57 protein-coding genes and 2 pseudogenes (1 of these 59 running past the window's edge) are annotated in these 54839 nt (G+C 67.3%); 28 read left to right on the plus strand and 31 right to left on the minus strand.

What is annotated here, in order from left to right; all coding sequences use genetic code 11:
- Positions 1-20: 20 nt before the first annotated feature.
- The 3 genes from ACILR9_RS24395 to ACILR9_RS24405 all read right to left on the minus strand — a co-directional run bounded on the left by ACILR9_RS24395 (position 21) and on the right by ACILR9_RS24405 (position 2636).
- Positions 21-1247: an ABC transporter substrate-binding protein gene (locus ACILR9_RS24395; protein WP_395712570.1), complete on the minus strand. Its 1227-nt coding sequence runs from the start codon at positions 1245-1247 to the stop codon at positions 21-23.
- A gap of 115 nt (positions 1248-1362) precedes the next feature.
- Positions 1363-1785, minus strand: coding sequence for a cupin domain-containing protein (locus tag ACILR9_RS24400; RefSeq protein ID WP_395712571.1), 423 nt, complete (start codon positions 1783-1785; stop codon positions 1363-1365).
- A gap of 74 nt (positions 1786-1859) precedes the next feature.
- Positions 1860-2636, minus strand: a complete 777-nt coding sequence (locus tag ACILR9_RS24405; protein ID WP_395712572.1) for a short-chain dehydrogenase/reductase — start codon at positions 2634-2636, stop codon at positions 1860-1862.
- A 357-nt stretch (positions 2637-2993) separates the two neighbouring features.
- On the opposite strand from ACILR9_RS24405, the gene ACILR9_RS24410 reads away from it, so the two are divergent.
- Entirely contained in the window at positions 2994-3665 is a 672-nt protein-coding gene (locus ACILR9_RS24410; RefSeq protein ID WP_395712573.1) for a hemolysin III family protein, read from the plus strand.
- Between the two features lie 212 nt (positions 3666-3877).
- Here the strand turns inward: ACILR9_RS24410 and ACILR9_RS24415 are convergent, their stop codons facing one another.
- Together ACILR9_RS24415 and ACILR9_RS24420 are read right to left on the minus strand one after the other, a co-directional pair.
- Positions 3878-4213, minus strand: a complete 336-nt coding sequence (locus tag ACILR9_RS24415; RefSeq protein WP_395712574.1) for a hypothetical protein — start codon at positions 4211-4213, stop codon at positions 3878-3880.
- Positions 4214-4226: 13 nt separating this feature from the next.
- A complete protein-coding gene (locus tag ACILR9_RS24420; RefSeq protein WP_395712575.1) occupies positions 4227-4784 on the minus strand; it encodes a VOC family protein in 558 nt (185 codons plus the stop codon).
- Positions 4785-4921: 137 nt separating this feature from the next.
- On the opposite strand from ACILR9_RS24420, the gene ACILR9_RS24425 reads away from it, so the two are divergent.
- Entirely contained in the window at positions 4922-5725 is an 804-nt protein-coding gene (locus tag ACILR9_RS24425) for a class I SAM-dependent methyltransferase (RefSeq protein WP_395712576.1), read from the plus strand.
- Between the two features lie 28 nt (positions 5726-5753).
- On the plus strand, positions 5754-6119 hold the full coding sequence (locus tag ACILR9_RS24430; RefSeq protein WP_395712577.1) for a hypothetical protein: 366 nt from the start codon (positions 5754-5756) through the stop codon (positions 6117-6119).
- A gap of 96 nt (positions 6120-6215) precedes the next feature.
- Here the strand turns inward: ACILR9_RS24430 and ACILR9_RS24435 are convergent, their stop codons facing one another.
- On the minus strand, positions 6216-6650 hold the full coding sequence (locus tag ACILR9_RS24435) for a hypothetical protein (RefSeq protein WP_395712578.1): 435 nt from the start codon (positions 6648-6650) through the stop codon (positions 6216-6218).
- A gap of 155 nt (positions 6651-6805) precedes the next feature.
- Positions 6806-7513, minus strand: a complete 708-nt coding sequence (locus ACILR9_RS24440) for a hypothetical protein (protein ID WP_395712579.1) — start codon at positions 7511-7513, stop codon at positions 6806-6808.
- Positions 7514-7714: 201 nt separating this feature from the next.
- Here ACILR9_RS24440 and ACILR9_RS24445 point away from each other — a divergent pair, with 201 nt between their 5' ends.
- From ACILR9_RS24445 to ACILR9_RS24465, 5 genes are all read left to right on the plus strand, one after another.
- On the plus strand, positions 7715-9541 hold the full coding sequence (locus ACILR9_RS24445; RefSeq protein WP_395712580.1) for a hypothetical protein: 1827 nt from the start codon (positions 7715-7717) through the stop codon (positions 9539-9541).
- 191 nt (positions 9542-9732) lie between these two features.
- On the plus strand, positions 9733-10944 hold the full coding sequence (locus ACILR9_RS24450) for an ABC transporter permease (RefSeq protein WP_395712581.1): 1212 nt from the start codon (positions 9733-9735) through the stop codon (positions 10942-10944).
- Between the two features lie 4 nt (positions 10945-10948).
- On the plus strand, positions 10949-11617 hold the full coding sequence (locus tag ACILR9_RS24455) for an ABC transporter ATP-binding protein (protein WP_395712582.1): 669 nt from the start codon (positions 10949-10951) through the stop codon (positions 11615-11617).
- A complete protein-coding gene (locus tag ACILR9_RS24460) occupies positions 11614-12507 on the plus strand; it encodes a hypothetical protein (protein WP_395712583.1) in 894 nt (297 codons plus the stop codon). Before ACILR9_RS24455 ends, ACILR9_RS24460 begins: the two co-directional genes overlap by 4 nt.
- A gap of 460 nt (positions 12508-12967) precedes the next feature.
- Positions 12968-13339 (plus strand): hypothetical protein, encoded by a 372-nt coding sequence (locus ACILR9_RS24465; protein WP_395712584.1) that lies wholly within the window; start codon positions 12968-12970, stop codon positions 13337-13339.
- A 246-nt stretch (positions 13340-13585) separates the two neighbouring features.
- Here the strand turns inward: ACILR9_RS24465 and ACILR9_RS24470 are convergent, their stop codons facing one another.
- From ACILR9_RS24470 to ACILR9_RS24490, 5 genes are read right to left on the minus strand one after another with little or no spacing between them, the layout of a single operon-like run.
- A complete protein-coding gene (locus ACILR9_RS24470; RefSeq protein ID WP_395712585.1) occupies positions 13586-14452 on the minus strand; it encodes a TauD/TfdA dioxygenase family protein in 867 nt (288 codons plus the stop codon).
- 59 nt (positions 14453-14511) lie between these two features.
- Entirely contained in the window at positions 14512-16818 is a 2307-nt protein-coding gene (locus ACILR9_RS24475; protein WP_395712586.1) for a hypothetical protein, read from the minus strand.
- Between the two features lie 44 nt (positions 16819-16862).
- Entirely contained in the window at positions 16863-17645 is a 783-nt protein-coding gene (locus ACILR9_RS24480) for a 3-hydroxybutyrate dehydrogenase (RefSeq protein ID WP_395712587.1), read from the minus strand.
- A gap of 45 nt (positions 17646-17690) precedes the next feature.
- Complete coding sequence (locus tag ACILR9_RS24485) at positions 17691-18449, minus strand: acetoacetate decarboxylase (RefSeq protein ID WP_395712588.1); 759 nt, start codon at positions 18447-18449, stop codon at positions 17691-17693.
- Positions 18446-19636: a patatin-like phospholipase family protein gene (locus ACILR9_RS24490; RefSeq protein WP_395712589.1), complete on the minus strand. Its 1191-nt coding sequence runs from the start codon at positions 19634-19636 to the stop codon at positions 18446-18448. Before ACILR9_RS24490 ends, ACILR9_RS24485 begins: the two co-directional genes overlap by 4 nt.
- A 327-nt stretch (positions 19637-19963) precedes the next feature.
- Here ACILR9_RS24490 and ACILR9_RS24495 point away from each other — a divergent pair, with 327 nt between their 5' ends.
- From ACILR9_RS24495 to ACILR9_RS24520, 6 genes are all read left to right on the plus strand, one after another.
- Positions 19964-20902, plus strand: coding sequence for a hypothetical protein (locus tag ACILR9_RS24495; RefSeq protein ID WP_395712590.1), 939 nt, complete (start codon positions 19964-19966; stop codon positions 20900-20902).
- Positions 20899-21351, plus strand: a complete 453-nt coding sequence (locus tag ACILR9_RS24500) for a lasso peptide biosynthesis B2 protein (protein WP_395712591.1) — start codon at positions 20899-20901, stop codon at positions 21349-21351. Before ACILR9_RS24495 ends, ACILR9_RS24500 begins: the two co-directional genes overlap by 4 nt.
- Before the next feature lie 2 nt (positions 21352-21353).
- Positions 21354-23168 (plus strand): asparagine synthase-related protein, encoded by a 1815-nt coding sequence (locus ACILR9_RS24505; protein WP_395712592.1) that lies wholly within the window; start codon positions 21354-21356, stop codon positions 23166-23168.
- A 47-nt stretch (positions 23169-23215) separates the two neighbouring features.
- Positions 23216-23491, plus strand: a complete 276-nt coding sequence (locus ACILR9_RS24510) for a PqqD family protein (protein WP_395712593.1) — start codon at positions 23216-23218, stop codon at positions 23489-23491.
- A gap of 104 nt (positions 23492-23595) precedes the next feature.
- The gene (locus tag ACILR9_RS24515) at positions 23596-23772 is read left to right on the plus strand and encodes a hypothetical protein (RefSeq protein ID WP_395712594.1); all 177 of its coding nucleotides are present in this window, start codon (positions 23596-23598) and stop codon (positions 23770-23772) included.
- 93 nt (positions 23773-23865) lie between these two features.
- Complete coding sequence (locus ACILR9_RS24520) at positions 23866-25098, plus strand: nucleotidyltransferase family protein (protein ID WP_395712595.1); 1233 nt, start codon at positions 23866-23868, stop codon at positions 25096-25098.
- On the opposite strand, the gene ACILR9_RS24525 is transcribed toward ACILR9_RS24520, so the two are convergent.
- Entirely contained in the window at positions 25099-26214 is a 1116-nt protein-coding gene (locus ACILR9_RS24525) for an LLM class flavin-dependent oxidoreductase (RefSeq protein ID WP_395712596.1), read from the minus strand.
- 122 nt (positions 26215-26336) lie between these two features.
- On the opposite strand from ACILR9_RS24525, the gene ACILR9_RS24530 reads away from it, so the two are divergent.
- The 3 genes from ACILR9_RS24530 (at position 26337) to ACILR9_RS24540 (ending at position 28613) form a co-directional block, all read left to right on the plus strand.
- Positions 26337-26951 (plus strand): outer membrane lipoprotein carrier protein LolA, encoded by a 615-nt coding sequence (locus tag ACILR9_RS24530; RefSeq protein WP_395712597.1) that lies wholly within the window; start codon positions 26337-26339, stop codon positions 26949-26951.
- 49 nt (positions 26952-27000) lie between these two features.
- The gene (locus ACILR9_RS24535; RefSeq protein WP_395712598.1) at positions 27001-27522 is read left to right on the plus strand and encodes a GNAT family N-acetyltransferase; all 522 of its coding nucleotides are present in this window, start codon (positions 27001-27003) and stop codon (positions 27520-27522) included.
- A gap of 164 nt (positions 27523-27686) precedes the next feature.
- Positions 27687-28613: a DMT family transporter gene (locus ACILR9_RS24540; RefSeq protein ID WP_395712599.1), complete on the plus strand. Its 927-nt coding sequence runs from the start codon at positions 27687-27689 to the stop codon at positions 28611-28613.
- Here the strand turns inward: ACILR9_RS24540 and ACILR9_RS24545 are convergent.
- Entirely contained in the window at positions 28594-28938 is a 345-nt protein-coding gene (locus ACILR9_RS24545) for a YkvA family protein (RefSeq protein WP_395712600.1), read from the minus strand. The genes ACILR9_RS24540 and ACILR9_RS24545 overlap by 20 nt on opposite strands.
- Before the next feature lie 81 nt (positions 28939-29019).
- Between ACILR9_RS24545 and ACILR9_RS24550 the strand changes: the two genes are divergently transcribed.
- Together ACILR9_RS24550 and ACILR9_RS24555 are read left to right on the plus strand one after the other, a co-directional pair.
- A complete protein-coding gene (locus tag ACILR9_RS24550) occupies positions 29020-29781 on the plus strand; it encodes an SDR family NAD(P)-dependent oxidoreductase (protein WP_395712601.1) in 762 nt (253 codons plus the stop codon).
- Between the two features lie 19 nt (positions 29782-29800).
- Positions 29801-30166: a hypothetical protein gene (locus tag ACILR9_RS24555; RefSeq protein ID WP_395712602.1), complete on the plus strand. Its 366-nt coding sequence runs from the start codon at positions 29801-29803 to the stop codon at positions 30164-30166.
- A gap of 6 nt (positions 30167-30172) precedes the next feature.
- Here the strand turns inward: ACILR9_RS24555 and ACILR9_RS24560 are convergent, their stop codons facing one another.
- Positions 30173-30787 carry a hypothetical protein gene (locus ACILR9_RS24560; RefSeq protein WP_395712603.1) on the minus strand — a complete coding sequence of 205 codons (615 nt, stop codon included), beginning with the start codon at positions 30785-30787 and terminating at the stop codon, positions 30173-30175.
- 107 nt (positions 30788-30894) lie between these two features.
- Here ACILR9_RS24560 and ACILR9_RS24565 point away from each other — a divergent pair, with 107 nt between their 5' ends.
- The 3 genes from ACILR9_RS24565 to ACILR9_RS24575 all read left to right on the plus strand — a co-directional run bounded on the left by ACILR9_RS24565 (position 30895) and on the right by ACILR9_RS24575 (position 33418).
- The gene (locus tag ACILR9_RS24565; protein WP_395712604.1) at positions 30895-31137 is read left to right on the plus strand and encodes a DUF3297 family protein; all 243 of its coding nucleotides are present in this window, start codon (positions 30895-30897) and stop codon (positions 31135-31137) included.
- A gap of 13 nt (positions 31138-31150) precedes the next feature.
- Positions 31151-32089 (plus strand): TAXI family TRAP transporter solute-binding subunit, encoded by a 939-nt coding sequence (locus tag ACILR9_RS24570; protein ID WP_395712605.1) that lies wholly within the window; start codon positions 31151-31153, stop codon positions 32087-32089.
- 126 nt (positions 32090-32215) lie between these two features.
- Positions 32216-33418 (plus strand): ISAzo13 family transposase, encoded by a 1203-nt coding sequence (locus ACILR9_RS24575; RefSeq protein WP_395712654.1) that lies wholly within the window; start codon positions 32216-32218, stop codon positions 33416-33418.
- 62 nt (positions 33419-33480) lie between these two features.
- On the opposite strand, the gene ACILR9_RS24580 is transcribed toward ACILR9_RS24575, so the two are convergent.
- Positions 33481-33804, minus strand: a complete 324-nt coding sequence (locus ACILR9_RS24580; RefSeq protein ID WP_395712606.1) for a 4a-hydroxytetrahydrobiopterin dehydratase — start codon at positions 33802-33804, stop codon at positions 33481-33483.
- A gap of 42 nt (positions 33805-33846) precedes the next feature.
- Between ACILR9_RS24580 and ACILR9_RS24585 the strand changes: the two genes are divergently transcribed.
- Complete coding sequence (locus tag ACILR9_RS24585; RefSeq protein WP_395712607.1) at positions 33847-35376, plus strand: ABC transporter substrate-binding protein; 1530 nt, start codon at positions 33847-33849, stop codon at positions 35374-35376.
- Here the strand turns inward: ACILR9_RS24585 and ACILR9_RS24590 are convergent, their stop codons facing one another.
- The 4 genes from ACILR9_RS24590 to ACILR9_RS24605 all read right to left on the minus strand — a co-directional run bounded on the left by ACILR9_RS24590 (position 35377) and on the right by ACILR9_RS24605 (position 39316).
- Positions 35377-36330 carry an ABC transporter ATP-binding protein gene (locus ACILR9_RS24590; protein WP_395712608.1) on the minus strand — a complete coding sequence of 318 codons (954 nt, stop codon included), beginning with the start codon at positions 36328-36330 and terminating at the stop codon, positions 35377-35379. It abuts the gene before it with no gap.
- The gene (locus tag ACILR9_RS24595) at positions 36327-37283 is read right to left on the minus strand and encodes an ABC transporter ATP-binding protein (RefSeq protein ID WP_395712609.1); all 957 of its coding nucleotides are present in this window, start codon (positions 37281-37283) and stop codon (positions 36327-36329) included. Before ACILR9_RS24595 ends, ACILR9_RS24590 begins: the two co-directional genes overlap by 4 nt.
- The gene (locus ACILR9_RS24600; RefSeq protein WP_395712610.1) at positions 37280-38143 is read right to left on the minus strand and encodes an ABC transporter permease; all 864 of its coding nucleotides are present in this window, start codon (positions 38141-38143) and stop codon (positions 37280-37282) included. Before ACILR9_RS24600 ends, ACILR9_RS24595 begins: the two co-directional genes overlap by 4 nt.
- A 255-nt stretch (positions 38144-38398) precedes the next feature.
- On the minus strand, positions 38399-39316 hold the full coding sequence (locus tag ACILR9_RS24605) for an ABC transporter permease (RefSeq protein WP_395712611.1): 918 nt from the start codon (positions 39314-39316) through the stop codon (positions 38399-38401).
- Positions 39317-39483: 167 nt separating this feature from the next.
- On the opposite strand from ACILR9_RS24605, the gene ACILR9_RS24610 reads away from it, so the two are divergent.
- A complete protein-coding gene (locus ACILR9_RS24610) occupies positions 39484-39939 on the plus strand; it encodes a metallopeptidase family protein (RefSeq protein ID WP_395712612.1) in 456 nt (151 codons plus the stop codon).
- A 357-nt stretch (positions 39940-40296) separates the two neighbouring features.
- Here the strand turns inward: ACILR9_RS24610 and ACILR9_RS24615 are convergent, their stop codons facing one another.
- From ACILR9_RS24615 to ACILR9_RS24625, 3 genes are read right to left on the minus strand one after another with little or no spacing between them, the layout of a single operon-like run.
- On the minus strand, positions 40297-41706 hold the full coding sequence (locus tag ACILR9_RS24615) for a DUF1254 domain-containing protein (RefSeq protein WP_395712613.1): 1410 nt from the start codon (positions 41704-41706) through the stop codon (positions 40297-40299).
- Complete coding sequence (locus ACILR9_RS24620; protein ID WP_395712614.1) at positions 41703-42245, minus strand: mismatch-specific DNA-glycosylase; 543 nt, start codon at positions 42243-42245, stop codon at positions 41703-41705. Before ACILR9_RS24620 ends, ACILR9_RS24615 begins: the two co-directional genes overlap by 4 nt.
- Positions 42220-43191, minus strand: coding sequence for a Bug family tripartite tricarboxylate transporter substrate binding protein (locus ACILR9_RS24625; RefSeq protein ID WP_395712615.1), 972 nt, complete (start codon positions 43189-43191; stop codon positions 42220-42222). The genes ACILR9_RS24620 and ACILR9_RS24625 overlap by 26 nt, the downstream gene beginning before the upstream one ends.
- 229 nt (positions 43192-43420) lie before the next feature.
- Here ACILR9_RS24625 and ACILR9_RS24630 point away from each other — a divergent pair.
- The 4 genes and pseudogenes from ACILR9_RS24630 to ACILR9_RS24645 form a co-directional block, all read left to right on the plus strand.
- A pseudogene (locus ACILR9_RS24630) lies at positions 43421-44068 on the plus strand (acyl-CoA dehydrogenase family protein); the annotation flags it as partial.
- Between the two features lie 88 nt (positions 44069-44156).
- Positions 44157-44540: an acyl-CoA dehydrogenase family protein gene (locus tag ACILR9_RS24635; protein WP_395712655.1), complete on the plus strand. Its 384-nt coding sequence runs from the start codon at positions 44157-44159 to the stop codon at positions 44538-44540.
- A gap of 29 nt (positions 44541-44569) precedes the next feature.
- Positions 44570-45706: pseudogene (locus ACILR9_RS24640) on the plus strand (CaiB/BaiF CoA transferase family protein); the annotation flags it as partial.
- Positions 45703-46821 carry a CaiB/BaiF CoA transferase family protein gene (locus ACILR9_RS24645; protein ID WP_395712616.1) on the plus strand — a complete coding sequence of 373 codons (1119 nt, stop codon included), beginning with the start codon at positions 45703-45705 and terminating at the stop codon, positions 46819-46821. The pseudogene ACILR9_RS24640 and the gene ACILR9_RS24645, both read left to right, overlap by 4 nt.
- A gap of 4 nt (positions 46822-46825) precedes the next feature.
- On the opposite strand, the gene ACILR9_RS24650 is transcribed toward ACILR9_RS24645, so the two are convergent.
- The 8 genes from ACILR9_RS24650 to ACILR9_RS24685 all read right to left on the minus strand — a co-directional run.
- Positions 46826-47515: a hypothetical protein gene (locus tag ACILR9_RS24650; RefSeq protein ID WP_395712617.1), complete on the minus strand. Its 690-nt coding sequence runs from the start codon at positions 47513-47515 to the stop codon at positions 46826-46828.
- 4 nt (positions 47516-47519) lie between these two features.
- Positions 47520-49310, minus strand: a complete 1791-nt coding sequence (locus ACILR9_RS24655) for an acyl-CoA dehydrogenase family protein (RefSeq protein ID WP_395712618.1) — start codon at positions 49308-49310, stop codon at positions 47520-47522.
- Between the two features lie 277 nt (positions 49311-49587).
- Positions 49588-50322: an NAD-dependent deacylase gene (locus ACILR9_RS24660; protein ID WP_395712619.1), complete on the minus strand. Its 735-nt coding sequence runs from the start codon at positions 50320-50322 to the stop codon at positions 49588-49590.
- Between the two features lie 48 nt (positions 50323-50370).
- The gene (locus ACILR9_RS24665) at positions 50371-51096 is read right to left on the minus strand and encodes an ABC transporter ATP-binding protein (protein WP_395712620.1); all 726 of its coding nucleotides are present in this window, start codon (positions 51094-51096) and stop codon (positions 50371-50373) included.
- A complete protein-coding gene (locus ACILR9_RS24670; protein WP_395712621.1) occupies positions 51089-51841 on the minus strand; it encodes an ABC transporter ATP-binding protein in 753 nt (250 codons plus the stop codon). The genes ACILR9_RS24665 and ACILR9_RS24670 overlap by 8 nt, the downstream gene beginning before the upstream one ends.
- Entirely contained in the window at positions 51838-52767 is a 930-nt protein-coding gene (locus ACILR9_RS24675; RefSeq protein WP_395712622.1) for a branched-chain amino acid ABC transporter permease, read from the minus strand. The genes ACILR9_RS24670 and ACILR9_RS24675 overlap by 4 nt, the downstream gene beginning before the upstream one ends.
- A gap of 2 nt (positions 52768-52769) precedes the next feature.
- Positions 52770-53648 (minus strand): branched-chain amino acid ABC transporter permease, encoded by an 879-nt coding sequence (locus tag ACILR9_RS24680; protein WP_395712623.1) that lies wholly within the window; start codon positions 53646-53648, stop codon positions 52770-52772.
- Positions 53649-53817: 169 nt separating this feature from the next.
- On the minus strand, positions 53818-54839 hold the 3' portion of the coding sequence (locus ACILR9_RS24685; RefSeq protein ID WP_395712624.1) for an ABC transporter substrate-binding protein. It continues 139 nt past the right edge of the window; only the last 1022 of its 1161 coding nucleotides appear in the window; its start codon lies off the right edge, out of view — the gene reads right to left on this strand; it ends in the stop codon at positions 53818-53820.

Raw genomic sequence — 54839 nt, forward strand, 5'->3', positions numbered from 1 at the left:
CAGCTTCGCTGGGGAGGAAATCAATCCTTGAACGTCATGGTGTTGCACGTCGGCGTCGTGCTCTCGCCCGGGAAGGTGGCGATCACCTGCGGGATCGGCGTGTCGAAGCCCGCCTTCCTGACCACCTCGACCATGAAGCCCTGCTGCACGCCCTGGTGATCGCACTTGCGGATATGCACCTTGCCCTTGACGCTCTCGATCTCGATGTCCTCGAGGGCGGGCCGGAGCTTGGCGGCCTCGATGCCGCCCGCCTTGGTGATGCCGGCCTCGAACACCTTCATGCACTGCCACTGCTCGCCCTCGAACGTGTCGGGATAGGTGCCATGCTCCTTCTTCCACAGGGCGACGAACTCGTTGTTCAGCGGGTGATCGTAGGTGAAGCTGTAGCGCGAGGAGCCGATCAGGCCGAGCGAGGCATCGCCGACCGCGCGGATGCTGGCGAGGTCGACGATCTCGGTCAGCAGCTTGACCCGCTCGGGCAGGCGATATTGCTGGGCCTGGGACAGGAACGCGTTGTTGTCGTCGCCCTGCAGCACCAGGAAGACGGCGTCGGCGCCGGACTGGCGGATCTTGGTGATGTAGGATGAATAATCCTTGGTCCCGGTCGGCGCGAAGACCTTGCCGATGAACTCCTTCTTGGACTTGAGCACCTCCTGCTCGAAGACCTGCACGCTGTTGTGCCCCCAGGCGTAGTCGAGCCCGAGCGCATAGAATTTGCTCATCTTGCCGCCGCGCAGGTAGAGCGACACGGCGCGCGTGCCCATCGGGCCCGAGATGTTGGCGCGGAAGAAATTCGGCACCAGGCTCTCGGCGGTCAGCCGGCCGTCGCCGTTATCCGAGGAAATGAAGATCGAGTCCCATTCGGCGAGCTTGGGCACCACCGCCAGGGCCTCCGACGAGAGCGTGATGCCGGTGAGCAGGCGGCAGTCCCGCCGCTCGACCATTTCCTGCGCCTTGCGCACGCAGTTGGCGGGATTGCCGGCGGTGTCCTCGATCAGGAGCTCGATCGGCCGCCCCAGGATGCCGCCCTTGGCGTTCTGCAACTTGGCGTAAAGCTCGGCGCCGCGCTTCTGCTGCTGGCCCACCGAGCCCAGCGCGCCGGTCAGCGCCAGCGGCATGCCGATCTTGATCGGCCCGCCCTGCGCGCGAACCGGAAGCCGCAGGACGGCGGGCGAGGCGATTGTCGCGGCGCCGGCGAGGCCGACCGTGAGCAGGGCCCTGCGCGAGGGCCGACGATATCCGGACATGTGCTTCCTCCGCCCTGGCGGTGCGATGGATCGCCCGCCTGTTGTTGTTCTCGATCGCTCGCCGCGGCATGGGCGGCCCCAGGGGCTGCCTGCGTTGCACCGCTGCGATGAATGGCTATTCCGCGGCCGCGGCCTCAGCCGGCGGCGCCTCGACAATCCGGGTCTTGAAATTCGCCGGCGAGACGATCTCGAGCACCTCGAAATCCTCGGAGCAGGCGATCTCGCGATGCGGGATGCCCGGGATCTGATTGATGCAATCGCCCTTGCGGATCGTCCGCTGGCCGTGGCCGGCATACTCGAACGTGGCCCAGCCGTTCATGACGAAGACCATCTGGAAGGTGCAATCATGGACGTGCCACTGCTGGACCTCGTCCTTGGCCTTGTTGCCGTTGTGGCGGATGAGGTGGACCACGTAGTCGCCCCTGGTCGCTTGCTTGATGCCGAGGTCGCGATACTCGAATATCTCGCGCAGGCCCGGCGTCCACGTGGCGGCGGTCGCGAGGTCGTGGTTGAACGTCCAGTCCTTGACGTTGGACATGATTTCCTCCCGTGCGAATCGCACGCGATGATAGTCATCTTTGCTGACTGCAGTCATCTCGTGAAATGAAGCAGTTACAGGACCCCGGCATAGTGCGCCGCTCCGCCGTCGATCGTGACGACCGTTCCGGCGATATGCGATGCCCGATCGGAGGCCAGGAAGGTGACGAGATCGGCGCACTGCTCGGGCGTGCCGACCGGCGGGTTGACCGGGATCAGCTCCTCCCAGCGTGAGGCATCGCCGAGCTTGGTCGCTGCGCTTGCGCGCAGCATGGTCTCCATGCGCTCGGTGCGAATGAGGCCGGGATTGCAGGCGACGATGCGGATGCGATCGACCAGGCTGGTGCCGCCCATGCCGCGGGTGAAGGCCATCAGCGAGGCGTTGCCCGCGCTGCCGGCGATGTAGCCCCAGGTCGGCCGCTCGCCGGCGGCGCCGAGCACGTTGACGATGACGCCGCCGCCGCGCGCCTTCATGGCGGGGTACACCGCGCGGCAGAGATTGATGTAGCCGAACACCTTGAGGTTCCACGCGTCGCGCCACCGCGCCTCGTCGATCGTCTGCAGGTCGCCGGCCGGAATGGCGCCGGCATTGTTCACCAGGATGTCGATGTCGTTGCAGGCTGCGGCCAGCGCGCGCGCGGTGTCGCCGTTGCTGAGATCGCAGGGATGGATGGTCACCGAAACATTGTGCCGTGCCTGGATCGATTCGCGGGCGCGCTCCAGATCGACCTTCGTCCGGGAAGCGAGATGCAGATGGCAGCCTTCCTCCGCCAGCTGCCCGGCGCACGCCAGGCCAATTCCCTTGGAGGCGCCGGTGACGAGGGCGGTCTTGCCGTGCAGATTGAGATTCATGCCAACCTTCTCGAGTGCTGTCCTGGAAACGTATCAGCGATCCGGGAACGCGTATATCTGCCCACCGTCCTCTTCTGGGCCGTGGGCGATGGCGCTCATCGCCGAGAGCGCGCCACTCTGTGGCGCTCTTCTCATTCTCCTCCTCAACGAAGTTGGGGAGGTGTCCGCGTAATCGCGGACGGAGGGGTCATGAGTCGCGCGAGGGGGCCTATGACCCCTCCGCCCCGTATGACGGGGCACCTTGACCCCATACCCACATCGGTTCGACGGGAGAACGTCGGATGCTCTGTCCGCGCTGCCAGGCCGCGATCGCGGCGGGCAGCGACAAACCCTGTCGCCGACGGGGCGGGCATGCCAATGTGGCGGCCGATGTCGCCGGACGGAACAGCGAGGATTGCCAGCACGCGCGAGCGCGCCGCCGATGCCGTGGTCCATGTGCTGGGCCTGGGGCTCGGCGTGCCGGCGGCCGTGACCGTCGTGGTGCTCGCCGCCGTCCTCGGCTCGGCGAACGACGTGGTGACGGCCGCGATCTACGCCGCCGGCATGGTCGCCATGTTCGGCTGCTCGGCCGCCTACAACATGCTGCACGAGCATCGCTGGCGCGGTTGGCTGCAGCGCTTCGACCACGCCGCGATCTTCGCCATGATCGCCGGCACCTACACGCCCTTCACGCGCCTGCTGGAACCCGGCTGGGCGATCGGTCTCACCGCCTCGGTGTGGGGCGTCGCGGGCGCCGGCATCGCCGGCAAGCTGTGGCGCCCGCTGGGCAATGGTGCGCTCGTGCGCGCGCTGTCGGTGGTCCTCTATCTCGCGCTGGGCTGGATCGGCCTGATCGCGATCCAGCCCTTCGTGACGTCGCTTGCCTGGCCGACCCTCCTGCTGATCGGCATCGGCGGCGTGATCTACTCGGCCGGCGTCGTGTTCCATCTCTGGAACCGGCTGGCCTACCAGAACGCCATCTGGCACGGCTTCGTGCTGACCGCAGCCTCAGTCCACTACGCCGCCGTGCTGACGACCCTCGTGGGCTGACAAGGCTTGGGGTTGATGGCGGTTTGCTGTCAGGGACGGGCTGGCGCTGCATCGGTGATGCCGACTGGCTTCATGCGGCCGTCACGAGACGACGGCGGTCAGCAAAGTTGTCGTCCCGAGCGCAGCGAGGGACCTTCAAGGTAGACAGGGTCTTTGTCACGCAGACCGCCTGCTAGTAATCGGAATCCGAAGCACCTATTTCGTCACAGGCCCTAACGGCCGGCGCCGCTCATTGGTGCGGATTCGCTCGGCAGCATTCGACGCGAGACGAAGCAGACGGCCGACACGGCAAACCAGATCAGGGCGGCGACGATCCTCACCGTCGCCCCGCCCGGCCTGTCCTCGAACGAGGCAAACACGATGCCCAGCACGCCGAAGATGGCGCCCGCGAAGATCAGCAGCGTCAGCTGCTTGCGATAGGCCGCGATGTACTTCGCCCGATCGCCGGCGAACTTCTTGTGCACGTAGCCGCGGCGAATGCGTCTCACCTCGAATGGCGTGAGAACGCAGACGACAAGCGCGCAGATAATCGCGATCAGCTCTAGCATCGGGACCTCGGTCTCAGCGATGCGGACGGATGTCGTTGTTGACCGTGCGATCGCCGGACGACCAGCGGCGCAGGGTCTCGTGCGCCGTGGCGCGCTGATGCGCGGCGATCTTGTCCGCGTCGGGTGCGTCGGCGGTGAACTCGACGATCAGGCCGTCCGGATCCTGGACGTAGATCGACGTGCAGTAGCCATGATCGACCTGACGCACGGGCTTTCCGGCGTCCGTGAGCCGCTGCTTGATCTCTTTCTGCGCGGCGTCGCTGACGGCAAGCGCGATGTGGACGAAAGAGGGCTGCTGCTGTGCCTTGAAGGCCGCCGCGGCCTCGGGATCGGGGAACTCGAAGAAGGCGAGCGCACCGCCGTCGCCGATGCCGTAGAAGGTGTGGCTGTAGGCGAGGCGCTTGCCCGGGAATTGCGGGAACTCGGCCTCCTCGACCCAGGTCGCCAGCAGCGGCAGCCCGATGACGTCCTCGTAGAACTGGCGCGTCCGTTCCTGGTTGGAGCAGACATAGGCGTTGTGATGCAGGCGCTGCGGCAGCTCGCTCAGGATGCGATTGGATTGGTCGGTCATGTCCGTCTCCTCCTGGTCTGGCGTTGGCGGCAGGGGGCGCCGGCCCGGATCGATCACCTCGTCTTGCCGCAGTCTAGCCCCGGCACGGTCCCGCCGGTAAGGTCCTCGAAGAGGAATGCGCCAGGGAGACGCTCGACGTGGCTTCGACCTTCATCGCCCACGGGGCGGCCGGGTACGATCACTACATGGGTCGCTGGAGTCGCCGGCTGGCACCGCTGTTTCTCGATTTTGCCGGCGCTGCCGCCGGCGAGCGGGTGGTCGACGTCGGCTGCGGCACCGGCAGCCTCAGCTTGGCGCTGGTCGAGCGCTCGGCAGTCACGGCGGTCGAGGCCATCGACTTCGAGGCCGATTTTGTCGCCGCCCTGCAGGCGAGAATCGGCACACACCCGATCACGGCGCGCCAGGGCGATGCCTGCAGCCTGCCCTTTGCCGATGCCTCCTTCGACCGCGCCCTCTCGCTCCTGGTGCTGCATTTCGTGTCGGATGCCCAGCAGGCGGCGCACGAGATGCGCCGCGTCGTCCGGCCGGGGGGAATCGTTGCCGTCTCGGTCTGGGACACATATGGCGGCATGCCGAGCCAACGGATCTTCTGGGATACGGTGACGGCGATCGAGCCATCGGCTGACGGGCGCCGTGCGGCGGCGATGTTCCGGCCGGCGACCCAGCCGGGCGATTTGCCTGCCCTGCTGAGCCGCGCCGGTTTGACCGATGCTCGCGAGACCCTGCTGACCATCCGCATGGAGTTCGCCGACTTCGAGGATTACTGGCAGCCGCTGCTGACAGCGCAGGGCAATCTGGGGCAGTTCGTCGAGGGCCTCGCGGCACCGATCCGCGCGCGCGTGACCGAGGCGGTGCGCGCCGCCTATCTCAGCGGCAGGCCCGATGGACCGCGCAGCTTCGCGAGCGTCGCCTGGGCGGCGCGCGGGGTGGTGCCGGGTTAGGCCGGGCGAAGCGCACGGCGGGCATCCCATGGCGACCGATCGATCGAGCGATGACCTGGAAGGGATGCGGCGCCGGGCGGCCGAGTTGCAGGCGGCCGCCGAAGCCGAGGCGCGGCGCTACGATCGCGAAACCTGGATGCGTTGGCTCGGGGTCATCTTCCCGATCCCGTTCATCGTCGTGCTGCTGCGGCTCCATCTCGACGCCTGGACCTACTACGTGACCGGCGGCCTTCTCATTGTGTCCGCGATGGTGCTGTTCGAGCTCGACACGGCGGCACGTGACCGCAGCAATGCCGCGGAGCAGGCGGCGGAGGCGGCGCGGCGCGACTACGAGGCGGCGCTGGCCGCCCGCCTTCCCCGGACCGCGGGCGTCTCGCCCGCTCAGGATTCATGAGCATGAGAAGAACGGGCGAGACGCCCGCGGTCCAGCATGCGGGCGAGGACGCCTGCGGTCCGGGAGAGCTTGAGCTCTACCACCTCGAGCATCGTTCTAGCCGCGCGGCGGCGGAAGAAGAGGCGCCCAGAATTTGGGCTGGAGCTCGACGTACTCGATCCACGCGCCGGTCTCGGCCTGGCCCTCGTCGAGATGGCCGACATCGCTCACCCAGTAGCCGAAGGTGCGGCGATTGGCGTCGAACTTCCAGACGCCGATCACGATCTCGCGGGCGACGTTGCCGTTGAGGCCGGGGCAGAACAGCAGCACCGGCTGCGCGTCCTTGGGCGCGCTGCTTATCGGCTGCCAGCCCGCCAGGACGCCGCGTAGCTGCTCGATCTCCGCCGCCGCCCGCCAGCGCAAATCGTGGCCGATCTGCTTCAGCTCCTCGTCAGTCGGCCCGTCGGGCCGGCGCTTCAGGCTGTGCGAGTCGCGACACTCGGCGCGCAGAGCCTCGACGATGTCGGCGAGCGTCTCCTTGGCATCCGTCATGTCGGCAACCTCGATCGTCGTTCAGGCCATGGCGCAGGCCGCTTCCTAATGCATTACGGCGCGGCTGCACAGGGGGCATGGTCTTCTGGACGGCGGGCGTCTCGCCCGCCGTCCAGAAGACCATGCCCCCTGTGCCGGGGAGAAGCACGGGAATGCTAACTGCGTTTCGTCGCGCGATTGCGTGGCGGCGCCCGATCCTCGGCTGCGGCGGGCGGCCATTGCCGCGACGGGCCGAGCAGCGTGTCGCTTGCCTGCTGGACCTTGCCGGCGAGCCATGTCGAGCCGCCCCGGTCGGGATGGACCAGGCCAAGAAGGCGCTTGCGGGCGGCACGGATCGCCTGGTCGTCGGCGCCGGGCTCGAGGCCCAGCACCTCGAGCGCCTCATCGTTCGACATTGCCTCGCCGCGGCGCTGGTCGGTCAGGGCCAACTTGCCGTTCAGCGCCACCGGCGAGGTCATTGGCGAGGATCGGGCGACGTAGGCCTCGAGGATCGCCGCCGCCCGGCGCACCGTTTCCGGATCGGCCGGGTCGAGGTCGCGAACCTCCATGTCGACAGGCGGCCGCCGCCGACGAAGCAGCATCAAGTAGGCCATGCGCGCCGGCATCATGATGAACCGCCACCGCCAGATCGTGGCCACGATCAGGAGAGCGGAGCCGTCGAGCATGGCGAGCGACCATTGCTCGGTGACGAGCGCATAGATCAGGATGCCGACCCCGACAATCACCAGGAGCAGCAGCATCCAGTGCCCGGTGCGCAGCATGGTCTTGGGATCGCTGTGCACGAACCAGTCGAGAAACTTGGCAAGCGCCGCCAGCACGGACAGGCCGAGAACGATGGCACTGATCACGACCATGTAGTCCATCACCACGCTCCCGCGACGGTCCTGCCGATCGGCGACGTTGGCCGCAACACTACTCCAGTCGCGGCAGGATGCCAGTAGCGGACGAAATCGGCATCCTTCGAAATCCAGACCTGCGCGCCTGCACGTTGCTTGGCGTTTGCATCGCCGCGGCGCGTGTCTACTATTACCGGCTAACGACACGAAACCAATGGGGAGGTCGAGATGGCGAGGCGCAAGAAGACGGCAACCAAGAGCCCTCAGCGCGGAGGCCTCGGCGTCAAGTCCGGTTCCTCGGGAGGGAAGGTGCCGGCTCCGCGCGCTACGGCCGATGCCTATGCCCGGCGGCGCGCCGAGGTCGACGAGCAGGATCACAAGGAATTCCAGACCTACCTGGCGGACAAGAAAGAAGCCGACGACCGCAAGGCCAAGGCCGTCGCGGTTGCCGAGCCGCCCAAGCGCGGCGGCATCAGCCGGCGCACCATGTTCAACGTCGCGGTCGGCACTGCCGCCGTCGCCGAGGCGGGCGTCATCGGCTACAACGTCCTGGGCAGCGGCTCTGTCTCGGATCACGGCGTGCGCCACGCCGGCGCCAACTACACCGAGGCGCAGCGCCACAACATCACGCGCGAGGTGGTCGACACGCGGGCCGATTTGCGTGGCCAGAGCCTCGGCAACTGGGTTGCCCTGCTGCCGACCAAGATGGGCGGCGGCACCTACGCCATCGATCTCAACTCCAACCGCGTGATGGCCTCTATCTGGTACTGGAACTACGGCGACTACAATCCGATCAGCCACCATCTGTGCGCCTTTCCCAGCGCCGATCCGCAACACGGCTTCGAGTTCGTCAACAGCACGCAGGGCGGCCAGAACTCGCTGATCTATGGCATGAACACGGCGGTCACTGCCGAAACGGCGCCGGGCGGCACCAACATCTACCGCGTGCGCTTCGACGGCACGCAGATGCAGCTGATCGAGAACGTGTCGGAGACCACCGGGCTGGGCCTCGGCGTGCACGTCACGGTCAACCCCAAGGATGCGCAATCCTACTTCGTGACCGATGGCCAGAAGGACATCGCCGCCTGCTTCGATCGCACGACCTCCAAGGTCAAGGCGGCGCTGCGCTTCGACTGGGAGCCCAACGTGCGCGATCTCCGTGTCGCCTGGACCCAGGGCGGCACGATGACCATCAAGAAAATCTACCCCGATCCGCGCACCGGCCTCTACGACTACCGGGGCACCAAGGGTAACAAGATCGACTGGGAAATGGTGCCGATGGGCGAGCTGTTCGTCGAGGAGGGGTCGCTGCCGGGCGAGGACCCGCTGGCGCTGACCGGCGCCGACGGCACGATCTGGCATCCTGAAGGCCGCTGGGCTGCGACCGTGGTGCGGCTGTGCGGCGGCATCTGCATCCTCGATCCGGAGAAGAACTTCGATCCGGTGGCGTTCCTGCAGTTCAACAAGGATTCGCCGGGCCAGTACAAGGTCGAGCAGGTCGACAAGGACACCTGGAAGGTGGTGTTCGACAGGATCCATTCGCCGGGCCACGAGATCGGCTTCTCGCCCGACGGCCGGTTTCTCGTGATGATGAACAATCTGCGCGAGAACAATTGCTCGATCTTTTCCTGCACCGATCCCGATCCGCGCAATTGGCGCAAGATCGCCCATGTCGAGGATCCGCTGTGGCGCGGCAAGTATCCCAACCCGTTCCATATGGTGTTCTCGCTCGACAGCTCGAAGCTCTATCTGTCGATCCTGCATCCCTCGCCGGCATTCAGCGGCCTCATGGTGGTCGACACCAAGACCTGGACGATCGCCAAGGAAATCCAGGGCATCGGCCCCGACCTGCAGACTCCCGCGCTGACCTACGACGGCAAGTACGTGCTGACGCCGTTCAGCGGCTTCCAGCGCCAGTCGAGCGGCATTGCCGTGGTCGACACCGCGACCGACACGCTGATCGGCATCCTGCCGAGCAACGGCGGCCACCACGACTGCGTCATCATCCCGACCAAGCTCGAGCACATGAAGCACACGCGTTCGTGCACGCTGTGAGCGGACGGGCGCGTGTTCTTTCGCCTCCCCCGTCCTACGGGGGAGGTGGCCCGGAGGGCCGGAGGGGGAGGGCCTCCCGCGAGGTGTATGAAGTTCCGACGTCGGAATACCTGAGATTTCGGCTGAGGCCCGCCCCCTCCGCCCCGTATGACGGGGCACCTCCGCCGTAGGACGGGGGAGGCAATGATCACATGCGCTGGCTGCTCGCGAACCTCGCCCTTCAGAATCTCGGCCGGCGCAAGGCGCGTACGCTGCTGCTGATCGCCGCCGTCGCGGTCGGCAGCGGCGCGCTGTTCGCCGGTGCGACCCTGATGAGCAGCATCGAGCGCAGCATGGCGGTTGGCTTCACGCGCATGGGCGCCGACCTGATGGTGGTGCCCGACGGCGCGCTCACCAACATCACGGCGGCGCTGCTCACCGTCGAGCCGACCGACCTCGTGCTAGAGGCCGACCTCCTGGACAAGGCCCGGCTCGCCAGCGTCGGCCGCAGCGCGCCGCAGAAGATCGCCAGGGTCGAGCATTCGGGCATCGGCAGCCATCACGATTCGGTCGACCTGATCGGCTTCGATCCGGCGCGCGACTTCACCATCCAGCCGTGGCTGGTCGAGAAGCTGAACCGGCCCCTGCAGCCTGGCGACGTCATCCTGGGCGCCGGCCGCGACGCACCGCTCGGCGCGCAGCTCCTGATCTTCGGCAAGCCGCACATCGTCTATGGCCGGCTCGGTCGCACCGGCGTCGGCACGCACGAGCGCGGCGTGTTCATGGCGTCGACGACCCTCGAGGCACTGGCCGGCGCGATCCAGGGCCACGGCAAGCCATTGCCCGTGCTGCAGCCCGGCAAGGTCACCGGCTTCCTGATCGAGCTGGCGCCCAGCGCCACGTCGCTGCAGGCGCGCTTCGCCATCCTGTCGACCGTGCAAGGCGTCAAGGTGGTGAACGGCGACACGACGCTGAGCGGCATCCGCCAGGGCCTGACCTCGCTGCTCGACGGCATCCTGGTGCTGATGATCGTCATGCTGGCCAGCACGGTGCTGATGGTGAGCGTGCTGTTCTCGGCCATCGTCACCGAGCGGCGCGGCGAGCTCGGGCTGCTGAAGGCGATCGGCGCCCGCCGGTCGCAGGTGCTGGGCATGATGGTGGTCGAGGCCATGCTGGCGACCGGCATCGGCGGGGCGCTGGGCGTGGCGCTGGGATTGCTGGTCATGCGGCTCTACGAGCGCTCGCTGGTCTACAATCTCGAGCGCCTCGGCGTGCCCTTCCTGTGGGACGATCTCGCCAGGACAGTGGCCTTTGCTACCGGCGCGATCGTTCTGTCGGTGCTGATCGGCGCCCTGGCCGTGCTCTATCCGGCGTGGCGCGCCAGCCGGCGCGATGCCTATGACCTCGTGCGCAGCGAGGCCTGAGGCGATGCTCGCCTGCCGGCAGCTCAGCAAGACCTATCGCACCGGGCGCGGCGACGTGGCGGCGGTGGTCGATCTGGACCTCGAGGTCGAGGCGGGGCGCTATGCCGCCGTCATCGGCCGCTCGGGCTCGGGCAAGTCCTCGCTGATGGCCATGATCGGCGGCCTGAGCCGGCCGAGCGCCGGCACGGTGACGATCGACGGCACCGACATCTGGGGCCTGGGCGACGATGCCCTGGCGCGTTTCCGCAACGGCCGCATCGGCTTCGTCTTCCAGTTCGCGAGCCTGCTGCCGACCTTGCGGCTGGTCGACAACGTCGCCCTGCCGGCGATGCTGGGCGGCGTGCGCGACAGCGCCGGGACCTACGACAAGGCCTCGGCCCTGCTGGCCCGCATGGGCCTCGGCGATTATCTCGACGCCTATCCGTCGGAGATCTCGGCCGGCGAGCAGCGCCGCGCCGCCATCGCCCGCGCGTTGATCAACGATCCGGCATTGCTGCTCGCCGACGAGCCGACCTCCGATCTCGACGAGCAGACCGAGATCGAGATCATGGACGAGCTTCTGGGCGTCAACCGCGAGCTCGGCACGACCCTGATCCTGGTCACCCACAATCTCGCTTTGGCCGAGCAGGCCGAGCAGATCGTGCATATCGCCAACGGCGCGCTGGTCGCATGAAGGACAAGCGTCCCGACCCGCGCAGGCTTTCGTCGGAGCAGAAGGACGCGCTGATCCGCGACTTGCAGCGCCAGGTCGCGGCCGGCCAATCGGAGCTGCGCCTGCTGCGCCGCCGGCTCGGGCAGGCGCCGCAGCAGTCGCCGTCCGCCGCAGCGCCCGATCGCACCGCCTCCGAGCGTGCCCCCTCTGACCGTACACTGTTCGACAAGCTCGCAGCCGCCGCGCCGCGCCCCTCGACGGCGCCGCCGGCCGGCGTGGCCGTGAAGCTCGGCCGCCATCTCGGCCTGTGGCGCTCGCCGGTGGTCATGGGGGTCGTCGGCGTGGTGCTGGCCGCCTTCGCGATCGATGGCGGCATCGGCATCTGGCAGGACCAGGCGCTGCGCCGCTACAAGCAGGCCCGCCTGCTCCTGGAGCACCAGGCGCTGACCTCGCTCTATGTCGAGCTGAAGCGCATCGTGCAGGAAGCCGATGGCAAGTCCTATCGCATGACCCTGGCGATGCAGAACATCGATGCGGCGGCGCCGCTCTACGTGATGCTGAACGCGGTCGGCATCTACGTGCAGTCGGGCCTGGTCTGGCAGCAGGTGCCGTCCAACCCGGTCGACGGCGCCGGCCGCGGCGTCGTCAAGCTCGTCGACGGCTACACCTACGACGTCACGTTCACGCCCGAGGTAGCCAACTGGGCCGAGCTCATTCCCGGCTACATGCACGTGCGCATCCAGACCGACATGCTGATCAGCCGTCAGGCCCAGCCCGGCAACGACATCGTCGAGCGCCGCACGCCGTTCTACGTCTACCTGAAGCCGCACGGTGCCAACGATGCCGACATCAAGTCGCGCTCGAAGATGTCCGGCACGCCGCCGGTCTTCATCCCGATGCCGCCGCATTAGATTGCTGGTCATGCTCTTCCGCACCGCGAGCGTCTTGCTCGCTCATGAGCATGAGCGAGCGAGACGCTCGCGGTCCGGGAGAGCATGACGCGTGACGAGGAAATCCGGGCACTTCCTTCAAGCTCTATCGCCAGGCAACCAACAAGCTCGCCGGCATCAGCGATGAAGCTGCGGCATTCCTCGACAGGTTCTTCCGACGCCCGAAGCACAGTTGGCCCGACGCTTGGAGCATGATTGCTTCAAGTGGAAACCTCACCCCTGAGGAGCCACGCGTAGCGTGGCGTCTCGATTCGGGCGAAGTAACCTTCGCCCTTTGGAGGGCGACGGACATTCTTTATCCGACCCTTCGAGACGCGGCCTGCGGCCGCTCCGGTAGTGGTACAGTTTGAAAATCGGCCGGATTCCTTGACGCGCGGTTGAAGAAAGTGAATCCGCAAAACTGCAACCAAGGGAGGCGACCATGAGGCGGGGACTGTTTCTTGCGACATTGATCGGGCTGGCGGGTGCTTCTCATATCTCCAGCGCGGCAGACGCGTCGTGGGTTGCCGTTCCCGAGCACAAGCACCTCTCGCAAAATTGCGGCCTTAGCCGTGCCCCGTGGTCGGTCGACCTCAAAGGGAACACGCTCACGTTTTCGACCCAAGCGGGGCTGAAGTATTCGCTCACCGTCGATTTGAAGGCGTTGCAGCCCGATGGTTCTGGAAAGGTTGTCGGCAAGAACCACAAGGACAGAGAGTTCTATGTAACGTTCGAACCGGGCAGCGGAGCCCGCATATTCTATCTGACCGAATCCGATGGCGTTTGCCGGATTGCTTTTACGCCCAAGACATAGTTGTGGCTCGCCCCTACTGGGCGGCTTCCCAGTCTTCCAGCACCTTTGAGCGTTGTCCTCCACCTGGCCGGTGAGGATATCCCCGATGAGCTTGCCTAGCTCGACAGGGTCGCGGGGCCGCTTGAGACGCTTGGTTGCTATGGGGAAAGATGGCACGGGCCGGCCGAGTGTCAAAGGCGGCCGATCGGCCCGGAACGGCAAACTGTACCACTACCCTCTGCTGCTTCAAGCAAAGAAGGTCACGCTCTAGTTCGGCAGCGCCGCCTCGGCGACCGGGTCGCCGGCGATGCGGCTGTGCCACATGATGCGGCGCTGCTTCATGTCCCACGGCGTCGCCTGGTGCATCAGGCAGCGATTGTCCCACAGCACGGCGTCGCCCGGCACCCAGTCGTGGTGATAGACTCGCGGCTTCTGGCAGGTGAAGTCGACCAGCTCCTGCAGCAGACGATCCGACTCCTCCTGGGCGAGGCCCGGGATGTTGTGGGCGTGTCGGCCGATCAGCAGCGACTTGCGGCCGGTCTCGGGATGGGTCTTGACCAGGGGCCGCAGCGGCACCGGGCCGTCGTGGAAGCCGTAGCCGTTGTATTGGCCGTCGGCCTTGCTGGCGAAGTGCCCCATCTTGGCCTGGCTGTAATGCAGCGAGTGATAGGCGGCGAGGCCCTCGATCCTGGCCCGCATGCTCTCGTCGAGGGCATCGTAGGCGGCGCGCAGGTCGGCAAACCCGGTATGGCCGCCGACGGTCGGCACTTCCTCGGCGCTGAACACGGCCCCCTTGGCCTGCACCGGCATGTAGGTGCTGTCGCAGTGCCAGCCCATGTTGCCCTTCAGCACCTTCATCCGGTCGTCGTTGTCCTCCTCGCGACGCAGGGTGCCGTCTTCCTTGACGTTGCTGAGCGCCGTCATCTCGAACTCGAGCGGACCGAAGCGCTTGGCGAAGGCGATCTGCTCGTCGCGCTTCAGGAACTGGCCGGGAAAGATCAGCAGGGCATGCTCGAGCCACGCATCGTAGAGCGCCCGGAACTCGATCTCATCAAGGGTCCGGACGTCGAGGTTACGGACGACGGCGCCAAAGGTGGTGGCGTCGAGCGGTTCGAATTCCAGCGTGCGCGCCATGCCGATCCTCCCGGGATTTTGCACTTGGCGCAAATTCTAACGAACTTCAGGCCGGCCCCTCAAGTGACCCGGCCGCGCTTCTCCGGAATGGCAGCGATGAGTGCGGCCCGGATCGGCGCCGCTTCGGCCGCCGGCACCTGGCGGATGCGGAGCGTGCGCTCGACGAACCGGTCCTCCTCGCCCTCGACCACGAGGTCGAGGAAGCGGGTCGTGCCAGGCGTCACGGCGCGGCGGTTCCGGCCGCTCGCCGCATCGGACTTCTTGCTCAGAAGCGCCTGGATGGTGCGCACCGTGCGCACGCCCACGTGGTCGGCCGGCTGGTTGTCGATCTGCACGGCATAGACGCCGTCCGGATCCACCCCCTCGATGCTGAGCGGCTGGCGGCGGCAGACGCTCAGCCGGAGGGTGGCTTCGCCGGTCGCCGCATCGTGGCGGGCGTCGAGCACGACCAGCCCCTTGTTGCTCGGCTGACGCACCAGCACCGCCTCGACGGTGCGCGGCTCGAAGCGCAGCGTGAGGGTGGCGCCGGGCGCCAGCGGCGGGATGGTGACGAAGCGGCCGTCGACGACATGGATCAGCTCGGTGTTCCCCAGCCACACGCTGCCGAACGGCAGCCGCTGCTCGATCATCATGGCCTCGATGCGCCGGTCGGTCGGGTTGGCGATCGTCACCGTGCGCCCCTCGTCGGCGATCTCGAAGCCCAGCGCCTCGTAGTCGGCCATGCGCTGGTAGAGCTCGGCCTGGGTGGCGATCCAGTAATTGCTGCGCTCGGCGAGATTGATGCAGTAGCGCACGTAGTCGAGCGTGCCCTTGCCGCCATTGACCGATGGGTCGCGCGCCAGCTCGGGATGGTACTGGAAGCTGTAGACGCCGTTCTCCAGCCGATCTTCGGCGCCGGGCCGGCGCGAATTGCGGCCGGCGAAGATGGTCTCGACCAGCTCGTAGGCCGCATCGTACTCGTGCGTGCGGTCCCAGCCGCGCAGCGTGCGCCATTCCTTGGTCGTCGTGACGACGGGGCGGAAGGGGAACCAGATGCCCGAGGTGGCGATGGTGCGCCGCACGTCGGTCACGTAGGTCAGCGGCTTGCCGCCGATCGTGCCGCCGACCATGACGTTGGGATCGCGCACGCCGTACTCGATCATGTGGTAGTAGCAGAAGGTGCACAGGCCGAGGATTTGCTTGTCCTGTGCGTACAGGTAATCCATCGCATCGATCGTCTCGGGATGCATGTGGCCGCCGGCGTGGCGGCCGCAGGTGCAGATGCGGATGCCGAGATTGCGCCCGGCATTGGCGACGTGCTCGAAGAGGCCTTTGCCGAAGATCGCCGTCGGCGGATCGCCGATCGAGCTGTCGTTGTGCAGTGCTGGCTCGATGAAGCTGTGCTGCGTGGTGCGCGCCACCCAGTCGCGCGCCATCGCCTCGTCGATGTTGGTCGAGAAGGCCGGATCCTCGATGTCGTAGCTCGCCGGGATCAGATTCTGGATCTGGTAGTCGAGGAAGGTGTAGTCGCGCATGCCGTGGACGTCATGACGGAACGACAGCACGCCGTCGTAGGTCGCGAACGAGCGCAGCCGGGTCTGCCACAGCGAATAGAGGCCGACCTCCAGCATCAGGCGGCGCAGGAAGAACAGCAGCGTGTCGCCCCAATGCGTGGGGTTGGCCCAGTGGCGCACCGCCTCGACATTGAGATGGGCCTGCATCATGCCGCCGATCAGCTCCATCACCTGGTTGGCGATGGTGACGGTGCGGTCTGTGAGCACGATGCCCGGGCCGAGCGAGGTGACCGTGGCGGTGGTGGCGTCGCTGAGATCGCCCTCGAGCGCGACCAGGTCGGCGAGCACGCGGCTCTCCGGCAACGGCTCGAGTTGCTGAAAGGGATGGCCTTTGTAGCCGCTGACATAGAGCTCTTCCCAGGCGTCTCCGGCGAACGGCGACCCTGGTCGCCAGCGCCAGCCGCTATAGCCCTGCACCGCCGCCAGGGCGCTCGACCTGAGGCCGAGCAGGTGCGGCGGCAGGTTGGTCTTGCCGGTGACGAACAGGCGGCCGTTGCCGCGCGCCAGCCAGCGCTCGATTCGCGCGATGGTCTCGGATGCAAGATGCGCGGCATTGGCGATGAACAGCAGGCGACAGCGCGCGAGCGCCGTCTCGCCGAGCTCGGCCTCCTCGACCAGCCGGTGCTTGAGGTTGCAGCGCGCCAGCAGCAGCCCGGCCGCGTTCGGCGCCAGGTAGGCGTACTCGCCCTTCACCCAGGTGCGCGGCAGCCCCCAGGCGTCGGTGAAGGTGTAGGTCTCGCCCCGCGCCGCGGCCTCGGCGGCGTAGGCGTCACGGCTGCGCTGACTGAACAGGACGATGATATCGGTAGGCATGGCTCTTCTTCTCCTCCCCAGCAAAAGCTGGGGAGGAAACGACCCTACTGCATGAACCAACCGTGGCTCACCACCATCGACTGGCCGCTCAGCGCCGTGCTGCCGGCAGCGGCGAAGTAGAGGACGGCGTCGGCCACCTCGTCGGTCGTGGTGAACTGGCCGTCGATCGTGTCCTTCAGCATGACGTGCTTGATCACGTCCTCCTCGCTGATGCCGAGCTCCTTGGCCTGCTCGGGGATCTGCTTGTCGACCAGCGGCGTGCGCACGAAGCCCGGGCAGACCACGTTGGCCGCCACATTGTACTCCGCACCCTCCTTGGCCAGCACCTTGGCCAACCCGATGAGGCCGTGCTTGGCGGTGACGTAGGGCGCCTTGAGCTTGGAGGCTTCCTTGGAATGCACCGAGCCCATGTAGATCACGCGGCCGTACTTGGCGGCGTACATGTGCTTGAGGCAGGCCTTGGTGGTGAGGAAAGCGCCGTCAAGATGGATGGCGAGCAGCTTCTTCCAGTCGGCGAAGGGGAAGTCGACCAGCGGCTTCACGATCTGGATGCCGGCGTTGCTCACCAGGACGTCGATGCGGCCGTACCTCGCCATGGTGTCGGCGACGCCCTTCTCGACCTGGGCCTCGTCGACGACGTTCATGGCGACGGCGAACGAATCGCCGCCCTTGCCCTTGATCTCCTGAGCCGTCGCGTTCGCGGCATCCAGGTTGAGATCGGCGATGACCGGGATGCCGCCCTCGGCAGCGAAGCGCAAGGCGATCTGCTTGCCGATGCCGCTCGCGGCACCCGTGACGATGGCGACCCTACCTTTGAAACGGGACATGGCTTTTTCCTTCCGAGCGAATTGAGAGCGGGAGAATCGACAGGATCAAGGCTTGGCAAGGTAGTCGAACACCACCTCGCCGAGACCCAGGGTCAGGTCGGTGACGAAATGGCTGGCCGACACCACCTCGCGCACCGGCAGGCGGCAGACGTCGCACATCGCGTGCTCGAACAGCTGCAGCGCCGCCGGACCGGTCCAGGCGCCCTTCAGCGTCACGTCCTCGACGTAGTAGCGCACCAGCTCGCAGATGCGCGGCGTGCAATCGACGTGCGGGATGATCTTGATCATGAAGTTGGGCTTGGCGAGGCTCTTGAGCAGCGGCGCGTGCTCGAGCTCGTGGTGCTTGTAGCCCATGGTGGCCGAGACGCAGAGCACCGATCCGTAATGCAGGGTGCACACCAGGGTTTCGCTTTCGTGGACGATCCTCGGCGTGGCAAGCTTCTTGGGGAAGCCCCAGATCTCGCGGCCGCCGGCGATCGGCGAGTTGTCGTCGAGATACATGGCGTGCACGTAGCCGCCTTCCTGCACTGTGCCGTCCTTGGCGGTGAAGCGCACCGGGATCACCTGGCCGGTCTCTGTGTAGTCGCCGAAGCCGGTCGAATCGGGCATGCGAATGAACTCGTAGTTCACCGTGTCGCCGATCACCTCGAGGGGCTCGGGCACGACGGCGCGCAGCGCCTCCGGGTCGGTGCGGTAGGTGATGACGACGAATTCGCGGTTGTAGAATTTGTATGGACCCCGCGGATAGGCGGGGTTGTTGAGCGGCATGGCGAATGCCTTGGCGCGGACGTCAGCTAGCTTCATTTCTTCGCCTCTTTGGATTCACGGCCCTGTACGGCCAGATCGAACGTGAACACTCCGTCGGGACTTTCCGGTCGCTGCAGCACCTCGGGATGACGCAGCGTGAGCTGCATGTCGTTGTAGCCGGACTCCCAATGCTCGCTCATCGTGCGACGCGAGAATTCGTAGTCCTTCGACGATCCCTCGTAGCTCTGCGCGCGGTAGATCGTATGAATGATGTTGTACACCTTGGTGTCGGCCTCCTGCGCCAGAAGCTCGGCTTCCGGCGACTGCCGCACCTCGCTCGGCATGTCGGCCAGGATCTTGGCGGCGGCGCGCCGGACCGCTTGCATGCGGCGGAACTGGTCGGTGCCGGCACGGGTGCGGCTCGAGTATCGGATGTCCTTCATGCGGACATCGACCTCGATCATGTCGCGCGGCAACGCGCCGCGCGCGCTCCACAGGTCGACCTGGAAGGCGAGCGTGTCCAGGCGCGGCCGCGCGTCGAGCACCCATTGCAGGGGCGTGTTGGAGACGACGCCGCCATCCCAGTAGTACTCGCCGTCGATCTCGGTGGCGGGGAAGCCTGGCGGCAGCGAACCGCTGGCGATCACGTGCTGTACCCCGATCTTGTGGGTGGTGTTGTCGAAATAGATGAAGTTGCCGGTCTTGACGTTGGTCGCGCCGACGCTGAAGCGCGTGTCCTTGCCGTTGATGCGATCGAAGTCGACCAGCTTCTCGAGCAGCGCCTTGACCGGCGCGACATCGTAGAAGGACAGCACGTCCGGCGTACCGAGCGGCGTGAAGACCGGCGGCGGCACGCGCGGCGTGAAGAAGTTCGGGGCGCCCCACATCAGCGTGCCGACCGAGCGCCACTGGTTGATCATCATGTGCACGAAATCGTCGGTGATCTTGTATCCGCGTAGCGGGTGAAGGCCCAATGGCGGTTCCGTGACGGTTTCCCAGAAGGTACGCAGGCGCTCGACCCGCCGCTCCGGCGGGTTGCCGGCGATCAGCGCCGAGTTGATGGCGCCGATCGAGATGCCGGCCACCCAGTCGGGATGCAACCCGGCCTCGGCCAATGCCTGGTAGACACCGGCTTGGTAGGAGCCGAGCGCGCCGCCGCCCTGCAGCAGCAGTGCGACACGTTCGAAATCGGGCCGCACTGGCGCGCCGTTCGGCCGGGCGCCCGTCGCCGATGGGGAACTCATGGGCTCTCTCCTTCGCTGCCTGCCTCCGCGAGGATGGTCTCTGCCGTGTCGGCCGGACCATGGCAACGTGGAATCCGACGCGGCCTGCTCCAAGCAGACGGCGTGCCAGCCACACTTTCCTCCCCAGCTTCGCTGGGGAGGTGTCCGCGTAGTCGCGGACGGAGGGGTCATGAGTCACGTGAGGAGGCCTCTGACCCCTCCGTCGCGTATGACGCGACACCTCCCCAGCAAAGCTGGGGAGGAGAATGAGATGAGCGCCTCCACCAGCCCTCATCATCGATGCGCGACTTGGCGACAGGCTGTAGTCTGCCCGGCCAAGGGGATCCCGTGCGACGTGTCCACCGCTATGCCGTGTATGGCGATTGCATCGAGAGCGGCTTTTGCCTGGCCACGCTCGGCGCCGCGCTGCCCGGTGCCTGCCGCGATCCGGTGTTCCTCGAGCAGGCCGACGATGCCTTCTTCGCCAGCCGGCGGCCGGCGCGGCCGAAGGGCGAGGTGGACTGGCTGCGCCATGCCATGCTGGCCGACGGCAGCGTCTACATCAGCGACGACGAGGTGTTCGAGACGGTGATCTCGGCCGATGGGCGGCGGGTCCTGTGCGCCCGGCGCGGCGATGTCGACGTCAGGTCGTTCGAAGCGTCGCTGCTCAATTTCGCGCTGGGTACGTCGCTGACCCTGCGCGGCGAGGAGCCGCTCCATGCTACCGTCGTCGAGCTGTCGGGACAGGCGATCGCCCTGCTCGGCGCCAGCGGCGCCGGCAAGTCGACCCTGGCGGCCTATCTGGTGGCTGACGGCGCCGATCTGGTGACCGACGACATGCTGCGGATCGCCTTCACCGGCGATCACGCGCTCGCTTATCCGGGACCTCATCGCCTGAAGCTGTTCGACGAGCCGGCGCGCCGGTTGCTGCCGGGCGCGGCCGTACAGGGACATTTTTCGGCGCTGAGCGGGAAGGTGCTGATCGAGCCGCGTGCGACGCCGGCGGCGCCGGAGCCGCGCCGCCTGGTTGCCCTGTTCCTGCTGGCCGCCGCCGACGAGCGATCGGCGGTTCGCCCCACGGCGCGCCGCGTGACCGGTGCCGAGGCGATCAGGCTGCTGATCGGGTCGGCCATGGATATTCGCAATGCCGCGCCGGAGCGGCTGGCGCGGCAGCTGCGCTTTGCCGAGCGCACCGCCGGCCTCCTGCCGGTCTACGAGCTCGTCTATCGCCGCGACTACGACCTGCTCGCCGGCGTCGCCGACGAAATCCGGCGAGCGATCCGATGATGACGCCGCTCGCGGCCTTTCTCGCCCTGCCCCGCTGCGATCGCCGCCTGCTGCTGCGCGCCCTGACGACGCTCGTCGGCGTTCGTCTCGCGCTTCGCATCGTGCCGGTCGATCGCCTGCGCCGCCGGGTCTGCCGCACACGGCCGTACGCCCGTCCGGCCGAGCGCATCGCCTGGGCGGTGCGGACCGCGTCGCGTGGGCTGCCGGGCACCACGTGTCTTGTCTCCGCGCTCGCCGCGCAGCGCCTTCTGGCGCGCGATGGCCACGATTGCCAGCTCACCATCGGCGTCGCCCGCAACGAGCGCGGCCTGGCTGCCCACGCCTGGGTGATGTGCGACGGCGTCACCTTGGTGGGCGGCGAGGAAAGCGCCGGCTACACGCCGCTGATCGCCTGGTCGTCGGACGTTTCCGCGCGGCAGCCGGCCAGTACCGTGCGCGACCGGTCCTGAGCATGTTCGCTGTGGTCGTCGGGGGCGACCGAACGGCGGTTGCCACCGGCGCCGCCGGCGATGACGGCGTGAACGATCACGTCGTGCAAGTTCGCGACCGGCAGCCGCATGTGGTCATGCTGAGCACCCCGGCCGCCGGTCGCGACTCCGACCCCGAGGCCAGCGGCATCGTGCAGCTCGCCGGCCGCTTCTGGCTGGTCGGCCGCATCCGCCTCGACGCGCGCCGGGCGCTGCAGGACAGGCTTGCGCAACGAACCGGAGAGTTCCATCGCAGCCAGAGCGATGCGCTGCTCTGCCTGCGCGCCTACGCCGCGTGGGGCGAGTCCTTCATCGCCGAGCTGGCGGGCGATTTCTGCTTTGCCCTGTGGGACGACGAACGGCGATGCCTGCTCGGTGCGCGCGATCGCCTGGGCGTGCGGCCGCTGTTTCATGCCCGCGCCGGCAGCCACGGGCTGATGGTGAGCGATTCGCTCGCCTGGCTTGCCCGACGTCTCGCCGCGGACCGCGACCTCGACGAGCTGTGGATCGCCGATTTCTTGTGCGTCGGCTACAGCCGCGACGCCGATCGCACGGTCTATAGCCGGATCAACCGCCTGCCGCCGGCTCGTCTTCTTAGTTTCGCAGGTTCCGAACCGCTGGTGCGGCGCTATTGGCGGCTCGAGCTCGACGAGCCTCTCCGCCTCGATGGACGAGGTTACGTCGAGCGGTTCCTCGACGTGACGGGGCAGGCGATTGCCGACCGGCTGCCTGACGGGCGTGTCGGCATCGCGATGAGCGGCGGTCTCGATTCGACGACGTTGGCCGCCTGCACCGTCCACGCGAGCGGCGATCCCGCGCGAGTCGTCGCCGAGTGCTTCCACTACGAGACGGCGATGCGCGACGAGGAGAAGCACTTCGCCTCCCTGGCCGCCCGCCAGCTCGGCATCGAGCTCAAGCTGCGCGTCGCCGACGATCTCACCTACGATGCGGCCTGGCGCACGCGAGGATTTCCGTCGGTCGAACCGTCCCTGTCGATCACACGGGCGGAGCTCGACCGGCGAACTGCCCTCGCTCAGGCAGACTTGGCACCCGTCTGGTTCTTCGGCGAAGGACCGGACAATGCACTCGTCTACGAGCGCAACGCCTACCTCGCCTGGCTGCTCGGCCGCCGCGATTGGCCGCGCCTCGCCGCGGCGACGCTTTCGAGCCTGCTGGCCAAGGGAGCCGACGGTTGGGGCTCGACCCTGGCGCGCCTGATCGGCCGGCGCGCCGTCGCGGCCGGATTGCCGGCCGTGCCACCCTGGCTCGATCGCGGTCTCGTCGAGGCGCTGAGGCTGGAGGAGCGCCAAGCCGGCGAACGCCAAGCTGGCAAGACGAAGGAGCGTCACCCGTGGCATCCCGAGGCAATCGCCTCGTTCAACGATGCGATCTGGCCCAGCCTGCTGGAGGAGTTCGATTTCGACGCGGCGCTGTCGCCGCTCGTCTGGCGCCATCCCTACCTCGATCTGCGCGTGCTCGAATTCCTGCTGTCGGTTCCGCCCGTGCCGTGGGCGCGGCGCAAGCTCCTGCTGCGCCGGGCGATGCGCGATCGACTGCCGCACGCCGTGCTCGAACGCCGCAAGGCGCCGCTGGCGCAATCGCCGTTCGTCGAGCCGCTGCGCCGGCACGGCCTGCCGGACCTGTCGCCGGGTGGGCCGCTTGCCCGTTTCGTCGATGTCCGTCAGGTGCCGGTCGTTGCGGCTTGCCCGGCCGGCGATCTCAACCGCCTGCTCGCCGTGCACGCGCTCGATCACTGGCTATTGGCGTCGCCGCTTGCGCCCGCACAGTCGGGCCGGTAGGAGCCCCTTTCCAGTGAAGGGAGGAGATGCAGGCGATGGCGAGCGCCATGAGACCGTCGACGGTCATCAAGCGATCGGACAATCAGGTGTTCTGCGTGCTCGATGACGAGGTTGCCCTGCTCAATCTCGATCGCGCGCACTATTTCGGCCTGAACGATACCGGTGCCCATATCTGGCAGAGCCTCGAGACACCGCGCTCGGTCGCCGATTTGTGCCAGGACGTTCTCGCTCACTTCGAGGTCACGGCCGACATCTGTCGCCAGGACGTGCTGGACTTTCTGGCCAGCATGCAGGAAGCAGGCCTGATCGAGACGGTCGACTGACAGGCAGAAACCTGTTGCGGGCTCACTGCAAGATGAACAGTATTGGCCTGTGGAACACGGACGATCGCCGCGCACACCGATGGATTGAAACGACGGATCTCATCATGGAAGCCCAGCCCCAGGAACAATCCGCTTCTGCCAGCGAGGCCAAGATCGTCCGCAAGCCTTATCGGGCGCCGATCGTCGTCCCGTGGGGATCCTTGCGCGACGTGACCCAGGCCGTCGCGGCCCAAGGTGCATCGGACGGCGGCACCAGGTCGAACAAGCGCGGCACGCGCTGACGCGAGCGGGACGTTCGTGCCGGCTGGCATCTTGATGCCATCCTGAGTCCTAAGCTCGAGCGGGAGGTCTTCCCGGAATTCAGGAGCGGCGTGATGGTGTCGCCGAAAGCTCGCGCCTGCAGCGCCGAGTTCGACGCACTCTGCCTGCTGGTGCGGCCCAAGCCCGACCCGATTCGGGCGGGGCAAGCCCTGCAGGCCGGGGCGGACGTCGCAACCCTGTGCCGGCTCGCCGGCGAGCACAGGGTTCGACCTCGGATGATCGAAAGTCTCGGTCTGCTGTCGGGGCTCGAGCTTCCCGTTGCGATCAGATCCTCGCTCGAAGCCTTTCGTCGCCTGCACTGCGTGCGCGTGCTGTCGCTGGTCCAGGAGTTGCGCCGCCTGGGCGCCGCGCTCGGTGCAAACGGCGTGTGCTATGCGACCTTCAAGGGGCCGACCTTGGCGGCCCGCCTGTATGGCGATGCGGCCGGCCGCGAATACAGCGACATCGACCTGATCGTTCCGCACGCCCAGTACGAAAGCGCCGAGCAGACCCTTGCAGCACTCGGCTATCGCGGCGTGCAGGGCGATCGCGCCTTCCGGCAGGCCTTTCTCGCTCACCTGCGCCAATGCGCCTTCGCTCATCCCGATGTCGACGCGACCGTCGACCTGCATTGGGATTTTCGCGGCATCCATCTGCCGTTTCCGCTGTCGCCCGACGAGATCTGGGAGCAGTTGGAGCCCTTCACCATCGCCGGCACGAGCGTGCCGACGATCGGCGGCCTCAACCTCGCGCTAGTGCTGGCCGGTCACGGCACCAAGGAGGCGTGGCGCAGCCTCGACTGGATCTGCGACGTCGCCATGCTGGTCGATAAGTGTCCCGATCTCGACTGGCTTGAAGTCCACCAGCGCGCTCGGCGGCACCGGTGCGGCGATTCGGTGCTGCTCGCCTGCACCCTGGCCGACCGGCTTCTGGGCACGCCGCTGCCCGCGCCGCTGGCAGAGCCGCTTGCCGCGAGCGCCCGCGTGCCGCGTCTCGCCGGTGCGTTGATCGAGGAGTTGCGGCAGGGTCGTGCGCAGGCGCAGCTTCGGGAAGGGGCGACCGACCTCGATCTGTGCGAGACGCGCGGCGCTCGCCTCAAGGCCCTGCTGACGCTCGCGCTCGCGTGCACGGCCGGCGACTATGCAGCGTTGCCGCTGCCGCAGCCGATGTGGCCGCTCTACCACGCCATCCGTCCGTTCCGCCTGGTCGGCAAAGGGCTGCTTGCGCTCGCCGCTCCGGCGAAGCTGTTGCGGCGCGGACCGATCTCTCATGTTCCCCGTCATACGGGGGAGGAATATGAAAAATGACTACTCCGCCGCCACGGCGAAGCGCAGGTCGGGCAGGGCGCGCGAGCGGTCGATGGCGGTGCCGGCGTCGAACGCCTTGAGCTCGGGCATCACCGCGCTCGCGAACAGCCGCATGTTGCGCGCCGCCTCCTCGTGCGGCATGCCGGCGTAGGAGAACACGCCGACGAATCCCGAATTGTTGGTCTGCTTGTGGATCGTCATGATCTTCTCGTGGACCTGCTCAGGCGTGCCGTAGACCTGCAGGTCGGCGAAGAACTCGATCGCTTTCTGGTCGCCGTAGACCGCGAGCTTCTCGTTCATCTTGGCGTAGTACTCGTAGCCGCGCTGGTTCTTCATGTGCGCGCCGGCGAACTGGTAATGGTCGAGCACCGTCCGGTAGTAGCCGCCGATGTAGCGCATCGCCATCTCGCGCGCCCGCTCGGCGCTCTCGTCGACGAAGATCCAGCCGGCCGAGATCGGCTGCGGCGCGTCGGTGCCGTTGATCTCGCGATAGAGCTGGTTGTACTCGGTGAGCTCCTTCTCGACCTCTCGCCACGGCTTCTGCGGGATGATCAGCAGGCCGACGCCCAGGCGGGCCATGATGCGGGCGCTTTCGGGACTGACCGCGGCGGCATAGCTGCGGCCGCGGAAGCTCTTGTAGGGCGCCGGCCGGATCGCCGTGGGCGGCTGGCGGTAGTGCTTGCCGTGGTATTCCATGATGCCCGTTTCGAGACCGCGCAGCAGCGCCTCGCCGTATTCGACGAACAGCTCGCGGCTGTCGCCCATGTCGAGGCGGAAGCCGTCGAACTCGACCTTGCCCGCGCCACGACCGAGACCGAGGATCATGCGGCCACCCGAGAGATGGTCGAGCATCGAGATCTGCTCGGCCACCCGCATCGGATCGTGCCACGGCAGCACGACCACCATCGAGCCCAGCCGGACGTGCCGCGTGCGGCCTGCCATGTAGGACAGGAACTGCACCACGTCGGGGCACATCGTGTAGTCGGTGAAGTGGTGCTCGACCGACCAGATCGAGTCGAAGCCCAGCGGCTCGGCCATGTCGGCCAGCGCCAGCTCGTTGAGATAGATCTGGTGGTCGCTGAGCGCCCGGCCCGTGTTCTGGAAGACGGCGGCCATTCCAACATGCATTGCACAATCCCTCCCGACGAGTCCTGGTATGGTAAACGGGCGTTTACCTGCTTGGGAAGAGGCCAGCCGGGGAACTTGAAACCGCCCGATTCGTTCGACATATCGAAACCATGCGCATCTTCTTGACGGCTGTCCTGGCCACCATCCTCCTGGCGCTCGGCGCTTCCCTGCCGGCGCAGGCGCAGACCGGCGTTCCCGAGTTGGAGAAGTACATCAACTCGATCCGCACGATGAAGGCTCGCTTCGTGCAGAGCAATCCCAACGGTTCGGTCGTGCAGGGCAACCTTTACGTCCGCCGGCCCGGCCGCATGCGCTTCGAGTACGATGCGCCCTCGCAGCTCAAGATCGTCGCCGACGGCTACCAGGTGACGATGTGGGACCCGGCGACGCGAGATTTCGGCCAATGGCCGATCGGCTGGACCGCGGCATCTTTCCTGGTCAAGGACCCGTTGTCGCTGTCAGGCGACCTGCGCGTCGAGAAGATCGACCGGGTCAACGGCCTGCTCGAGTTCACCATGTTCCAAACCCGCAAGCCGAAGGAAGGCAAGGTGATCGTCCGGCTGGCCGAGAATCCCCTGGTGCTGCGCGGCTGGACCATCATCGACGAACGGGGCCACCAGGTCACCGTGTCGCTGAACGACACGCAGACCAACGTCCAGCTCGCCGATTCGCTATTCAAGAACGACAGCCCCGATCCCGCATCGATACGGCGCCAGCCCAACTGACGCGCTATAAGCCCCGCGTGAGCAGGAAAGAACGCGGGGAACAAGGGCTGTGACTGGCTTGATCGTGCGGGCTTCGACCGAGGCCGATGTCGCACGCTGCATGGAGATCTATCGACATCATGTGCTGCACGGCACGGCGTCCTTCGAGATCGACCCGCCCGATCTCGACGAGATGAAGCGCCGCCGCGCCGCCGTGCTCGATCTCGGCCTGCCGCATCTGGTGGCGGAGCGCGACGGCCGCGTCATGGGTTATGCCTATGCCGGCAACTGGCGGCCCCGACCGGCCTACAAATACTCGGTCGAGGATTCGATCTACATCGACAAGGACGCAGTCGGGCAGGGCGTCGGCAAGGCGCTGCTGCCGGTGCTGATCGAGCAGTGCACGGCGGCCGGCAAGCGCCAGATGGTCGCGGTGATCGGCGATTCGGCCCAGACGCCGTCGATCCGCCTGCATGCCTCCTGCGGCTTCGAGATGGTTGGCACGCTGAAGAACATCGGCTTCAAGTTCGGCCGCTGGCTCGACTCGGTGCTGATGCAGCGCGCGCTGGGCGCCGGGTCGGCGCTGCCGTAGCGTTTCATCGACCTCCCCAGCAAAAGCTGGGGAGGAGAACGAGGTGATGGGTTAGTGTCGGCCGATGCGAGGACGATTGTCAGGCAGGCTCATGATCTTGATCGATTGTTTCGACCGCGGCGCCGACTTCCCTCCGATGTGCAAGATCTAGCGCGGCGGCAGGCATGCTCGACTGGCTGCGACGCCTGCCGCCGAACGTCCAGGGCGCCTTCTGGCTGGTGACGGGCGGGTTCATCTTCACCGCGACCAGCGCCATGATCCGGCTGCTGTCGACCCAGATCGAGAGCGTGCAGACGGCGTTCTTCCGCGCCGTCATCTCGGTCGTCATCCTGTTGCCCATCATCGCCGCCGGCAAGGTCAAGCCGTGGCAGAGCAAACGCATCGCCGGGCACTTCTGGCGCACCTTCATGGGCACGCTGTCGATGGTGCTGGGCTTCTATGCGGTGTCGATGCTGCCGTTGGCCGATGCCACCGCCATCGCCTTCTCGCAACCGCTGTTCTCGGTGGTCGTCGCTGCCCTGATCGCCGGCGAGAAGGTGCGCTGGCGGCGCTGGAGCGCCACCATCGTCGGCTTCATCGGCGTGCTGGTGATGGTGCGGCCGGGCGAGGGCAGCCTCCAGGCGGGCGCGCTGGTGGCGCTGGCCAACGCCGCCACGGTCGCGCTCTCGATCCTGCTGGTGAAGCGGCTCTCCAATTCGGAGACTCCGCTCATGATCCTGACCCAGTTCGCGATCTTCTCGACCATCCTGCTGTTGCCGCCGGCGCTCTGGGTGTGGCGCTGGCCGGACGCGTGGGGCTGGGTGCTGGCGGTCGGCGTCGCGCTGTCGGCCACGGTCGGCCAGTATTTCTGGGTGCAGGCCTTCAAGGCCGGCGAGATGTCGGCGGTGGCGCCGTTCGAGTATCTGCGCCTGCCTTTCGCGGTGTTCGTCGGCTGGCTGATCTGGGACGAGATCCCCGTCATCTGGACCTATGTCGGCGCCGCCATCGTCATCGCCTCGGCACTTTACATCGCCCATCGCGAGCACCAGCTCGCCAAGGAGCGCCGGCTGCGCGAGCAGCAGGCGGTGTCGATCAAGCCGCCTTCTGCCTGAAAAGCCAAGTGCGCGCCCGCTCGCGATGCGCCTCGGTGATGTGCATCCGGGCGGCGGTGAAGGCGGCCAGCAGCACCGCGGCGTCGTCAGTGAAGCCCAGGCCAAGTAGAAGGTCGGGGATAGCGTCGAACGGCAGCACGAAATAGGCGAGGGCGCCGAGCAAGGTGGCCCTGATCGGCATCGGTGTCGCCGAATCGGTGGCGCAATAAAAAGCGGCGACGGCATCCTCGGTGAAGGGCACGCGGCCCAACGTTTGGCGTGCCTTCCGCCAGAAGCCCTGCCGCACCATCGCCTCGTTCTGGCCAAATTCGCCAGCGTCGCTCATGTCCTCGTACTTGGTCGGCGCCGGGCGGCTTGGCAAGAGGGCCGAGCATGGTAAAAGCCGGTCTGCAGGGAGACCATACGGATGAACGTCAAAGGGCAGGCTGCCATCGTCACGGGCGGCGCATCGGGATTGGGCGGTGCCACGGCATCGGCGCTGGCGGCGGCGGGCGCCAAGGTGGCGATTTTCGATCTCCAGGACGAGCTGGGGGCCGCCAAGGCAGCCGAGATCGGCGGCCTTTTCGTCAAGACCAACGTCGCCGAAGGGCCCGGTACGGAAGCCTCGATCAAGACAGTGGTCGAGAAGCTCGGCGTGCCGCGGGTGGTGGTGAATTGCGCCGGTATCGGCCGCGCCGCCCGTACGGTGTCGAAGTCGGCACCGCACGACCTTGCGATGTTCAGCCAGGTGATCCAGGTCAACCTGATCGGCACCTTCAACGTCATCCGGCTGGCCGCCTTCGCCATGGGCCAGTCCGAGCCGATGGACGACGGCGAGCGCGGCGTCATCATCAACACCGCCTCGGTGGCCGCCTTCGAGGGCCAGATCGGCCAGGCGGCCTATTCGGCATCGAAGGGCGGTGTGGTCGGCATGACCCTGCCGATCGCCCGCGATCTGGCCGGTCTCGGCATCCGCGTCTGCACCATCGCGCCCGGCCTGTTCCTGACCCCGATGATGATGGGCTTGTCGGCAGAGGCGCAGAAGAGCCTGGGTGCGCAGGTGCCGTTTCCCTCACGCCTGGGCGATCCCAAGGAATACGCCCAGCTCGCCATGCAGATCGTCGAGAACCGCATGCTGAACGGCGAGGTCATCCGGCTGGATGGCGCCATCCGCATGGCGCCGCGGTAGGGCGGCTGGCGCGCCTGCGATGCGTTGGCTGGAAATGACCGCCCTGGCGGCCGCCGTGGCCGCGCTGTCCGGCCCGGCGATGGCCGAGGCCCGCTGGCTCGACTGCAAATACACCGACACCCGTCGCGGCGTGACCAATCGATTCGCCATGATGTTCGACGACCTGCGCAACGTCGCCTATCTGCTCGAGGGCGGCCGGCTGATCGAGGGCAACCAGACCAGCATCACCTACCAGGCGCTGCGGACCCGCTTCCCGCCCTTCCTGCTCACCTACAACAGGAATGACGGGGCGTTGTCGGTCACGCCGCTGGAGGGGACGGCGGGCGGCATCCTGACCGGCGATTGCCGGCGCATCGCCCCGCCGCCCGGCGCGCCGAGCCCGTAGGCCTCTTTACTTGTAGAGGTCCTCGAAACGCTCGCAGCGCAGGTCGGCGATGCTGTTCTCGGTCGCCTGCTGGCCCGGCGTGGTCTGGCCGTTGCAGGTGAAGCGGATACGGAGCGACTTCACCTCCTTGTCGGGCATGCCGAAGATGTAGGCCATCGCCGGCACCTGGCAGCGGGTCGAGCTGTCGCCGCAGATGTCGCGCACCTGCTGGGTGACGTCGATCGTCCTGCCGGCGCCGCCGGAGCCCCAGGTCGCCTCGAGGACCTGGATGGTGCGCGGAACCAGCGGTTGCTGGCCGACGCAGGCCATCCTGACCTTGAGGCCCTGCGGCGCCACTGCCGACAGCACGAAGCGCTGCGGCTGGCAGCTCCACACCACCGTCAGGCGCTTGTTGAGGTCGGGCCTGGAGTCGTTGTAGTTGGCGGCGTTGGCGAAGACGTCGCATTCGTAGCCATTCGGGCAGCTCACCAGGCTGGTGACGTCGGCCCGCGGCCCGGCTTCCGGCAAGCCCCAGAAGGCGCGTTGCAGCGCTGCCGTCGATTGGACCCGCTGATAGCTCTCGCACGCCACGAGCGCGGCGATGCAGAGACCCGCGAGGATGATTAGGCGACCCCAAGCCATGACTACCCCGATTGCCCTGTAACGTCGGAAAGACCCTAATCCGCGGGCTGTCTGCGGGCAACGGGACAGTGGGCTCGCTCGCCGCCCGAGGCTGCTATAGTCGGGGCATGACCGACACAGCCCTCCCCGATCGTCTTTCGACCAATCCCAAGAGCCCCCATTACGACGAGGCGCTGCTGGCCCGTGGAATCGGCATCCGGTTCGACGGTCAGGAGAAGACCAATGTCGAGGAGTATTGCGTGAGCGAAGGCTGGATTCGCGTCGCCGTCGGCAAGACGCTCGACCGCAAGGGCAATCCGCTCACCATCAAGCTCACCGGCAAGGTCGAGCCCTATCTCGAAAAGCCCTGACCATGGGGGGCGCATGCCTCTGCGCAGACAGGTTCTCGCCGCTGCCGCCGCCCTCGCGGCCGTGCCGGCCGCGGCCCAGGCAATGAAGATCCGCCTCGGCACGGCGACGCCGGGCGGCGGTTTTCCGGTGTATGGCGCCGCCTTCATCGAGGGCGTGCGGCGGATTGATCCGGCGCTCGAGATCGAGGCGATCAACACCAAGGGCAGCACCGAGAATGTGCCGATGCTGGAGGCGGGCGCGCTCGACATCGCCCTGATCCAGGGCGAGGTGGCGCACGAAGCGCTCGCCGGAATCGGCCGGCCGCCGGCTGACCTCCGGATCGTCACCGCGATGTATCCCACCGCCGGCATGTTCGTGGTGCGGGCCGATTCAGCCTTTCGCACTGTCGCCGATCTGCTCGGCAAGCCGGTGGCGTGGGGCGCCCAGGGTTCCGGCCTGGTGATCCTCGGCCGCTATGCCATGGACGGGCTGGGCTACGACGCGGCCAAGGATTTCCAGCCGATCTATCTCGAGCGCGCCGGCGACGGACCGGCCATGGTGCTCGATGGTCGGGCGGCCGCCCTGTGGGGTGGTGGCGCCGGCTGGCCGGGCTTCATGGCCGTGGCCCGCAGCGAGCCGGGTGCGCGCTTCATCGCCCCGGACGCAGACGGCGTCCGGCGTATCCTGGCCAAGCATGGCTTCCTCAAGGAAGTGACGCAGCCCGCCGGCAGCTTTCCCGGCCAGAGTGCCGCGATCGCCTCGGTCAGCTCGTGGAGCTTCGTCATGGCGCGCCCCGGTCTCGACGAGGCGATTGCCCATCGGCTGGCCAAGGCGCTGGGCGAGCTGGCCAGGGCCGGCAATCCGCCAGCCCAGCTGGCCGACACGACGCCGGCCAACACCGTCGAGGTGGCGCCGGCCGGCCGCCTGCATCCCGGCGTCGTGCGCTATTTGAAAGAGGCCGGGCTGACGTAAGGGCCTGTCACGAAATAATCGAATCGAAACGGGTTGAACAACGCATTTAACGAATCAACTAAAATAAGTCAGGTCGGCGAGCAATGCGATATCTTGTAGGGCGTGATCGACGCTGACGCCATTCGTATGCGCTACGAGGCCGTGGCTGGCCATCTCGATGAGCGAGGACTGCGGCTGTTTGCTGCGAGTGAGGCGCGCGCCGCCGGGCGGGGCGGCATCGCCTTGGTGTCGCAGCTTACTGGCATCGCACGCAGCACGATCGGACGAGGGCTGAAGGACCTCGACAGGGAAGCGGCGGAATGGCCTCACGGCCTGATCCGTCGTAGTGGCGGTGGGCGTAAAGCAGCAAGCGTCGAACAACCTGGCTTACGCAAAGCCTTGCTGCGCCTGGTGGCGTCGGCCACGCGCGGTGATCCGCAGGCCGACCTGCTGTGGGTCAGCCGCAGCCACCGGCATCTGTCGGCGGCGCTCGCCGAGCAAGGATATCGCGCCAGCCGCAGCCTGGTCAGCCGCCTGCTCAACGACCTCGGCTTCAGCCTGCAAGCCAACGCCAAGACCCGTGAAGGCAGCCAGCATCCCGATCGCGACGAGCAGTTCCAGCACATCAACGATGCCATCGAGCGCTTTCGACGTGGCAAACAGCCGGCCATCTCGGTCGACACCAAGAAGAAAGAGCTGGTCGGCGATTTCAAGAACAACGGTCGCGAGTTGCGGCGCAAGGGCCGGCCCGAGGCGGTCCGCGTCCACGACTTCGTCATTCCCGGCAAGGGCAGAGCCATCCCCTATGGGGTCTACGACATTGCCGCCAATGAAGGCTGGGTCAGTGTCGGGGTCGATCACGACACCGCCGCCTTCGCCGTCGAGAGCATCCGGCGCTGGTGGCAGTGCATGGGTCGCAAGCGCTATCCCGCCGCCACGCGCCTGCTGATCACCGCCGATTGCGGCGGCAGCAATGGTGCGCGCGTCAGGCTATGGAAGGTCGAGCTGCAGAAGCTCGCCGACCAGACCGCGCTGACGATCTCGGTCGCTCATCACCCGCCCGGCACCAGCAAATGGAACCGCATCGAGCATCGTATGTTCGCCTTCATCAGCCAGAACTGGAGGGGCAAGCCCTTGCTCACTCACAAGGTCATCGTCCAGCTCATCGCCGCCACCAAGACCACCTCGGGTCTCAACATCGCCTCTGCCATCGACGGCTCCCAATATCCCAAGGGAGCCAAGGTCTCCGACTGCGAGATCGCAAATCTCAAGATCAGATACGACGCTTTTCATCCTGAATGGAACTACACCTTCGTCCCACGGCGGCCTCCCAGTGACTCCACGAAATGAAGCACTTATTTCGTGACAAGCCCTAAGGCGGCTCATGGCTGGGAGCGCGCCACGTCTGCCCTCTACGCCACCGAATCGATGAATCTCGCCAGCGCCACGTCCTTGTCGCTGAGGCCGCCGGCATCGTGGGTCGACAGCACGATCTCGATCCGGTTGTAGACGTTCGACCATTCGGGATGATGGTCGGCCTTCTCGGCGGCCAGCGCCACCCGGGTCATGAAACCCCAGGCCTGGTTGAAGTCGGCGAACTTGAGGCTGCGCTGGATGGCGTCGCGGCCGGGAACCTCCTTCCACTGCCTGAGCGAGGCGAGGGCGGCGGCGCGGGCTGGTCCGGTGAGCTTGGCGGTCATGGCGGTCCTCCTGCTGTGGCGCGAAGCTTGCCTCATTCGCGGCCGTGGGCCTAGGCTCCGCCAGCTTCAGGAGGAACCGTGAAGAAATTGATCCGCCGCACCGCAATTCTGGCCGCCGCGTCGCTCGCCGTGGCGCCTCAGGCCTTCGCCCAGAAAAGCGCCGACACCCTGCGCATCCAGTTCGTCGATGCCGTGCCCAACATCGACATGTACTTCAACAGCCAGCGCACCGGCCTGATCCTGGCGCATCAGGCCTGGGACATGCTGGTCCATCGCGATCCGGGGACCTTCGAGATCAAGCCGGCGCTCGCCACCGACTGGAAGTTCGCCGAGGACAACTCGCTCGATCTCACGATCCGCCAGGGCGTGAAGTTCCACGACGGCAGCACGCTCACCGCCGACGACGTGGTCTACACCATCAACATGGCGGCCAACCCCGACAGCAAGGTCGCGACGCCCTCCAACTACGCCTGGATCGACAAGGCCGAGAAGACCGGCGACTACAGCGTGCGCATCAAGATGAAGCGGCCGACGCCGGCCGCGCTCGAGTATCTGGCCATGGTGACGCCGATCCATCCCAAGGCTTACCGCGAGAAGGTCGGGCCGGAAGGCTTCGCCGCCAAGCCGATCGGCGCCGGGCCCTACAAGATCGTCAAGAACGAGCAGGGCAAGGAGGTCGTGTTCGAGCGCTTCGACGATTACTGGGCGGGCTCGCCCAAGGGCAAGCCGGCGATCAAGACGCTGCACGTGCGCTTCGTGCCCGACCTCGCCACCGAGGTCACCGAGCTGCTGGCCCAGCGCACCGACTGGATCTGGAACATCAATCCCGACCAGATCGACGCCATCAACAAGACGCCGCATCTGCAGGCCGTCCGCCAGGAATCGATGCGCATCGGCTATCTCTCGATCGATGCGGCCGGCCGGTCCGCGCCGGGCAATCCGCTGACCAACCTCAAGGTACGGCAGGCGATCTGGCATGCCATCGACCGTCAGACGATGGCCGACAAGCTGATCACCGGCGGCAGCCGTGTGCCGATCGCGCCCTGCTTCCCGAGCCAGTTCGGCTGCGATGCCGATGCCGCGGTGAAATATCCCTACGATCCGGCCAAGGCCAAGGCGCTGCTGGCCGAGGCAGGCTTTGCCAACGGCTTCGACATCGAGCTCTTGACCTATGTTGCGGTGACATCGTGGACCGCGGCGATCCAGAACTATCTCCAGGCGGTCGGCATCCGGGCCAAGATCAACCAGATGCAGGTGTCGCCGGCGATCCAGAAGGCGTGGCGCGGCGAGGCGCAGCTCTATCACGGCAGCTGGGGCAGCTACTCGATCAACGACGTCTCGGCGATCTTCCCGGTGATGTACGGCAAGGATGCCAACGACAACTACTCGCGCGATCCCGAGCTCGAGAAGCTGGTCGCCGACGGCGGCAACACGTCCGATCCCGCCGCCCGCAAGAAGGCCTACTCGGCCGCCGTCAAGCTGATGACCGAGAAGGCCTACTGGCTGCCGCTGTTCACCTACGTCAACGCCTACGCCTTCTCCAAGCAGCTCGAGTTCAAGACCTTCCCCGACGAGCTGCCGCGCTTCTACTTCGCGAAGTGGAAGTAGCTACGGCACCAGCAGGCATTCCACCCCGCCCGCCGGTCGTGGCTTGAGCGGCGGAATCTCGACCCCGCAGCGCGGCTCGGCGATCGGGCAGCGCGGGTGGAAGCGGCAGCCGGTTGGGATATTGGCCGGGTCGGGCAGGGTCTCGCCCAGGCCGACGTCGGGCACGCCGAGCCCCGGCTCGGGCGTCAGCACGGAGGCGAGCAGCGCCTTGGTGTAGGGATGCTCGGGCGTGCGGAACAGGGTCTCGGTCGGCGCACGCTCGACGAAGCGGCCGAGATACATCACGGCCACCTCGCTCGCGACATGCTCGACCACCGCGAGGTTGTGGCTGATGAACAGATAGGTGAGGCCGAGATCGCGGCGCAGCTCGGCCAGCAGGTTGAGGATCTGCGCCTGCACCGAGACGTCGAGCGCCGAGGTCGGCTCGTCGCACACCACGATGCGCGGGCGCAGCACCAGGGCACGGGCGATGGCGACTCTCTGGCGCTGGCCGCCGCTCAGCTCGGTCGGACGGCGCTGGCCCATCTCGCCCGACAGGCCGACTCGCGCCAGCATCTCGTCGACGCGGCGCGCGATCTCGGCACGCGCGAGATCGCCCTGCGCCTCGAGCGGCATGGCGACGATGTCGCGCACCCGGGCCAGCGGATTGAGCGAGGCGAAGGGATCCTGGAACACCGGCTGGATCAGGCGGGCGCGGGCGCGCCGGTCCATTGCCGTGACGCGCTGGCCTTCGACGGCGATGTCACCGGCGGTCGGCTCGAGCAGGCCCAGGATCAGGCGCGCGAGGGTGGACTTGCCGCAGCCCGACTCGCCCACGATTCCCAGCACGCCACCGGCCGGCACGGTGAAGGAAACGTCGTCGACCGCCACGACATGGCGATCGGCGCCCAAGAGGCCGCCCTTGATGCGGAAGGTCCGGCGGACCTGGCTGACCTCGATCGCGTTCGTGCTCATGCCGGCAGCCGGCACAGGAATTCGTGGGCCGGCCCGGCGGCGTGGCGCGGGATCGCGCCGCGGCAGGTTTCGTCGGCGAAGTCGCAGCGCTCGCGGAAGGCGCAGCCTTCGAAGCCCGGGATGACGCGCGGCACGGTGCCGCGAATCGAGCCCAGCGGCTCGTCGCGCCTGATGCGTCCGGGCACCGGCACGCAGCGCAGCAGGCCCTGCGTGTAGGGATGGCGCGGCCTGGCGAACAGCTCGGCCGTCGCCGCGCTCTCGACGACCTCGCCGGCATACATCACCGAGACGCGATGGGCGACGCGCGCCACGATGCCGAGATCGTGGGTGATCAGCAGCATGCCGAGGCCGAGATCGCGCTGCAGCTGGGCGAGCAGGCGCAGGATCTGGGCCTGCACCGTGACGTCGAGCGCCGTCGTGGGCTCATCGGCGATCAGCAGCCTCGGCTCGCACATCAGCGCCATGGCGATCATCACCCGCTGGCGCAGGCCGCCCGACAGCTGATGCGGGAACTGGCCGAGCCGGAGGCCGGGCGCGGTGATGCCGACGCGTGCCAGCAGGTCGGCGGCGCGGTCGGTGGCGGCGCGCTGGCTGGCCCGGCGATGGCGGCGCAGCACCTCGGTCATCTGCGAGCCCACCGTGTAGGCCGGATTGAGCGAGGTCATCGGCTCCTGGAAGATCATGGCCATCTGGTTGCCGCGCAGATGCGCCATGCCCGAGTCGGAAAGGCGCAGCAGGTCCTGACCTTCGAAGGCGAGCCGTTCGGCGCTCCGCCGGGCGCCGCGTGCCAAAAGGTTCATGACGGCGAGCGCGGTCACCGATTTGCCACAGCCCGATTCGCCCACCAGGCAGTGGGTCTCGCCGCGCTCGACGGTGAGCGAGGCGCCGCGTACCGCCGCGGTGCGGCCGCCGAAGCTCACCTCGAGCCGGTCGACCTCGAGCAGCGCGCTCACGGATCGGATCTCGTGCCGAACATGTCGCGCAGGCCGTCCCCCAGCAGGTTGATGCCGAGCACGAGCACGAACAGGGCCACGCCGGGGATGACGATGACCCACGGGCTGAAGAACATGTAATCCTTGGCCTCGGCGATCATCAGGCCCCACGACGGCAGCGGCGGCGGCACGCCCAGGCCGAGGAAGGAGAGGGCGGCCTCGAGCAGGATGGCGAGGGCGATCTCGAGCGTCGCCACGACGACGAGATGGCTGGCGATGTTGGGCAGCACCTCGCGCGCCAGGATGCGAAAGCGCGAGCAGCCGGCGCACCAGGCGGCGGCGACGAAGTCGAGATGGCGCACCTGCATGGTGGTCGAGCGCGCGACGACGGCGAAGCGGTCCCACAGCAGCAGGCCGAGGGTCAGCACCAGCAGCGTCATCGAGCTGCCGAGCAGCCCGACCACGGCCAGAGCCACCAGCACCACCGGGATCGACAGGCGCGTCGTGATGGCGAACAGCACGGCGTCGTCGACCCGCCCGCCGACGAAGCCGCCCAGCACGCCCAGCGTGATGCCGATCAGGGCCGACACGATCGTCACCGTGACGCCGATCAGCATCGAGATGCGGCAGCCCCAGATCAGGCGCGAAAGATAGTCGCGGCCGAGCTGGTCGGTGCCGAGCAGGTGGCCAGGCACATGGCCCTCCATCCAGAACGGCACCAGCAGGCGCTTGCCGAGATCCTGGGCGAACGGGTCGTACGGCACCAGCAGGGGGGCAAAGACGGCGCAGATCGCAGCGATGCCGACGATTGCCGCGCCGAACCAGGTGGCGAGGCTGCGCCAGCCGCGTCTGGGGCCGGCCGTGACTGTGGCGACGCTCATGGCGATGGGCTCACGTGTCGCTCAACCAGGCGGGGTATTCGCATATGGCAAAAGATACTGTCATCCCGAGCGCCGCCGCCCAATTCGGCGCTGTCTGCAGCGCCTTTGGCGGCGCAGTCGGGGGATCTTGCTGCTGATGCTGCAAGAAGCGAGGTCCCTCCACTACGCCTCCCTTCGACTGCGCTCAGGGCAGGCGCTGCGCTCGGCTTCGGCCGGGATGACGGAGTCTTGGTCATGTGCGTATGCCCCGCTCGCTCAGGGGCCGCGCAGGCGTGGATCGAGGACGGCGTTCATCAGGTCGGCCAGCATGGTGAGCGCGACATAGATCACCGCCAGCACCAGCACGACCGCCTGCACGACCGGGAAGTCGTTCTTGCCGATGCTCTCCCAGGCGAGGAAGCCGACGCCGTGCAGGGCGAACACCTGCTCGATCACGATCGAGCCCCCGAGCATGAAGCCGAGCTGCACGGCCGCGATCGCGACGACCGGGATGGCCGCGTTGCGCAGCGCGTGCTTGAGCAGGATGGAGGCGCGCGACAGGCCCTTGGCGCGCGCCGTGCGGATGTAGTCCGAGCCCATCGACTGGATCATGCCGGCGCGCGTGAGCCGCGTCAGCGCCGGGACCGCCGAGAAGGCGAGCACGATGCCCGGCATGACGTAGTGCTGCCACGAGCCGGTGCCCGAGATCGGCAGCCAGCCGAGCTGCAGGCCGAACGTGATCATCAGCAGCAGGCCGAGCCAGAATGACGGCATCGCCTGGCCGAGCAGAGCGACCAGCTGCACGACGCGATCGAGCGCGGTGTTCTCGCGCACCGCCGCAAGGATGCCGAGCGGCAGGGAGATCACCAGCGCGATCACCAGGCCGGTGAGACCCAAGGTCAGCGTCACCGGCATGCGCTCGGCGATCAGCGAGGAGACCGGCGCCTTGAAGAAGTAGCTGCTGCCCAGGTCGCCCGTCAGCGCGCGGCCGACCCAGTCGAAGAACTGGATCACAAGCGGCCGGTCCAGGCCATAGGCCTTGCGCACCGCCTCGACATCGGCTTGCGTGGCGTTCGGGCCGGCGATGGAGATCGCCAGATCGCCGGACAGGCGTGTCAGCACGAACGCCAGAGTCATGACCGTGATCGCGACGAGGATCGCGACAGTCAGGCGTCTCATGAGGAATTGCAGCATGCGGACGCGAGCTTAGAGGGGAATGCGCCGCCATGCGACTCTGCCGAAGTCAATGGCCGTTATGTGCCAGCGCTTCGCACCGCCGGTGGGATCGGGCACAGACTGGCGGCGAGGTCTGCGAATCCGGGCTCTTGGCGCGGAGCCTTCCGTCCTATATGGGGGGAGTCATGCCGGTCTTCACAAACCCGCGGCGCACGCCCTGCTTCAGCACGGCGCCGACTCTTGAGGACTTCGAGGCCATTGCCGCCGAGGCGCTGGCCACGATTCCGGAAGAGTTCCGCCGGCATGTCGGCAACGTGCGCATCCAGGTCGACGACTTCCCGTCGGACGATGTCGAGAAGCAGATGGAGCTCGACTCCTCGTTCGATCTGCTCGGCCTCTATCAGGGCGTTTCGATGATGGAGCGTGGCGCCGGCCATGTCGCCAACGACATCGATCGCATCTTTCTCTATCGCCGCCCGATCCTCGACTACTGGTGCGAATCGGGCGAGGACCTGCCGCACATCGTGCGCCACGTGCTGATCCACGAGATCGGCCACCATTTCGGCCTGAGCGACGACGATATGGAAGCGATCGAAGCCAAGGCCGAGGAAGAATCCCGCCGCGCCCAGCCGAACGCGTAGCGCTTGTCTTGTCATTCTCCTCCCCAGCCTCGCTGGGAGGTGTCTCGGTAATCCGAGACGGAGGGGTCATAGGCCCTCTTACGTGACTCATGACCCCTCCGTCAGCGTAAGACGCCGACACCTCCCCAGCGAAGCTGGGGAGGAGACTGAGAAGAGCGCCCCGTCACTGCTTCTCGCGTCGCCTGCAGCCTGCGACTCATATTCTCCTCCCCAGCTTCGCTGGGGAGGTGTCGGCGTCATCGCCGACGGAGGGGTCATGAGCCACAGCCGCGATGCTCATGACCCCTCCGTCGCCGTAAGACGGTGACACCTTCCCAGCGAAGCTGGGGAGGAGACTGAGAAGAGCGCCACTGTGCGCTACCCGACGCGCTTCACCGCGGGCACGCGATAGTGGCCTTCGACCAGGGCATCTTCCGGCTCGTACGCGCGCAGCACCAGGCGCATCGGTCCGGGAGGCGCCGGCAGCCAATTGGCTGCTGCCGGCGAGTCGACCGGTCGCTCGCGCTGCAGGTGGATCGTCAGCGAGCCGTCGGCGGCGGCCTGCAGCCCCGGCGTGCGATCGCCGATGGCATATCGGCCGATCGGGTTGTCGACGAAGAAGGCGCGACCCTCCAGCGTCACCTCGTACAGGGCGAGCGACCAGAAGGCACGCGCCGGCGGCCGGCCGTCGGCGGGAAAGGTCAGCGTGTAGCGGCTCGCGCCGGACAGGGGCCGGCCGGCGGCATCGGCGCTGCAGGTCATGTAGACCGCCTCTGCCGGCTCGAGCGCGCCCAGGCCGCTGAGGGCGATGAAGGCACGATAGAGATAATCGTCGCCGAACTTGCCGAGATGGCGCTCGCCATAGGTCCAGCCGTCGATCGTCGTGCCGTAGCGGCGGCCGGCAGTGCGGATCTCGGCGTGGCCCTGCTCGATGCCGGCAAGGATGGCGTTGCGCTCGCGCTCGCCGAAGGCACGCAGGTCGAACTTGCCGGGACGCAGCCGGAGCGGTGCGAAGCCTTGCAGCACCGTCTTGTCGCGCTCGCCGAGCGGGCTCTCGCCCAGCGCCCGCGCGCCGACGTTGAACAGGTCGAACGGGTCGTTGCGGTTGGGGGCCGGCCAGTCGGCCGCCGCCTCGGCCGGCGCGAAGGCTCGCTGGCGCATCAGCTCGCGCGTCTCCAGGATGCGACGCTCGTTGCGCATGTCGGGCGTCTCGAGCAGCACCCGCGCCTGAAGGGTGCTGATGCGGTCGAGCTCGCCCGGGCCGTCGACCAGCACGCGGCCGAGCAGCCACACCGAGTTGGTCGGCGCGCGCACCAGCTTGACCTCGAACGACGCATCGCCCTGCCAGGTCGGCCCGACGATCATGTGAGTCGGCGGCTGGCCTCCATAGAGGCGATGGCTCACCTGGGCGAAGGTGTTGGTGAAGAGATCGATGAACGTGTAGCTGTAATAGTGATCGCCGACCGGCGGCACGGTGAGGAACAACGGCTCGATCGCGAGGTCGAGCCAGGCCGACGAGTAGAGCGTGTCGTTGTTGGGCGTCGTGACCAGGCGCGCGTGATGATCGGCCAGCACGGGCACATGCAGGAAGCGGTTGAGCTTCTGGCGCAGCGGATTGCTCTCGTCGACAGTCGCCCGCCAGCGCGTGCGGTACATCTCGTAGAGCGGGAAGAGATAGATTGTCGCCTGCCGGGCGAGGTCGCGCAGCGATGCCGACGACTCCTGAGCGCGCGCGACGGCGGGGCTGGCGAGCAGGGAGGCGGTCAGGGCGCGCCGTCCGAGCCTCACGCTGCGCGCTCGCGCAAGCTCCGCCGCTCGGCCACGAACGCGGCCGCCTGGCGCCACGGCTCGATGGTCCAGAACGAGCGCGCGCGACCCGACGGCGAGGCCAGCACGAAGGCGACGGCGCCTTCGATCGCCTCCGGCTGGCGGCCGTAGGCCGGCGCCGTGATGGCGAGGCCGAGGGCGGCGGCATTCTTGCTGGTGAAGGCAATGGCGGCGGGCCGGAAGCGGCGCAGCTTGGCGCGCAGCGACGCCGGGTCCATCGCCCCGGCCGACAGCTCGTGGTCGGAGCCGTACTCGGTCTTGTTGAGGTCGGTGAGGCCGATGCCGAGAGTCAGCAGCTCGGGATAGCGGCTCGGCGCGAAGCGCTCTGGGGTGAGCCCGACGGCAAACAGCGTCGGCCAGAAGGCATTGCCGGGATTGGCGTAGTAGGCGCGCGCCTTGAACGAGGCCGGGCTCGGCGCCGTGCCGCAGAACACGAGGTCCAGGCCCGGCGCCAGCAGGTCGGGGACGAGATGCCTATTCCGGCTTGATGCCCGCGGCACGGATCACCTCGCCCCAGCGTGCGTGCTCTACCTTGATGAAGGCGTCGACCTCCGCGATCGGCATGGTCGCGCCGGGCTCGAAGCCGCCCTGCCGCATGCTGGCGATCACCTCGGGATCCTTCAGGGCGCGCTCGGTGGCGATGCGCAGCTTGTCCTTGATCTTGGCCGGCGTTCCGGCCGGCACCGCCCAGATCGACCACGACGTGACCACGAGATCGGGAACGGTCTCGACCAGGGTCGGGGTGTCGGGCGCGACCGTCGCGCGCTTGGCGCCGGTCGAGGCGATGGGCTTCAGCTTGCCCGCGCTTACCTGGCCCATCAGCGAATCGATGTTGGCGATGCACAGCGGCAGATGCCCGGCCAGCACGTCGGCCGCCGCTGCCGAGGCGCCGCGATAGCTCACCAGGGTGAGATCGGCGCCGGTCTTCTGCTTGAACAGCTCCATGGTGAGCGAGGGCGAGGCGCCGACGCCGGAGGAGCCGTACTGGTACTTGCCGGGCTCCTTCTTGGCGGCGGCGATCAGCTTGGGCACGGTGTCGTGCGGGAAGCTGGGATGGCAGCACAGCAGGTTGGGCTGCGTGCCGATCCAGGCCGCGGTCTCGAGATCGGTGAACGGGTTGTAGGGCAGCTTGCCGTAGAGGTTGGGCGCCACGGCATGGCTCGCGATGCCGCCCAGCAGCACCGAATAGCCGTCCGGTGGCGATTTGGCGACGTTGTCGGCCGCGATCGAGCCGCCCGCACCGGAGCGGTTGTCGATGACGAAGGTCTGGCCGAGATAGTCCTGCAGCTTGGCGCCCAGGCGGCGCGCGATGTTGTCCTGCGACCCGCCCGGCGTGAACGGGCAGACGATGCGCACGTTGCGCGTCGGCCAGTCGTCGCCCTGGGCAAAAGCTCGCGGCGCAAGCGGCAGCACGCCCAGGCTGGCCGTGAAATGACGTCTCCTCATGACTCCTACCTGTACTCTTGGGATTGGCCCCGTGACGCCGATGATGCATGACCGGCCGAGCGCGAACAATCCGCTGGTTCCCCCGGCAGGGTTCATCCTGCGCGCTCCCGGCCATGATTCCTTCACTCCGTATCGGCATGATCGTCGCACGGGGCTTCCTTTCCGACGTTCGGACCTGCCGCCTTGTCCACCCCCTGCTATGAGGCATGATGGGGTGACGGAGGGTTGGATGGACGGGTCAAGGAACAGCATCGACAAGGCCGACGAGGCCCAGCTCCTGGCGACGATCGACCGCTGGGTCGAGCGCGAGGTGGCGCCCCGGGTCAAGGAGTTCGACCATGCCGACCGCTGGCCGGCCGAGCTGGTCGAGCAGATGAAGGAGCTCGGCCTGTTCGGCGCCACCGTCAGCCCGGAGTACGGCGGGCTCGGCCTGCCGGCGCGCACCTACGCCGAGATCGTGATCCGCATCTCCTCGGTGTGGATGGCGCTGACCGGCATCTTCAACTCGCACCTGATGCTGGCGCTGGCGATCGAGAAGTTCGGCACCGAGCCGCAGCGTCGCCACTGGCTGCCCAGGCTCGCCTCGGGCGAGGTGCGCGGCGGGCTGGCGCTGACCGAGCCCGACGCCGGCACCGACCTGCAGGCGATCCGGCTGACGGCACGGCGCGAGGGTGACCACTACGTGCTGAACGGCACCAAGACCTGGATCTCCAACGGCGTCGAGGGCTCGTGTTTCGCCCTGCTGGTCAAGACCAACCCGGAGGCCTCGCCGCGCTACTCGGGCATGAGCCTGTTCATCGCCCCCAAGGGTCCTGGCTTCCGGGTCGGCCGCAAGCTCGAGAAGCTCGGCTACAAGTCGATCGATTCGGGCGAGCTGATCTTCGAGGACTACCGCGTGCCGGCCGACCATCTGATCGGCGAGCATCAATGTCGCGGCGCGCGGCGTCGGCATCGCCGAGGGCGCGCTGCGGCTCGCCACCAGCTACTCGCAGATCCGCAAGACCTTCGGCAAGCCGATCTGCGAGCACCAGGCGATCCAGCTCAAGCTCGGCGAGATGGCAACGCGCGCCCGTGCCGCGCGCCTGCTTACGCTCGATGCCGCCGACTCGTTCGATCGCGGCGAGCGCTGCGACCTCGAGGCCGGCATGGCGAAGTATTTCGCCTCCGAGGCCGCGCTCGAGAACAGCATCGAATCGATGCGCATCCACGGCGCCTACGGCTACTCCAAGGAGTTCGATATCGAGCGGCTCTATCGCGATGCGCCGCTCACCTGCATCGGCGAGGGCACCAACGAGATGCAGCGCATCATCATCGCCCGCCAGTGGATCAAGCGGCACGCCGAGCTATGAAAGCGGACGCCAAGCCGCTGACGGGTATCCGCGTCCTCACCCTGGAGCAGTTCGGCGCCGGCCCGTACGGCACCATGTTCCTGGCCGAGCTGGGTGCCGAGGTGATCAAGGTCGAGGCGCCCGAGGGCGATCCCTCGCGCCAGGTCGGGCCGTACAAGCTCGGGCCCAACGACAGCGAATACTTCCAGGCCTGGAACCTCGGCAAGAGCAGCGTGACCCTCGACATCAAGTCGCCGGAAGGCCGGCGGCAGTTCGAGGCGCTGGTCAAGACCGCCGACTGCGTGGTCAACAATCTGCGCGGCACTCAGCCGGCCAGGCTCGGCATCGACTATGCGAGCCTGGCGCCCCTCAAGCCATCGATCGTCTGCCTGCACATCTCGGCCTACGGGCGCAGCAACGAGCGCGCCGACTGGCCGGGCTACGATTTCCTGATGCAGGCCGAGGCCGGGCTCATGGAGCTGACGGGCGAACCGGACGGTCCGCCGACCCGCGTCGGCGTCTCGCTGATCGACAGCATGAGCGGCCTGACCGGCATCGTCGGCCTGTTGTCCTGCCTGCTGCGCGCCAAGATGACGGGGCAGGGCTGCGACGTCGAGACCTGCCTCTACGACGTCGCCATGCACCAGCTGACCTATCCCGGCGTGTGGTACCTCAACGAAGGCGACGTCTCGCCGCGCGTGCCGCGCAGCGCCCATCTGTCGCTGGCGCCGGTCCAGACCTTCCCGACGAAGGACGGCTGGATCTTCATCATGTGCATGACCCAGAAATTCTGGCTGTCGCTGGTCGCGGCGATGGGCCGCGAGGATCTGCTCGACGATCCGCGCTTCGCCGACCCCAACAGCCGCGCCGTGCATCGCGCCCCGCTCATCGATGCGCTCGACCCGACGTTCCGCACCCGCACGACCGACGACTGGCTGGCCACCTTCAACGGCCTGCTGCCGGCGGCGCCGGTCTACCCGCTCGATCGTGCGCTCGACAGCGGCTTCGCCCGCGCCACCGGCATGGTCTCCGCCGTCCGCCATCCGGTGAAGGGCGAGCTGCGCGTCATCGCCAACCCGATCCGCATCGACGGCGAGCGGCCCGCCCAGGCCGCCTGCGCCCCGCTCGGCGCCGACAATGACGTCCTCCTCGGCCAGAACGACTCGCTCCTGGACAAGACTGCATGAAGCTCGAAGGTTTGAAAGTCGTCGATCTCTCCTGGTTCTTGCCGGGGCCGTATCTCACCACGGCGTTGGCCGATCACGGTGCCGAGGTCATCAAGGTCGAGCCGCCGGACGGCGATCCCGGCCGCCATATCCGGCCGCCCGATGAGCGCACCTCGGTGTTCTTCCGCAACATGGGCCGCGGCAAGAAGAGCGTCGTGCTCGATCTCAAGAGCGAGCAGGGCCGCGCCGATCTCTTCCGCTTGGCTTGCACCGCCGACGTGCTGGTCGAATCCTTCCGTCCCGGCGTCGCGGCGCGCTTCGGGGTCGGCTACGAGGCGGTGAAGGCAAGGAACCCCGGCATCGTCTATTGCTCGATCAGCGCTTTCGGCCAGGACGGCGCCTATCCCGGCCGGGCGGCGCACGATCTCGCGCTCGAGGCGATGACCGGCGTGCTGTCGCTCACCCTGGGCGACGATGGGCGGCCGGCGATCCCGGGTATTCCCGTCGCCGATTTGGTGAGCGGCCTGCATGGCCTGAGCGGCGTGCTGATGGCGCTGCTGCGCCGCCAGACCACGGGCCAGGGCGACCACATCGACGTCAGCATGCACGAGGCGCTGATGGCGTCGTGCGCCAACGTCGTCGGCAGCGCCTTCACCGACGGCACGCAGCCCGACGTGAAGAACCAGCGCACCACTGGCGGCGCCGCCTTCTACCGCATCTACGACACATCGGACGGCCGCCAGCTCGTGCTCGCCGGCCAGGAGATGAAGTTCATCCGCAATCTTTTGAACGCGCTCGGCAAGCCCGAGCTCATCGAGCTCTGCGAATGGCCCGGTGCGCACCAGAAGCCGGTGATGGATTTCCTGGCCGCCACCTTCCGCGCCAGGCCGCTGGCGCACTGGATGCAATGGCTCGACACGCTCGACATCTGCTACGGGCCGGTCAATACGCTGCCCGAGGCGATCGCCGACGCCAATCTCGCCAAGCGCGCCGCCGTCGTCGTGGCCGACGACGGCCGCAAGCATTTCGCGCCCGTCGTGCGCTTCAGGGACGAGCCGTCGCAGCCGCTCTATCGCGAGCCGCTGCTGGGCGAGCATACCGAGGAGGTGCTGTCACGCGGGCGGCCGGCGCGATGAGCGCCTACTCGACCGGCGCCGCGATCTGCGCCGGCGTCATCCCTTCCTTCTCCTCGCGCAACAGCACGTAGAAGATGGTCGGCAGCGGGTACACCACGGTGGCCGCGAGGGCGCTGTAGATCCAGGCGACGAGCCGCGCCAGCGAGCCGTGGCCCAGCACCAGCAAGATCACCGCGGCACCGACCATGAAGATGACTGCCCACAGCAGGAAGGTCAGCAGGATGGCCACCCGCCGGAAACGGGTCAGGTCGGCGCTGCGCGAGAAGGCGGCACCGAAGTCCAGGCGCTCCGCCATCATGGCGGGGATGGTGACAGCCCACAGCGGCAGCAGGATGAGGGGCGGGATGATCAGGAACGCCGACAGCCCGATCACCAGGTACTGGACCACGCCCACCAACATGAGCTGCACGACCATCGGCGCCTGCATCTGCCGGAACATCGACTCCCAATCCGGCTTGCGCCCCTTGGCGAGCTGGAAGGTGCCCCAGGTGATGCAGATCGAGGTCGCCGCGCCGCATACCAGATGGACGATGCCGCTCAGGACCCCCAGGCTCAGCAAATCGACCACGAGCGAGATCGCCCCGAACACCAGGGTAATCGTGACGAAGGCCGCGAAATTGTCGCGGGCCATGAGATAGGACCGCTCCAGCACGGAGGTGACGGTCCACGACGGCGGGGGCGGGACGGCGGTCATGCCGTCATCCTAGCAGAGACACCGCCTTGGCGAGAGTCACCGGCCTGTCCTGCAGCAGCAGGTCCATGGCTTCTTCCTCCCAGGCGGAGTCGCCCAGCGCCAGCGGATCGTGCGGCGCCAGCCGATGCTCCAGCACGAGGCGCGACAGCAGCAGGCGCCTTGCATCGCCGCCCCGCGCGCCGAGCGCCGCGCCCTCCCAGGCCATCAACGCCGCCGTCGCCGCGTGATAGAGCGCGCCCGCCGCCTGGCGGCAGCGCTTCTCCTGCCGCGGGTCGGCGGCGACCGCTTCGACGAAGCGCTCGACGCGGTCGAGCATGCTGCCGAGCAGGCCCTTGTACTGGCCGGGCAGCGCGGCTGAGGGCTCGTACTTGTCGCGCAGCGCCGCGGTGAGCGTCTTGTGGCCTTCCGACTTGCCGACGGCGCGCTGCACGACGTCGAGCGCATTGATGTTCGACGTGCCCTCCCACAAGGTGCCGATCTGCGCGTCGCGCACCAAGCGGGCGGTCACCCATTCCTCGATGTAGCCGATGCCGCCCCTCACCTCGAGTGTGTGGCTGGCGACCGGGATGTTGTCGCGGCAGGCGCGGAACTTGTAGACCGGGGTCAGGATGCGCAGCAGGTTGGCGGCAGCATGATCGCCCTTGTCGGCGCGGCCCATCGTGTCGGCCGAGAAGGCGTACATCGACAGCGCCTGCTCGGTCGGCAGCATGATCTTCAACAGCTGGCGGCGCAGCAGCGGATAGTCGAAGAGGGCGCGGCCGAAGGCGCGCCGGCCGCGCGCCGCCAGCAGCGCCTCGTTGAGGCAGCGCCGCATCATGGCGGCGGCGCGCACGCCGTGGCTGAGCCGGGAGAGATTGACCTGGCTCATCATCTGCTTGAAGCCCTGCGCCAGATCGCCGACCAGCCAGGCCGTCGCGCCGTCAAGCGCGATCTCGCCCGAGGCCATCGAGCGCGTGCCGAGCTTGTCCTTCAGCCGCACGATGCGATAGCTGTTTCGGCTGCCATCCTCGAGGCGGCGCGGCAGGGCGAACATGCCGAGCCCCCTGGTGCCGGGCGCCGCGCCGCGCGGCCGCGCCAGCATCAGGGCGATGTCGGCGTCGGCGTGGCTGCAGAACCATTTCTGGCCGAAGATGCGCCAGCGCTCGATGCCGTCGGCGCCGACGCCGATCCGCTCGGCCTCGGTCTCGATCGCGCCGACGTCGGAGCCGCCCGCCTTCTCGGTCATCAGCTGGGCGGCCTTCATCATGCGAGCGGGATCCTGGCTCAGCAGCCGATCGAGCAGCAGACGCCTCAGCGCGGCCGAGCCGTGCGTCTTGAAGGTGAAGTTCGAGGTGTCCGACATCGACACCGGGCACATCAGGCCGAACTCGGCCTGCACGAACAGGTAGGTGAAGGCGTACTTGACCAGCGGATGGGCAGTCTCCGTCATGCCGAGGACGCCGGCGCGATGGCTCACGGCGTGCATGCCGTATTCCTCGAAGGCGATCTTCTCCATCTCGCGATAGGCCGGGTGGTAGTCGATCCAGTCCTCGTCGCGGCCGAAGCGGTCGCGCTGATGCAGCACCGGCGGATGGCGGTCGGCGATCATGGCGAGCTCGTCGAGCCGCGTGCCGGCGAGCGCCCCCAGCCGCGCGAAATGCGGCGTCATCGCCTCGTGCAAACCAGGTTCCAGGTAAAGCGACATCAGGTCCTGGAACTGCCGATCGATAGCGTAGAAATCGAGCCCGTGCGCGTCGGGCGCGATGTAGTGCGCGCCGAACCGTTCGGTCGCCAGGGGAGCCGTCACGTCGGGCATGGTGTTTCCTCGTTGCTCGTCACCGTATGTGCACCGGTTGAGGGCATGGTGGAAGGCCCCTCATTTGCCTCCCCAACGAAGTTGGGGAGGTGCTCCCGCAATCGGGGGCGGAGGAGCCATGAGCCTTCGCTGGGACCGCGCCACTCCCGTGGCGCTCATGCTCTTGCCGACGGCGGGCGTCCCGCCCGCTCATCGATTCATTTCGTCGTCCTGATCGCGCCGAAGGGCTTCGCCGCCGCTCGCCGCGAGCGTGGTTTGCAACAGAGCTCGAGGCGCTCTACCGCCAACCGTGCCGCAGCACGCGCTCGACATAGGGCGGGACGACTTGCGTCGCCGGACCGTAGATGTGCTCGTGGAAGAGGTCCCGGTTGTCGGTCGGCTCGAGGTTGAGCTCGACGGTATGGGCGCGGGCGCGGTGGCGGCGGACCTCTAGCACGAAGCCGGCGGCCGGGTAGACCTCGCCCGAGGTGCCGATCGCCAGGAACAGGCCGCAGCGCTCGAGGGCGGCGTGAATCTCGTCCATGTGCTGGGGCATCTCGCCGAACCAGACGATGTTGGGTCGGAGCTCGCCCACCGCCTGGCAGCCGGGGCAGATCGACCGCGGCGTGAGATCGACATCCGATTCCAAGACGTGGCCGCAGCGCATGCAGCGGATCTCGCCGTCGCGGCCGTGCATGTGCAGGACGTTCCTCGATCCGGCCTGCTCGTGCAGCGGGTCGATGTTCTGCGTCACGATCACGACCTCGCCGCCGTATTCCTTCTCGAGCCGGGCCAGGGCGCGATGGGCGGCGTTGGGCTCGATATGGGCAGCGCGGAACTGGCGCCGGGTGTCGTTGTAGAAATCGAGCACCTTCTTCTTGTCGCGATGCCAGGCCTCGATGGTGGCGACCTCCTCGAGGTTGACACGCTTCCACAGCCCGTCTGAGTCGCGAAACGTGTCGATGCCGCTTTCCTTGGAAATGCCCGCGCCGGTCAGGGCGACGATCGTGGGCGGGAAGAAATCCTGATGCATGCAGTCTGTTTACTCCTCCCCAGCTTCGCTGGGGAGGAGTCGATGTCGTCACACCGTGAGGAACTGATGCACGATGCGCTCGTCGGCGCGCAGATCGGCCGGCGTGCCGGTGAAGCGCACCTCGCCCTTCTCGAGGATGTAGACGCGATCGGCCAGTGCCAGCACGAACTCGAGGTTCTGCTCGGCCAGAACGATCGACAGGCCGGTCGCCTTGAGCTCGGCGACGCGCTGCAGCAGCTGCTCGACGATCAGCGGCGCCAACCCCTCCGACGGCTCGTCGAGCAGCAGCAGCTCGGGGTTGCCCATCAGGGTGCGGGCGATCGTCAGCATCTGCTGCTGGCCGCCCGACAGCACGCCGCCGCGGCGGTCGCGGATCTCGGCAAGGTCGGGGAACAGGGCGAACACCTGCTCCTCTCGCCAAATCGTCTTGCCGCCGGCGCCGGTGCGGCGGGCGATGTCGAGGTTTTCCCATACCGACAGCTCGGGAAAGATGCGCCGGTCCTCCGGCACGAAGCCGATTCCCAACCGGCAGATGCGATGCGGCGCGAGCTGGGCGATGTCCTGGCTCTTCCACACGACCTTGCCGCGCCGGGGCGGCGTAAGGCCGATGATCGAGCGCATGGTCGTGGTCTTGCCGACGCCGTTGCGTCCGATCAGGGCGATGCATTCGCCGGCGCGAACCTCGAGCGAGACGCCGAACAGGACTTGGCTCAGCCCGTAGGAGGTGTGGATGCCGTCGACCCGCAGGAGCTCAACCCTCTGGAGCTCAACCATGTCCATGCTCCCCGAGATAGACGCGCCTCACCTCCGGGTCGTTGCGCACCGCGTCGGGCGCGCCGGAGGCGATGATCTCGCCGTGATGCAGCACCGAGATGCGCTCGGCGATGCCGAACACCACGGACATGTCGTGCTCGGTGAACAGCAGGGTCAGCCCGCGTGCCTTCACGATGTCGCGCACCGAGGCGATGGTCTCGCTGGTCTCCTGCGGCGACATGCCGGCGGTCGGCTCGTCGAGCAGCAGCAGGCGCGGCTGCGAGGCGAGCGCAATCGCCAGCTCGAGCTGCTTCTGCTTGCCGTAGCTCAGCTCGCCGCCGGTCTCCGAGGCCTCGGCCGCGAGGCCGACCAGCTCCAGGAGCTCGCGCGTGCCCTCGCGGTGCAGCGTGCGCCCGGGCCGGAACAGGTTCCATTGCTGGCCTGCGTGTGCGATCAGCGCGACCTGCACGTTCTCGAAGACGGTCAGCCGGGGATAGATGTTGATGCGCTGGAACGAGCGGGCGATGCCCATCCGCACGATCTTCTGCGGCGGCAGGCCGACCAGGGTGCGGCCATCGAACGAGACGCTGCCCTTGTCGGGCCGCAGATGGCCGGTGATGAGATTGAAGAACGTGGTCTTGCCGGCGCCGTTGGGGCCGATCACGGCGTGCACCTCCCCGGCCCGCAGCTCGAACGAGACGTCGCGCGTGGCCACGAAGCCGGAGAACGACTTCCACAGGCCGCCGATGCTCAGCATGGCGCTCATCGCCGGCCTCCGGGCGCCTTCACGCGTCGCGCGAGGCCGATCAGGCCATCGGGCAGGACCAGCACGATGACGAGCAGGATCAGGCCCAGCACGGTCGGCCAGTAGGGCGTGTACTGGTTGGTGAAGGTCTGCAGCAGGTGCAGCACGGCGGCGCCGATGATCGGCCCGATGAAGGAATAGATGCCGCCCAGCAGCACCATGATCAGCACCTGCGCCGATTCGGTCCAGAAGGCGTTCTCGATGTACATGCCGCGGTGATACATGCCGAACAGGGCGCCGGCGAGCCCGCCGAACGCGCCGGCGACGGTGAAGGCAGCCCAGCGCATGCGCCGCGTGTCGACGCCGATGAAGCCCGCGCGCACGGTGTTCTCGCGGATTGCCACCAGGCTGAGGCCGAACGCCGAATGGCAGATCACCCAGAGGGCCGCCACGCCCAGCGTCACCATCGCCAGGGTGAAGTAGAAGTAGCCGACGTGATGGGCGATCATCGCCGGCATCTTGATGCCGGTGAAGCCGTCGTCGCCGCCGGTCACTTCCTTCCACTTGAAGGCTATGCCCCACACCAGCATGGCGAAGGCGAGCGTCAACATGGCGAAGTAGATCTGGGTCAGCCGCACGCAGAAATAGCCCACGACCCCCGCCACCAGCCCGGCCAGCACCACCGCCGCCGGCAGGCTGAGCGCAAGCGGCCAGCCGTAGGTGGTGAGCAGGATGGCGCAGGTATAGCCGCCGATGGCGAAGTAGGCGGCATGCCCGAACGAGATGTTGCCGGTGAAGCCGATCAGCACGTTGAGGCTGAGCGCGAACAGGGCGTAGATCATCACCTCGGTGGTGAGATCGATGGCGTAGCGGCTGCCGGCCAGCGGCAGCAGCGCCAGCACGAGGACGACGATCGCCGAGGCGATCAGGTGATGGCGCTGCGGCATGGTCAGTGTCCCGTCTCGGGGCGGCCCAACAGGCCCCAGGGGCGGATGATCAGCACGACCAGCATCAGCACGTAGGGCAGCACGTCCTGCCAGTTGGGCGCCAGGACCGTGCCGAACTGCACGACGAAGCCGAAGGCGAGCGCCCCCAGGAAGCTGCCCCACATGTTTCCCAATCCACCGATGATGACGATGATGAAGCACTCGTTGATGATCGTGGCATCCATGCCCGGAACCAGGGCGATGCGCGGAGCGGCGAGGGCGCCGCCCACGCCGGCCAGCGCCGAGCCGATGGTGAACACCGCGGCGTAGACCATGGGCACGTTGACGCCAAGCGCCGCCAGCATCTCGCGGTCCTGCGTCGCGGCGCGCACGACGCGGCCCCAGCGCGTGCGGTCGACCACGAACCACATGGCGACCGCGATCAGCGGACCGACGACGCAGAGGAACAGCTGGTACTGCGGCAGGATGACGAATCCCAGATTGACCGCGCCGCCCAGTCCCGGCGGATAGCCCACCGAATACTGGTCGGTGCCCCAGATCATCTTCGCCGCGTCGCTCATCAGCAGCACGATGGCGAAGGTGAACAGGAGCTGCATCAGATGCTCCTTGTCGTAGAGCTGGCGCAGCAGCAGCCGCTCGATCACGAACGCGATCGCCGCCAGCGCGGCGCCGGCCGCCAGCACACCGACGAAAAACGGCGCCCCCCAGGTCTTGGCCACGGTGAAGACGATGTAGGCCCCGAACATGTAGAACATGCCGTGGGCGAAGTTGATCACCCGCAGCACGCCGAAGATCAGGTTGAGGCCGGACGCGATGATGAACATGTTCATGGCCAAGGCCAGGCCATAGAACGCGTTCAGCGTGAACATCGTGAGAGTCATCTGGACAAGTCTCCCCCTCCGTCATCCCGGGAAAGGCGCTTGGGAAGCAAGCGACGTAAGCAGCCCACGGGGCTGCGCAGCCGAGGGACCTCGTCTTGTCGTTGCGGCGACAAGAAAGTTCCCTCGGCTTGGCTCGGGATGACGACTGCGCCGCGGAGCGGCTCGGTCGTCACTTCGGCTGGATGTATTCCGCCGGCTCCATCATGCGGTAGGCGCGGTCGGGCTTCTTGACCATCGGTCCCCAGAACTGGCCGATGTTGGCCTGGTGGGTCTTGGCATCGATCGTGAGCTTGCCGACCGGCGTGCCGATCGAGAGTCCCTCGAGAGCTTCCGCGACCTTGTCGGGGTCGGTCGACTTGGCCTTCTCCATCGCCGCCGCCGTGTACATGACGCCGATATAGCCCAGCACCGCCCATTGCGGCGTTTCCTGGGTGTTGAGCTTCTTGGCGAGCTTGGCCTGGAATTCCTTATGGGAGGGATCGTTGCCGTGGTACCAGAGTTCGTAGGTGTTGGAGATCACGTTGTCCGGGTACTCACCTTTGAGCTCGCCCGCGATCTCGTGGCTGCCGATCTCGCCGCCGGAGATCCACTTGATCTTGTTGAAGAAGCCGAGCGGCGCGGCCTGCTTGACCCACGACACGAAGTGCGGGCCCCACAGGCCCGACAGCACGCCGTCGCAGCCGGCGGCCATGACCTGCGGGATGAACGGGTTGAAGTCGGTGGCGCCGAGCTTGGGCTTGAGCGTCAGCACGACCTTGGCATCGGGCGCGTGCTTGGGCAGCGACTTCAGGATGCCGGCCTCGAGGTCGTTGCCGTAGGCGTAGTCGAGCTCGAGATGACAGAGCTTCGTGAGCTTGTTGCGGCCGGCCAGCAGCGCCATCGTGTCGCCTTCCTGGTCGGTGTTCGCGGAGGTGCGGAACACGTACTTGTGCAGCTTGTCGGTGGTCATCTGGATGGTCTTGGGGATGGTCGAGATATAGACGACCTTCTCCTGCTTGCTGACCTCCGACATGGCCAGCCCGACCGAGGAGGCGAGGCCGCCCAGCACGATGTCGACCTTGTCCTTGGTGATGAGCTCCTTCATCGTCGATGATGCGGTGGCCGGGTTGAGCTTGTCGTCGCGTTCGATCGATTCGATCTTGCGGCCCAGGATGCCGCCCTTGGCGTTCAGCTCCTCGATGGCGAGCTGGT

It is taken from the genome of Reyranella sp., from assembly GCF_044224635.1.
In the GTDB taxonomy this organism is placed as follows: domain Bacteria; phylum Pseudomonadota; class Alphaproteobacteria; order Reyranellales; family Reyranellaceae; genus Reyranella.

Coding starts and splice junctions, on each gene's coding strand:
- ACILR9_RS24610 (WP_395712612.1), top strand. CDS start 39,484: ATGCCGGTCTTCACAAACCCGCGGCGCACGCCCTGCTTCAGCACGGCG.
- ACILR9_RS24410 (WP_395712573.1), top strand. CDS start 2,994: ATGTGGCGGCCGATGTCGCCGGACGGAACAGCGAGGATTGCCAGCACG.
- ACILR9_RS24665 (WP_395712620.1), bottom strand. CDS start 51,096: ATGGTTGAGCTCCAGAGGGTTGAGCTCCTGCGGGTCGACGGCATCCAC.
- ACILR9_RS24500 (WP_395712591.1), top strand. CDS start 20,899: ATGATGACGCCGCTCGCGGCCTTTCTCGCCCTGCCCCGCTGCGATCGC.
- ACILR9_RS24405 (WP_395712572.1), bottom strand. CDS start 2,636: ATGAATCTCAATCTGCACGGCAAGACCGCCCTCGTCACCGGCGCCTCC.
- ACILR9_RS24560 (WP_395712603.1), bottom strand. CDS start 30,787: ATGGCTTGGGGTCGCCTAATCATCCTCGCGGGTCTCTGCATCGCCGCG.
- ACILR9_RS24400 (WP_395712571.1), bottom strand. CDS start 1,785: ATGTCCAACGTCAAGGACTGGACGTTCAACCACGACCTCGCGACCGCC.
- ACILR9_RS24545 (WP_395712600.1), bottom strand. CDS start 28,938: ATGAGCGACGCTGGCGAATTTGGCCAGAACGAGGCGATGGTGCGGCAG.
- ACILR9_RS24480 (WP_395712587.1), bottom strand. CDS start 17,645: ATGTCCCGTTTCAAAGGTAGGGTCGCCATCGTCACGGGTGCCGCGAGC.
- ACILR9_RS24580 (WP_395712606.1), bottom strand. CDS start 33,804: ATGAGGCAAGCTTCGCGCCACAGCAGGAGGACCGCCATGACCGCCAAG.
- ACILR9_RS24430 (WP_395712577.1), top strand. CDS start 5,754: ATGGCGACCGATCGATCGAGCGATGACCTGGAAGGGATGCGGCGCCGG.
- ACILR9_RS24440 (WP_395712579.1), bottom strand. CDS start 7,513: ATGGACTACATGGTCGTGATCAGTGCCATCGTTCTCGGCCTGTCCGTG.
- ACILR9_RS24600 (WP_395712610.1), bottom strand. CDS start 38,143: ATGAGCGTCGCCACAGTCACGGCCGGCCCCAGACGCGGCTGGCGCAGC.
- ACILR9_RS24460 (WP_395712583.1), top strand. CDS start 11,614: ATGAAGGACAAGCGTCCCGACCCGCGCAGGCTTTCGTCGGAGCAGAAG.
- ACILR9_RS24525 (WP_395712596.1), bottom strand. CDS start 26,214: ATGGCCGCCGTCTTCCAGAACACGGGCCGGGCGCTCAGCGACCACCAG.
- ACILR9_RS24445 (WP_395712580.1), top strand. CDS start 7,715: ATGGCGAGGCGCAAGAAGACGGCAACCAAGAGCCCTCAGCGCGGAGGC.
- ACILR9_RS24450 (WP_395712581.1), top strand. CDS start 9,733: ATGCGCTGGCTGCTCGCGAACCTCGCCCTTCAGAATCTCGGCCGGCGC.
- ACILR9_RS24625 (WP_395712615.1), bottom strand. CDS start 43,191: ATGAGGAGACGTCATTTCACGGCCAGCCTGGGCGTGCTGCCGCTTGCG.
- ACILR9_RS24550 (WP_395712601.1), top strand. CDS start 29,020: ATGAACGTCAAAGGGCAGGCTGCCATCGTCACGGGCGGCGCATCGGGA.
- ACILR9_RS24555 (WP_395712602.1), top strand. CDS start 29,801: ATGCGTTGGCTGGAAATGACCGCCCTGGCGGCCGCCGTGGCCGCGCTG.
- ACILR9_RS24515 (WP_395712594.1), top strand. CDS start 23,596: ATGGAAGCCCAGCCCCAGGAACAATCCGCTTCTGCCAGCGAGGCCAAG.
- ACILR9_RS24455 (WP_395712582.1), top strand. CDS start 10,949: ATGCTCGCCTGCCGGCAGCTCAGCAAGACCTATCGCACCGGGCGCGGC.
- ACILR9_RS24395 (WP_395712570.1), bottom strand. CDS start 1,247: ATGTCCGGATATCGTCGGCCCTCGCGCAGGGCCCTGCTCACGGTCGGC.
- ACILR9_RS24520 (WP_395712595.1), top strand. CDS start 23,866: ATGGTGTCGCCGAAAGCTCGCGCCTGCAGCGCCGAGTTCGACGCACTC.
- ACILR9_RS24565 (WP_395712604.1), top strand. CDS start 30,895: ATGACCGACACAGCCCTCCCCGATCGTCTTTCGACCAATCCCAAGAGC.
- ACILR9_RS24570 (WP_395712605.1), top strand. CDS start 31,151: ATGCCTCTGCGCAGACAGGTTCTCGCCGCTGCCGCCGCCCTCGCGGCC.
- ACILR9_RS24655 (WP_395712618.1), bottom strand. CDS start 49,310: ATGCCCGACGTGACGGCTCCCCTGGCGACCGAACGGTTCGGCGCGCAC.
- ACILR9_RS24530 (WP_395712597.1), top strand. CDS start 26,337: ATGCGCATCTTCTTGACGGCTGTCCTGGCCACCATCCTCCTGGCGCTC.
- ACILR9_RS24645 (WP_395712616.1), top strand. CDS start 45,703: ATGAAGCTCGAAGGTTTGAAAGTCGTCGATCTCTCCTGGTTCTTGCCG.
- ACILR9_RS24675 (WP_395712622.1), bottom strand. CDS start 52,767: ATGCCGCAGCGCCATCACCTGATCGCCTCGGCGATCGTCGTCCTCGTG.
- ACILR9_RS24420 (WP_395712575.1), bottom strand. CDS start 4,784: ATGACCGACCAATCCAATCGCATCCTGAGCGAGCTGCCGCAGCGCCTG.
- ACILR9_RS24470 (WP_395712585.1), bottom strand. CDS start 14,452: ATGGCGCGCACGCTGGAATTCGAACCGCTCGACGCCACCACCTTTGGC.
- ACILR9_RS24575 (WP_395712654.1), top strand. CDS start 32,216: ATGCGCTACGAGGCCGTGGCTGGCCATCTCGATGAGCGAGGACTGCGG.
- ACILR9_RS24465 (WP_395712584.1), top strand. CDS start 12,968: ATGAGGCGGGGACTGTTTCTTGCGACATTGATCGGGCTGGCGGGTGCT.
- ACILR9_RS24505 (WP_395712592.1), top strand. CDS start 21,354: ATGTTCGCTGTGGTCGTCGGGGGCGACCGAACGGCGGTTGCCACCGGC.
- ACILR9_RS24510 (WP_395712593.1), top strand. CDS start 23,216: ATGAGACCGTCGACGGTCATCAAGCGATCGGACAATCAGGTGTTCTGC.
- ACILR9_RS24490 (WP_395712589.1), bottom strand. CDS start 19,636: ATGAGTTCCCCATCGGCGACGGGCGCCCGGCCGAACGGCGCGCCAGTG.
- ACILR9_RS24650 (WP_395712617.1), bottom strand. CDS start 47,515: ATGACCGCCGTCCCGCCCCCGCCGTCGTGGACCGTCACCTCCGTGCTG.
- ACILR9_RS24415 (WP_395712574.1), bottom strand. CDS start 4,213: ATGCTAGAGCTGATCGCGATTATCTGCGCGCTTGTCGTCTGCGTTCTC.
- ACILR9_RS24435 (WP_395712578.1), bottom strand. CDS start 6,650: ATGACGGATGCCAAGGAGACGCTCGCCGACATCGTCGAGGCTCTGCGC.
- ACILR9_RS24660 (WP_395712619.1), bottom strand. CDS start 50,322: ATGCATCAGGATTTCTTCCCGCCCACGATCGTCGCCCTGACCGGCGCG.
- ACILR9_RS24680 (WP_395712623.1), bottom strand. CDS start 53,648: ATGACTCTCACGATGTTCACGCTGAACGCGTTCTATGGCCTGGCCTTG.
- ACILR9_RS24540 (WP_395712599.1), top strand. CDS start 27,687: ATGCTCGACTGGCTGCGACGCCTGCCGCCGAACGTCCAGGGCGCCTTC.
- ACILR9_RS24670 (WP_395712621.1), bottom strand. CDS start 51,841: ATGAGCGCCATGCTGAGCATCGGCGGCCTGTGGAAGTCGTTCTCCGGC.
- ACILR9_RS24590 (WP_395712608.1), bottom strand. CDS start 36,330: ATGAGCACGAACGCGATCGAGGTCAGCCAGGTCCGCCGGACCTTCCGC.
- ACILR9_RS24485 (WP_395712588.1), bottom strand. CDS start 18,449: ATGAAGCTAGCTGACGTCCGCGCCAAGGCATTCGCCATGCCGCTCAAC.
- ACILR9_RS24605 (WP_395712611.1), bottom strand. CDS start 39,316: ATGCTGCAATTCCTCATGAGACGCCTGACTGTCGCGATCCTCGTCGCG.
- ACILR9_RS24475 (WP_395712586.1), bottom strand. CDS start 16,818: ATGCCTACCGATATCATCGTCCTGTTCAGTCAGCGCAGCCGTGACGCC.